The sequence below is a fragment of the Acinetobacter sp. WC-141 genome, from assembly GCF_000313935.1.
Lineage (GTDB): Bacteria > Pseudomonadota > Gammaproteobacteria > Pseudomonadales > Moraxellaceae > Acinetobacter.
This window is the reverse complement of record NZ_AMSS01000089.1, coordinates 57,388-115,058: the sequence shown is the minus strand read 5'-3', so window position 1 is coordinate 115,058 and position 57,671 is coordinate 57,388. Positions and strand designations below refer to the sequence as shown.

The 57,671-nt window shown below is 39.7% G+C and carries 52 protein-coding genes (2 of these 52 only partly in view); 38 read left to right on the top strand and 14 right to left on the bottom strand.

Going from position 1 to position 57,671, the window contains the following annotated elements:
• The 13 genes from nuoC to ACINWC141_RS18865 form a co-directional block, all read left to right on the top strand.
• A protein-coding gene (nuoC, locus tag ACINWC141_RS18925; RefSeq protein WP_009393828.1) for an NADH-quinone oxidoreductase subunit C/D crosses the window boundary here: on the top strand, window positions 1-630 show its 3' end. It extends 1,158 nt beyond the left edge of the window; 630 of the gene's 1,788 nt are visible here — the last part of the coding sequence; its start codon lies beyond the left edge, outside the window; its stop codon occupies window positions 628-630.
• Between the two features lie 13 nt (window positions 631-643).
• A complete protein-coding gene (gene nuoE / locus ACINWC141_RS18920) occupies window positions 644-1,153 on the top strand; it encodes an NADH-quinone oxidoreductase subunit NuoE (RefSeq protein WP_003653477.1) in 510 nt (169 codons plus the stop codon).
• Entirely contained in the window at window positions 1,150-2,481 is a 1,332-nt protein-coding gene (gene nuoF, locus ACINWC141_RS18915) for an NADH-quinone oxidoreductase subunit NuoF (RefSeq protein ID WP_009393863.1), read from the top strand. The genes nuoE and nuoF overlap by 4 nt, the downstream gene beginning before the upstream one ends.
• Before the next feature lie 11 nt (window positions 2,482-2,492).
• A complete protein-coding gene (nuoG, locus tag ACINWC141_RS18910; protein ID WP_009393855.1) occupies window positions 2,493-5,177 on the top strand; it encodes an NADH-quinone oxidoreductase subunit NuoG in 2,685 nt (894 codons plus the stop codon).
• Window positions 5,178-5,180: 3 nt separating this feature from the next.
• Window positions 5,181-6,197 (top strand): NADH-quinone oxidoreductase subunit NuoH, encoded by a 1,017-nt coding sequence (nuoH, locus tag ACINWC141_RS18905; protein ID WP_004703499.1) that lies wholly within the window; start codon window positions 5,181-5,183, stop codon window positions 6,195-6,197.
• Between the two features lie 18 nt (window positions 6,198-6,215).
• The gene (gene nuoI / locus ACINWC141_RS18900; RefSeq protein ID WP_004794319.1) at window positions 6,216-6,758 is read left to right on the top strand and encodes an NADH-quinone oxidoreductase subunit NuoI; all 543 of its coding nucleotides are present in this window, start codon (window positions 6,216-6,218) and stop codon (window positions 6,756-6,758) included.
• On the top strand, window positions 6,758-7,276 hold the full coding sequence (gene nuoJ, locus ACINWC141_RS18895; protein WP_171061991.1) for an NADH-quinone oxidoreductase subunit J: 519 nt from the start codon (window positions 6,758-6,760) through the stop codon (window positions 7,274-7,276). The genes nuoI and nuoJ overlap by 1 nt, the downstream gene beginning before the upstream one ends.
• Entirely contained in the window at window positions 7,276-7,584 is a 309-nt protein-coding gene (gene nuoK, locus ACINWC141_RS18890) for an NADH-quinone oxidoreductase subunit NuoK (protein ID WP_003653467.1), read from the top strand. Before nuoJ ends, nuoK begins: the two co-directional genes overlap by 1 nt.
• Complete coding sequence (nuoL, locus tag ACINWC141_RS18885) at window positions 7,581-9,470, top strand: NADH-quinone oxidoreductase subunit L (protein WP_009393870.1); 1,890 nt, start codon at window positions 7,581-7,583, stop codon at window positions 9,468-9,470. The genes nuoK and nuoL overlap by 4 nt, the downstream gene beginning before the upstream one ends.
• Window position 9,471: 1 nt before the next feature.
• Window positions 9,472-11,070: an NADH-quinone oxidoreductase subunit M gene (gene nuoM, locus ACINWC141_RS18880; protein ID WP_009393954.1), complete on the top strand. Its 1,599-nt coding sequence runs from the start codon at window positions 9,472-9,474 to the stop codon at window positions 11,068-11,070.
• A 2-nt stretch (window positions 11,071-11,072) separates the two neighbouring features.
• Window positions 11,073-12,569, top strand: coding sequence for an NADH-quinone oxidoreductase subunit NuoN (gene nuoN / locus ACINWC141_RS18875; protein ID WP_009393750.1), 1,497 nt, complete (start codon window positions 11,073-11,075; stop codon window positions 12,567-12,569).
• A gap of 100 nt (window positions 12,570-12,669) precedes the next feature.
• Complete coding sequence (gene upp / locus ACINWC141_RS18870) at window positions 12,670-13,305, top strand: uracil phosphoribosyltransferase (protein ID WP_009393950.1); 636 nt, start codon at window positions 12,670-12,672, stop codon at window positions 13,303-13,305.
• Between the two features lie 117 nt (window positions 13,306-13,422).
• Window positions 13,423-13,716 carry a cold shock domain-containing protein gene (locus tag ACINWC141_RS18865; protein ID WP_009393933.1) on the top strand — a complete coding sequence of 98 codons (294 nt, stop codon included), beginning with the start codon at window positions 13,423-13,425 and terminating at the stop codon, window positions 13,714-13,716.
• A 208-nt stretch (window positions 13,717-13,924) separates the two neighbouring features.
• Here the strand turns inward: ACINWC141_RS18865 and gigC are convergent, their stop codons facing one another.
• Window positions 13,925-14,809: a LysR family transcriptional regulator GigC gene (gene gigC / locus ACINWC141_RS18860; protein ID WP_009393857.1), complete on the bottom strand. Its 885-nt coding sequence runs from the start codon at window positions 14,807-14,809 to the stop codon at window positions 13,925-13,927.
• Window positions 14,810-14,895: 86 nt separating this feature from the next.
• Between gigC and ACINWC141_RS18855 the strand changes: the two genes are divergently transcribed.
• The gene (locus ACINWC141_RS18855; protein ID WP_009393896.1) at window positions 14,896-15,657 is read left to right on the top strand and encodes a ferredoxin--NADP reductase; all 762 of its coding nucleotides are present in this window, start codon (window positions 14,896-14,898) and stop codon (window positions 15,655-15,657) included.
• A 48-nt stretch (window positions 15,658-15,705) separates the two neighbouring features.
• Here the strand turns inward: ACINWC141_RS18855 and ACINWC141_RS18850 are convergent, their stop codons facing one another.
• Window positions 15,706-16,125 (bottom strand): hypothetical protein, encoded by a 420-nt coding sequence (locus ACINWC141_RS18850; RefSeq protein WP_009393815.1) that lies wholly within the window; start codon window positions 16,123-16,125, stop codon window positions 15,706-15,708.
• 290 nt (window positions 16,126-16,415) lie between these two features.
• On the opposite strand from ACINWC141_RS18850, the gene ACINWC141_RS18845 reads away from it, so the two are divergent.
• The 3 genes from ACINWC141_RS18845 to ACINWC141_RS19945 all read left to right on the top strand — a co-directional run bounded on the left by ACINWC141_RS18845 (window position 16,416) and on the right by ACINWC141_RS19945 (window position 18,855).
• Window positions 16,416-16,649, top strand: coding sequence for a hypothetical protein (locus tag ACINWC141_RS18845; RefSeq protein ID WP_009393909.1), 234 nt, complete (start codon window positions 16,416-16,418; stop codon window positions 16,647-16,649).
• Between the two features lie 221 nt (window positions 16,650-16,870).
• Entirely contained in the window at window positions 16,871-18,556 is a 1,686-nt protein-coding gene (locus ACINWC141_RS18840) for a mechanosensitive ion channel (RefSeq protein ID WP_009393900.1), read from the top strand.
• 128 nt (window positions 18,557-18,684) lie between these two features.
• Window positions 18,685-18,855 (top strand): hypothetical protein, encoded by a 171-nt coding sequence (locus tag ACINWC141_RS19945; protein ID WP_009393885.1) that lies wholly within the window; start codon window positions 18,685-18,687, stop codon window positions 18,853-18,855.
• A gap of 1 nt (window position 18,856) precedes the next feature.
• Here ACINWC141_RS19945 and ACINWC141_RS18835 read toward each other — a convergent pair whose 3' ends face one another.
• The 5 genes from ACINWC141_RS18835 to ACINWC141_RS18815 all read right to left on the bottom strand — a co-directional run bounded on the left by ACINWC141_RS18835 (window position 18,857) and on the right by ACINWC141_RS18815 (window position 24,488).
• A complete protein-coding gene (locus ACINWC141_RS18835; RefSeq protein ID WP_009393942.1) occupies window positions 18,857-20,056 on the bottom strand; it encodes a BaiN/RdsA family NAD(P)/FAD-dependent oxidoreductase in 1,200 nt (399 codons plus the stop codon).
• Window positions 20,057-20,173: 117 nt separating this feature from the next.
• On the bottom strand, window positions 20,174-21,055 hold the full coding sequence (locus tag ACINWC141_RS18830) for a 1-aminocyclopropane-1-carboxylate deaminase/D-cysteine desulfhydrase (RefSeq protein WP_009393811.1): 882 nt from the start codon (window positions 21,053-21,055) through the stop codon (window positions 20,174-20,176).
• A gap of 64 nt (window positions 21,056-21,119) precedes the next feature.
• Window positions 21,120-22,238, bottom strand: coding sequence for an HlyD family secretion protein (locus ACINWC141_RS18825; protein ID WP_009393746.1), 1,119 nt, complete (start codon window positions 22,236-22,238; stop codon window positions 21,120-21,122).
• 40 nt (window positions 22,239-22,278) lie between these two features.
• Window positions 22,279-23,922 (bottom strand): MFS transporter, encoded by a 1,644-nt coding sequence (locus ACINWC141_RS18820; RefSeq protein ID WP_009393753.1) that lies wholly within the window; start codon window positions 23,920-23,922, stop codon window positions 22,279-22,281.
• Entirely contained in the window at window positions 23,919-24,488 is a 570-nt protein-coding gene (locus ACINWC141_RS18815; RefSeq protein ID WP_009393798.1) for a TetR/AcrR family transcriptional regulator, read from the bottom strand. The genes ACINWC141_RS18820 and ACINWC141_RS18815 overlap by 4 nt, the downstream gene beginning before the upstream one ends.
• 178 nt (window positions 24,489-24,666) lie before the next feature.
• Between ACINWC141_RS18815 and ACINWC141_RS18810 the strand changes: the two genes are divergently transcribed.
• The 3 genes from ACINWC141_RS18810 to ACINWC141_RS18800 all read left to right on the top strand — a co-directional run bounded on the left by ACINWC141_RS18810 (window position 24,667) and on the right by ACINWC141_RS18800 (window position 25,957).
• A complete protein-coding gene (locus ACINWC141_RS18810; protein ID WP_009393869.1) occupies window positions 24,667-25,290 on the top strand; it encodes a LysE family translocator in 624 nt (207 codons plus the stop codon).
• A gap of 162 nt (window positions 25,291-25,452) precedes the next feature.
• Window positions 25,453-25,641: an NF038215 family lipoprotein gene (locus ACINWC141_RS20415; protein WP_034679189.1), complete on the top strand. Its 189-nt coding sequence runs from the start codon at window positions 25,453-25,455 to the stop codon at window positions 25,639-25,641.
• Entirely contained in the window at window positions 25,622-25,957 is a 336-nt protein-coding gene (locus tag ACINWC141_RS18800) for an EF-hand domain-containing protein (protein WP_034679186.1), read from the top strand. Before ACINWC141_RS20415 ends, ACINWC141_RS18800 begins: the two co-directional genes overlap by 20 nt.
• A 107-nt stretch (window positions 25,958-26,064) precedes the next feature.
• On the opposite strand, the gene metG is transcribed toward ACINWC141_RS18800, so the two are convergent.
• Entirely contained in the window at window positions 26,065-28,131 is a 2,067-nt protein-coding gene (metG, locus tag ACINWC141_RS18795) for a methionine--tRNA ligase (RefSeq protein WP_034679201.1), read from the bottom strand.
• Between the two features lie 398 nt (window positions 28,132-28,529).
• On the opposite strand from metG, the gene ACINWC141_RS18790 reads away from it, so the two are divergent.
• The 3 genes from ACINWC141_RS18790 (at window position 28,530) to ACINWC141_RS18780 (ending at window position 31,382) form a co-directional block, all read left to right on the top strand.
• Window positions 28,530-29,030, top strand: a complete 501-nt coding sequence (locus ACINWC141_RS18790; RefSeq protein WP_009393902.1) for a hypothetical protein — start codon at window positions 28,530-28,532, stop codon at window positions 29,028-29,030.
• A gap of 145 nt (window positions 29,031-29,175) precedes the next feature.
• A complete protein-coding gene (gene apbC / locus ACINWC141_RS18785) occupies window positions 29,176-30,366 on the top strand; it encodes an iron-sulfur cluster carrier protein ApbC (protein WP_009393920.1) in 1,191 nt (396 codons plus the stop codon).
• A 143-nt stretch (window positions 30,367-30,509) separates the two neighbouring features.
• Window positions 30,510-31,382, top strand: coding sequence for a 5'-methylthioadenosine/S-adenosylhomocysteine nucleosidase (locus tag ACINWC141_RS18780; RefSeq protein ID WP_009393822.1), 873 nt, complete (start codon window positions 30,510-30,512; stop codon window positions 31,380-31,382).
• Window positions 31,383-31,414: 32 nt separating this feature from the next.
• On the opposite strand, the gene ACINWC141_RS18775 is transcribed toward ACINWC141_RS18780, so the two are convergent.
• Window positions 31,415-31,984, bottom strand: coding sequence for a DUF2062 domain-containing protein (locus tag ACINWC141_RS18775; RefSeq protein ID WP_009393937.1), 570 nt, complete (start codon window positions 31,982-31,984; stop codon window positions 31,415-31,417).
• A 363-nt stretch (window positions 31,985-32,347) separates the two neighbouring features.
• Here ACINWC141_RS18775 and ACINWC141_RS18770 point away from each other — a divergent pair, with 363 nt between their 5' ends.
• The 7 genes from ACINWC141_RS18770 (at window position 32,348) to ACINWC141_RS18740 (ending at window position 41,881) form a co-directional block, all read left to right on the top strand.
• Window positions 32,348-32,941, top strand: coding sequence for a LysE family translocator (locus ACINWC141_RS18770; protein ID WP_009393956.1), 594 nt, complete (start codon window positions 32,348-32,350; stop codon window positions 32,939-32,941).
• Window positions 32,942-33,055: 114 nt separating this feature from the next.
• Complete coding sequence (gene dcd / locus ACINWC141_RS18765; protein WP_003653416.1) at window positions 33,056-33,625, top strand: dCTP deaminase; 570 nt, start codon at window positions 33,056-33,058, stop codon at window positions 33,623-33,625.
• 297 nt (window positions 33,626-33,922) lie between these two features.
• A complete protein-coding gene (locus tag ACINWC141_RS18760) occupies window positions 33,923-35,224 on the top strand; it encodes a hypothetical protein (protein ID WP_009393804.1) in 1,302 nt (433 codons plus the stop codon).
• 225 nt (window positions 35,225-35,449) lie between these two features.
• Window positions 35,450-37,582: a hypothetical protein gene (locus tag ACINWC141_RS18755; RefSeq protein WP_009393925.1), complete on the top strand. Its 2,133-nt coding sequence runs from the start codon at window positions 35,450-35,452 to the stop codon at window positions 37,580-37,582.
• A 15-nt stretch (window positions 37,583-37,597) separates the two neighbouring features.
• Window positions 37,598-38,323, top strand: a complete 726-nt coding sequence (locus ACINWC141_RS18750) for a DUF6160 family protein (protein WP_009393898.1) — start codon at window positions 37,598-37,600, stop codon at window positions 38,321-38,323.
• A gap of 32 nt (window positions 38,324-38,355) precedes the next feature.
• Window positions 38,356-40,767, top strand: a complete 2,412-nt coding sequence (locus ACINWC141_RS18745; RefSeq protein ID WP_009393867.1) for a DUF6160 family protein — start codon at window positions 38,356-38,358, stop codon at window positions 40,765-40,767.
• 160 nt (window positions 40,768-40,927) lie between these two features.
• The gene (locus tag ACINWC141_RS18740) at window positions 40,928-41,881 is read left to right on the top strand and encodes a DUF6160 family protein (protein WP_009393881.1); all 954 of its coding nucleotides are present in this window, start codon (window positions 40,928-40,930) and stop codon (window positions 41,879-41,881) included.
• 79 nt (window positions 41,882-41,960) lie between these two features.
• Here the strand turns inward: ACINWC141_RS18740 and ACINWC141_RS18735 are convergent, their stop codons facing one another.
• Window positions 41,961-42,905: a tRNA dihydrouridine synthase gene (locus ACINWC141_RS18735; protein ID WP_009393924.1), complete on the bottom strand. Its 945-nt coding sequence runs from the start codon at window positions 42,903-42,905 to the stop codon at window positions 41,961-41,963.
• Window positions 42,906-42,989: 84 nt separating this feature from the next.
• A complete protein-coding gene (locus tag ACINWC141_RS18730; protein ID WP_009393861.1) occupies window positions 42,990-43,799 on the bottom strand; it encodes a cytochrome C assembly family protein in 810 nt (269 codons plus the stop codon).
• A gap of 140 nt (window positions 43,800-43,939) precedes the next feature.
• Between ACINWC141_RS18730 and ffh the strand changes: the two genes are divergently transcribed.
• Window positions 43,940-45,355: a signal recognition particle protein gene (gene ffh / locus ACINWC141_RS18725; protein WP_005048705.1), complete on the top strand. Its 1,416-nt coding sequence runs from the start codon at window positions 43,940-43,942 to the stop codon at window positions 45,353-45,355.
• 49 nt (window positions 45,356-45,404) lie between these two features.
• Here ffh and ACINWC141_RS18720 read toward each other — a convergent pair whose 3' ends face one another.
• Together ACINWC141_RS18720 and ACINWC141_RS18715 are read right to left on the bottom strand one after the other, a co-directional pair.
• Window positions 45,405-46,139, bottom strand: coding sequence for a pantothenate kinase (locus ACINWC141_RS18720; protein ID WP_009393946.1), 735 nt, complete (start codon window positions 46,137-46,139; stop codon window positions 45,405-45,407).
• Window positions 46,140-46,153: 14 nt separating this feature from the next.
• Window positions 46,154-46,906, bottom strand: a complete 753-nt coding sequence (locus tag ACINWC141_RS18715) for a biotin--[acetyl-CoA-carboxylase] ligase (protein WP_009393886.1) — start codon at window positions 46,904-46,906, stop codon at window positions 46,154-46,156.
• 30 nt (window positions 46,907-46,936) lie between these two features.
• Between ACINWC141_RS18715 and ACINWC141_RS18710 the strand changes: the two genes are divergently transcribed.
• From ACINWC141_RS18710 to ACINWC141_RS18680, 7 genes are all read left to right on the top strand, one after another.
• The gene (locus tag ACINWC141_RS18710; RefSeq protein ID WP_004794252.1) at window positions 46,937-47,740 is read left to right on the top strand and encodes a sulfite exporter TauE/SafE family protein; all 804 of its coding nucleotides are present in this window, start codon (window positions 46,937-46,939) and stop codon (window positions 47,738-47,740) included.
• A gap of 256 nt (window positions 47,741-47,996) precedes the next feature.
• Window positions 47,997-48,692 (top strand): GntR family transcriptional regulator, encoded by a 696-nt coding sequence (locus ACINWC141_RS18705; protein ID WP_004794249.1) that lies wholly within the window; start codon window positions 47,997-47,999, stop codon window positions 48,690-48,692.
• A gap of 10 nt (window positions 48,693-48,702) precedes the next feature.
• Entirely contained in the window at window positions 48,703-52,152 is a 3,450-nt protein-coding gene (gene smc / locus ACINWC141_RS18700) for a chromosome segregation protein SMC (protein ID WP_009393743.1), read from the top strand.
• A gap of 1 nt (window position 52,153) precedes the next feature.
• Window positions 52,154-53,197 (top strand): cell division protein ZipA C-terminal FtsZ-binding domain-containing protein, encoded by a 1,044-nt coding sequence (locus ACINWC141_RS18695; RefSeq protein WP_009393961.1) that lies wholly within the window; start codon window positions 52,154-52,156, stop codon window positions 53,195-53,197.
• Between the two features lie 94 nt (window positions 53,198-53,291).
• Window positions 53,292-55,331: an NAD-dependent DNA ligase LigA gene (ligA, locus tag ACINWC141_RS18690; protein ID WP_009393927.1), complete on the top strand. Its 2,040-nt coding sequence runs from the start codon at window positions 53,292-53,294 to the stop codon at window positions 55,329-55,331.
• Between the two features lie 251 nt (window positions 55,332-55,582).
• Complete coding sequence (gene ftn, locus ACINWC141_RS18685) at window positions 55,583-56,047, top strand: heteropolymeric bacterioferritin subunit Ftn (protein WP_004794241.1); 465 nt, start codon at window positions 55,583-55,585, stop codon at window positions 56,045-56,047.
• Window positions 56,048-56,337: 290 nt separating this feature from the next.
• Window positions 56,338-57,531, top strand: coding sequence for an MFS transporter (locus tag ACINWC141_RS18680; RefSeq protein WP_009393964.1), 1,194 nt, complete (start codon window positions 56,338-56,340; stop codon window positions 57,529-57,531).
• A gap of 69 nt (window positions 57,532-57,600) precedes the next feature.
• On the opposite strand, the gene ACINWC141_RS18675 is transcribed toward ACINWC141_RS18680, so the two are convergent.
• Window positions 57,601-57,671, bottom strand: the 3' end of a protein-coding gene (locus ACINWC141_RS18675; protein WP_009393862.1) for an alpha,alpha-trehalose-phosphate synthase (UDP-forming). The gene runs 1,363 nt beyond the window's last position; only the last 71 of its 1,434 coding nucleotides appear in the window; its start codon lies beyond the right edge, outside the window — the gene reads right to left on this strand; the stop codon is at window positions 57,601-57,603.

The following is a 57,671-nucleotide window of genomic DNA, read 5'->3' as shown; positions in this document are numbered from 1 at the left end:
TTAAACGAATACTACACAGCAGCATTGAAAAACTCTGTGTTTATTGGTCGTACGCGTAACGTTGCACAATACGATGCCAAGTCTGCACTCGCATGGGGTGTGACAGGTACGGGTTTACGTGCGACAGGTATCGATTTTGACGTTCGTAAATATCGTCCATACAGTGGCTATGAAAACTTCGATTTTGATGTGCCAGTTGAATATGAAGGCGATGCATATGCACGTGTACTCGTTCACTTCCGTGAAATTACTGAGTCGTTAAAAATTATTCAACAGTGTTTGGATAACATGCCTTCTGGTCCATATAAAGCGGATCATCCATTGGCTGTTCCACCACCGAAAGATAAGACATTACAAGATATTGAAACCTTGATTACGCACTTCTTGAGCGTTTCATGGGGTCCTGTCATGCCAGCGGGCGAGTCATCATTTATGACTGAAGTGGTTAAAGGTGCAAGTACGTATTACTTGACTTCAGATAAATCGACGATGAGTTATCGTACTCGTATTCGTACACCGACTTTTACTCACTTGCAGCAAATGCCTTCAGTGATTAACGGAAGTTTGGTATCTGACTTAATCATTTATCTGGCGACCATTGACGTGGTTATGGCTGACGTGGATCGCTAAGAGGTAACACATAATGATGATTTTGACTGATAAAAAGCCACGTGTGAATGTTGAAGGGATTTTGACTGCGGAAGAAATTCACGACATCGAACATCACATTGGTCACTATCCATACCCTCGTGCAGCCTCTTTGGATGCATTGAAGTGTGTACAGCGCCGTAATGGTTGGGTAGATGACGCTCAGATGAATGCCATCGCACAGTTGCTGTCGATGAGTGTTGCTGATTTGGAAGGTGTTGCAACATTTTACAACCGTATCTATCGCCACCCGGTAGGTCGTCACGTGATTTTGCTTTGTGACTCAATTGCTTGCTTCTTAATGGGTGCAGAAACACTTGCTGAAGCATTCCAGCGTGAATTAGGAATTCAGTATGGTCAGACGACACCAGATGGTCGTTTTACACTACTTCCAATTTGCTGCCTCGGCAACTGCGACAAAGGCCCAACTTTAATGATTGATGAAGATACTCACGGTTTAGTCGAAGTGACATCAATTAAACAGTTATTGGAGAAGTATGTATGAATACTGAACCAAAACCAATTTATGGCGACGGTAATCCAGAAACTCATCCGCTCACTTGGCGTTTAAGCAAACAAGAAGCGGTACGTAGTGCTGATGATTACGAAGCACTTGAAGGTTATGCTGGCTTTAAAAAAGCATTAGGCATGAAACCTGCTGAAGTGTTAGACGTCATTAAAGCTGCAACTGTAAAAGGTCGTGGTGGTGCGGGTTTCCCAGCGGGTATTAAATGGTCATTAATGGCACCAAATGATGGTGGTCCTCGTTACTTGATCTGTAATGCCGACGAAATGGAACCGGGTACCTTTAAAGACCGTTTGTTGATGGAAAAACTTCCACATCAATTGATCGAAGGGATGTTAATTGCGGGCTATACCTTAGAGGCAACTCAAGGTTATATCTTTATCCGCGGTGAATACATCGAGGCAGCTCAATATCTAAATGATGCATTAGAACAGATTCGTGCTAAAGGTTATTTAGGCGAAAATATTTTAGATTCTGGCTGGAATTTTGATCTGCATGTACATACGGGTGCAGGGCGTTATATTTGCGGTGAAGAAACTGCATTGATTAACTCGCTTGAAGGCCGTCGTGCTAACCCTCGTACCAAGCCACCATTCCCGCAAGTTGCAGGAGCATGGGGCCGTCCAACAATTGTGAACAACGTTGAAACTTATAACAACTTGCCAGCAATTATGCTTCGTGGTCCAGAGTGGTATATCGGCCTATCAGCAGGTAAATCAAAAGATCCAGGCACTAAAATTTATGGTGCGTCAGGTAAAGTGAAATTCCCTGGTCTTTGGGAATTGCCATTTGGTACAACTGCACGTGAAGTGATTGAAGATCATGCTGGTGGTATGCGCGAAGGCTTAAAGCTCAAAGCATGGTTACCAGGCGGTGCTTCAACTGACTTTTTACCAGCAGATACCATTGATTTACCAATGGATGCAGACACGATTATGAAAGCAGGTTCTCGTTTGGGAACATGTTTATTGATGGTCGTAGATGAAACTCAATGCATGGTATCGCTCACTCGTAACTTAGAAGAATTCTTTGCGCGTGAATCATGTGGTTTCTGTACGCCATGTCGTGATGGTTTGCCATGGGCTGTTAAAGCGCTTAAAGCACTTGAAGCAGGCGAAGGTAAGAAAGAAGATATCGACCATTTACAAGAATTGACTCGTAAATTATGGATCGGTAAAACTTTCTGTGCCCACGCACCAGGTGCGATGGAGCCGCTTATGGGCGCACTCAAACATTTCCGTGGTGAGTTTGAAGCGAAAGTGACGACTCGTCCTGTCGTGCAAACCAGCAACGTAGAACAAGCTTAAGGAATTCGACTATGGCTACAATTCATGTCGATGGAAAATCGTATGAAGTCAACGGCTCGGAAAACTTGCTACAAGCATGTTTGAGTCTGGGCATCGACATCCCATATTTTTGTTGGCATCCATCCTTAGGTTCGGTGGGCTCTTGCCGTCAATGTGCTGTTACGCAATATGCGAATCCAGAAGATACGCGTGGTCGTTTAGTCATGTCATGCATGACACCAGCATCTGACAATACCTATATCTCGATTGAAGACAAAGAAGCAACGGATTTCCGTGCGTCTATTGTTGAATTTTTGATGACGAATCACCCACACGACTGTCCAGTCTGTGAAGAGGGTGGTCACTGTCATTTACAAGATATGACTGTGATGACTGGTCATGATCGTCGTCGTTACCGTTTTACCAAACGTACGCATTACAACCAAGAACTCGGCTCATTCATTGCACATGAAATGAACCGCTGTATTGCTTGTTACCGTTGTGTTCGTTACTACAAAGATTATGCAGGCGGTACAGACTTCGGTGTGTTTGCCAATGCATCTCGTGTGTATTTTGGTCGTCCAGAATCAGGTACTTTAGAGTCTGAATTCTCTGGTAACTTGACTGAAGTATGTCCAACAGGTGTATTCACTGATAAGACTCATTCAGAGCGTTATAACCGTAAATGGGACATGCAGTATGCACCAAGCGTGTGTCAAGGCTGTTCTTCTGGTTGTAACATTTCTCCGGGTGAACGCTATGGTGAAATCCGTCGCGTAGAAAACCGTTTCAATGGTTCGGTTAACCAATACTTCCTTTGTGACAAAGGTCGTTTTGGCACAGGTTATGTAAACCGTGCAGACCGTCCACGTCAGCCGCAGTTCCGTAACGGTGAAACTGTTGCAACTGTTTCTGTCGATCAAGCTTTAGATCAAACGATTGCGAAGCTTCAAGGCAAAAAAGTTTTAGGTATTGGTTCGCCGCGCGCAAGCTTGGAATCAAACTACGCATTACGTGAGCTTGTAGGTCAGGCAAATTATTCAACTGGTGTTGCTCAAAAAGAGCAAAAACTTGTTGAACTTGCTGCGTCTATCATGCAAACCGAGGGTATTTACAATCCGAACATGCGTGAAATTGAAAGCTATGATGCTGTTCTGATTTTAGGTGAAGACCTGACTCAAACTGCTCCACGTATGGCATTGTCTGTTCGTCAAGCTGCGAAAAACAAAGCTCGCGAAATGGCTGCGAAAACACGTACCCCAGACTGGTTGGCTGAACCTGTACAACGTATTGGTCAAGAAGCAAAATCTCCAATCTATATCTTGGCTGCAACTCAAACTCGTCTTGCCGACGTTGCAACTGGTGAAGTGGTTGCTTCTCCAAATGATATTGCACGTTTAGGCTTTGCCGTAGCGGCAGCAGTGAAAGGTGACGTAGTAACTGGTTTAGATGACGATGCAAAAGCATTTGCTCAAACCATTGCTGACACTTTAAAAGCAGCAAACAAACCATTAATCATTGCAGGCACAAGTTTGCAAGATGCTTCTATTATGGAAGCTGCGGCTGAGTTAACTCAGAACTTAGGTGCTAAAGCTGGTTTAAGTCTTGTAGTTCCTGAAGTGAACTCTATGGGCTTGGCATTATTTGGTGGCTTAAGCCTTGAACAAGCATTTGCTCAAGACTACGACACACTTGTTATTGTTGAAAATGACTTGTTCCGTCGTTTACCTGCTGCTCAAGTAAAAGCTGCACTTGATAAAGCAGAAACAGTAATCGTGCTTGATCACAGTGAAACTGAAACTGTGAAACTGGCTGATATCGTTCTTTCAGCAGCAAGCTTTGCAGAGGGTGACGGTACTGTTGTAAGCCAAGAAGGTCGTGCACAGCGTTTCTATCAAGTTTACGATCCAAGTTACTACAAGCCTGAATATGCAATTAAAGAATCATGGCGCTGGTTACATGCCATTGAAACTGGCATTAAAGGTAAGGCTGTAGATTGGACATTGCTTGACGATGTAATTGAAAGCATCGTGAAAAATGTACCAGTACTTGAAGCAATTCAAGATGTGGCACCTGATGCAGGTTACCGTGTACATGGTTTGAAAATTGCGCGTGAACCACGTCGTTATTCAGGTCGTACAGCAATGCGTGCGCCATTATCGGTTCATGAACCGAAACAGCCTACCGATCCAGATTCAGCATTAACATTCTCAATGGAAGGTTATGTTGGTCCGCAAAAAGCATCATCATTAGTACCATTTGCATGGGCTCCGGGCTGGAACTCTCCACAATCTTGGAACAAATACCAAGATGAAGTGGGTGGTCACTTAAAAGGTGGTGATTCAGGTGTTCGTTTATTCGATCGCTTGGCGAAACGCCCTGCACGTAGCTATGTTGCTCCAGTGCCTGTAGTTGCAAATCCTGAAAGCTTCCGCTTAGTACCAATGCATCATATTTTTGGTTCTGGTGAATTCACAATTAAAACACCTGCAATGGAAACTCGTATTCCAGAAGCTATGTTTGCAGTGGGCGAACAAGATGCAACTCGTTTGAACCTTCAAGAAGGTCAACGCATTACAGTAAAAGCAGGCGAAACCAGTGTGAGCTTGCCTGTACAAGTAATTGAATATTTACCTACAGGTTATATTGGTTACCCAGTTGGTTTAGCACCAATGGTGTCACTAGCTGAGCCTGTTTCAGTGGCTTTAGGAGTGTAATTCATGAATCAAGAAATTATACGTCAAACGCCACTTTGGGCTGAGAACTGGCCTATCGCCTACGCTGTAGTTCAAGCAGTTGTGATTTTGCTTGTTGTTGTTTTAGTTGCAGCGTTGATGTCTTTTATTGAACGTCGTTTACTTGCTTGGTGGCAAGACCGTTATGGTCCGAACCGTGTTGGTCCTGGTGGTATGTTCCAGATCGTTGCCGACATGCTTAAGATCATGTTCAAAGAAGACTGGACACCAAAATTTGCTGACAAACTTACATTCCGTTTAGCACCAGCTGTTGCAATGGCAACAGCGGTTCTTTCATTCATGGTCATCCCGGTGAGTCCTTCACTGGGTGTTGCCGACATGAGTATCGGTTTGCTGTTCTTTATGGCAATGGCTGGTATTGCAGTCTATGCAGTATTGTTTGGTGGCTGGGCTTCAAATAACAAATACTCATTGCTTGGTGGTTTACGTTCGGCTGCTCAAACCATTTCTTATGAAGTGTTCTTGGGTATCTCATTGATGGGTGTGGTTGCAATTGCAGGTTCATTTAACCTTCGTGAAATTGTTGAAGCACAACGTGATGTTTGGTTTGTCATTCCGCAATTCTTAGGTTTCTTGATTTTTGTGGTTGCTGGTGTTGCGGTAACTCACCGTCATCCATTTGACCAACCAGAAGCAGAACAAGAATTGGCTGAAGGTTACCATGTTGAATATGGTGGTATGAAATGGGGTATGTTCTTCGTTGCTGAATATGTCAACGTGGTACTTATTTCTGCATTGATCGTAACTCTATTCTTCGGTGGCTGGTTAGCACCATTCAATTTAGAAATTCCATTTGTTCCGCCAGTATTCTGGTTTGTGATTAAAACAGCATTCTTTGTAATGATGTTTGTTTTGGCTCGTGGTTCTTTAATGCGTCCACGTTATGACCAAGTCATGAACTTTGGTTGGAAAATTTGTTTGCCATTGGCGTTGGTCAACTTGTTAGTGACTGGTGCTGTGATTCTGATGAATCAGGCCTAGGACAGCAGGGAGTACAAAATGTATAAATTTCTAGCTGGATTCGGATCGATTGTACGTTCGTTGTTTATGGTATTTAGCCATGTAACGCGTAAGCGTGACACGATTTTATATCCAGAAGTACCAGCTGAACAGATTGTGCCGCCACGCTTTCGTGGTCGTATTGTGTTGACGCGTGACCCAGATGGGGAAGAGCGTTGTGTGGCATGTAACCTATGTGCGGTTGCGTGTCCGGTTGGCTGTATCTCACTACAAAAAGCAGAAACAGAAGATGGACGTTGGTATCCGGAATTTTTCCGTATCAACTTTTCACGTTGTATTTTCTGCGGTATGTGTGAGGAAGCTTGTCCAACAACTGCGATTCAGCTCACACCAGACTTCGAGTTAGGCGAATACGTACGTCAAGACCTTGTTTATGAGAAAGAAAACTTACTCATTTCAGGTCCGGGAAAATACCCAGACTACAACTTCTACCGTGTAACGGGTATGGCAATTAACGGTAAAGAGAAAGGTCAAGCACAAAAAGAAAGTGCACCAATCGATGTACGGAGTCTATTACCATGATGTGGCCGTTTTATTTGATGGCACTCGTGGCCATCGTTTCTACGGTTCGTGTAGTGACTAACACGAACCCTGTACACGCTTTACTTAGTCTAATTGTTTCATTGCTTGCTGTTGCTGGTATTTTCATGATCGTGGGGGCGCCTTTTGCAGGTGCTCTTGAAATCATCGTCTATGCCGGAGCAATTATGGTTCTGTTTGTCTTCGTGGTGATGATGTTGAATTTAGGTCAACACACCGTTGAGCAAGAACGTAAATGGCTTTCTTCAGATGCTTGGGCATATCCAGCACTCATGAGTTTCTTACTCGGCTTGCTTTTGGTTTGGATGCTTGGTGGTGAATACACCACAATTTCAGCACCACTTGGGGCACAAGTGATTGGACCAAAAGCAGTGGGTCAAGCACTCTTTACTCACTATTTACTATTGGTTGAAGTTGCCGCGATGTTATTGCTTGCAGCCCTTGTTGCAGCATACCACTTAGGTAAACGTGAACCAGGTGCAGAAGAGGAAAAAGAATAATGGGCCAGATTCCTTTAGAACATGGTTTGATTGTTGCAACCATCCTTTTTGCACTCGGTTTTTACGGTGTAATGGTGCGACGTAACCTATTATTTATGTTAATGAGCCTTGAGGTCATGATGAATGCTGCTGCATTGGCATTTGTTCTTGCGGGTAGCGTATGGGCACAACCAGATGGACAAGTGATGTTCATTCTGATTTTGACCCTTGCAGCAGCAGAGGCATGTATCGGTCTTGCGATTGTCCTTCAGTTCTATCATCGCTTCCATCATTTGGATGTAGATGCTGCTAGTGAGATGCGCGGATGAGTTATTTATATCTAACAGTATTATTTCCGCTAATCGGTTTTATTTTATTGGCGGCGGGACGAGACAAACTCTCTGAAAATGTTGCAGCAATTATTGGCGTGGGTTCTGTAGGTTTATCTGCATTATTTGCTCTGATTGCTGGCATGGCATTTACCACAAGTGGTCAGCAAGTTTTTGTTCAAAACTTGTGGACGTGGTTCAATGTTGGCGGTTTTGCACCGGGCATTAGCTTACATTTAGATGGCTTATCTTTACTTATGATGGGCATGGTGACGGGTGTTGGTTTCTTAATCCACATCTTTGCATCATGGTACATGCGCGGTGAAGAAGGTTATGCGCGTTTCTTCTCTTATTTCAACCTGTTTGTTGCCAGCATGCTTGTGCTTGTATTAGGCGACAACTTGGCGTTGTTATTCTTAGGTTGGGAAGGCGTAGGTCTTTGCTCTTATTTGCTTATCGGTTTCTATTATGCAAACCCTGCAAATGGTTGGGCTGCGATCAAAGCATTTACAGTGACCCGCGTAGGTGACGTATTCTTACTTATCGCTTTATTCTTGCTTTACCAACAATTTGGTACGCTAAATACTCAGTACATCGTTGAACACGCAGCAGAAGTAATGACGAAGAGTTCGTCACTTACGATCTGGACTGCATTAATGTTGTTCTTGGGTGCTGCAGGTAAATCTGCTCAAATTCCATTGCAAACATGGTTGGCAGATGCAATGGCAGGTCCAACACCTGTTTCTGCATTAATCCACGCTGCAACAATGGTAACAGCTGGTGTGTACTTATGCTGCCGTCTATTTAGCGTATTTGAACTTGCTCCTGAAGTGATGCAATTCATTTCAGTAACTGGCGCGGTGACTTTGTTAGTTGCAGGTTTTGCTGCACTCGTTCAAACAGACATCAAACGTATCTTGGCTTACTCAACAATGAGTCAGTTGGGTTATATGTTTATGGCTGTAGGTGCGGAAGCTTATCAAGCTGGCTTGTTCCACATGTTGGCTCACGCATTCTTTAAGGCATTATTATTCTTGTCTTCTGGTGCGGTGATTTTGGCTTACCACCACGAGCAAAACATCTTCAAAATGGGTGGCTTGTTCAAACGTAACAAATTCCTGTTTGCTTGTTTCGCGATTGGTGGCGGTGCATTAGCAGCGATTCCATTCTTGACCATTGGCTTCTTCTCTAAAGATGCGATTCTTGGTGAAGTTTGGGTACAAGGTCAATCAATTGCTCTATATCACACCTTATATTGGGTGGGTGTAGCAGGTGCATTCCTGACTTCAATCTATACATTCCGTTTAATCTGGGTTGTATTCTTTGGTCAAGAAAACACGCCTTACCATGAAATTAAAGGCGCAACTTACTGGGCTCCATTGGGTATTTTAGCTGTACTATCTACTTTTGTTGGTGCCGTATTAAAAGCACCTGTAGCAGGTATTCTTAATACTGCAAAAATTCCTGAATTCCATGTGGCTGAACAATTTGTAGAAGGCATGCATGGAGCAGAGCATTTAGCAGTAGGAATTGCGCTAGTTGGTCTAGTTGTTGGTATAGCATTATTTACATTTGCTTATGGTGCAGTGAAATCATTTGCTCAAACAAGTTTGGGTGCAGGTCTGGCACATATTTGCCGTACCGCTTTTGGTTTTGATGCATTGTATGACATCGTTTTTGTTAAACCTTATTTATTCTTCGCCAAAATCTTTGGCCGTGATCCGATTGACAGTTTGTGGTTAGTTCTTCCTGCACTTGTGAAAGGCGGAAATAGTTTTACAAGCTCACGTCAAACCGGTTCATTGCGTGAATACGCATCAAGTATGTCACTCGGTGTAGTGGTGTTATTGATGATCTTGATCGTTATTCAGGTAGTGGGGAAATAAAATGGAAAACAATTTAATTTTACCCGCGCTGATTCTTGTTCCATTCATTGCTGGTTTTATTTGTTGGTTAGTCGATAAGCTCGACAAAACTTTGCCACGCTGGATTGCCTTAATCGGTATGCTCATTACTTTGGGCTTAGGTCTTGCACTTTGGCAAAGTGGAACTTATACCTATGAGATGGGTTCAAAAATCCCAACTTGGTCTGCTGAGTTCTATTTACCGTGGATTCAATCACTCGGTATCGGCATTCACTTAGCTGTGGATGGCTTATCTTTACTCATGGTTTTACTAACAGCATTACTTGGTGTACTTGCTGTTGGTTGTTCATGGGGCGAAATTCAAAAGAACGTTGGTTTCTTCCACTTAAACCTCTTATGGAGTTTAGGTGGCGTTATCGGTGTATTCTTAGCGATTGACTTGTTCTTGTTCTTCTTCTTCTGGGAGATGATGCTTGTACCAATCTACTTCCTGATTGCGTTATGGGGTCATAAAGGTTCAAACGGTCGTTCACGTGTTTACGCAGCAACTAAGTTCTTCCTTTACACGCAAATCGCTGGTTTAGTGATGTTAATCGGTATTCTTGGTCTTGTAGTTTATGGCTACATGATGACAGGAATGATTGGTTTCGATTACAACTATTTGTTAGCTGTAGCGAACCACTTACCACCTGGCTTAGCATACGGTTTCATGATCTGTTTCTTCATTGGTTTTGCAGTGAAGTTACCAGTATTCCCATTACACGGTTGGTTACCAGATGCGCATGCTCAAGCACCTACAGCAGGTTCTGTAGACTTGGCGGGTATCTTGATTAAAACAGCTGCGTATGGCTTGCTTCGTTTTGTTATTCCATTCTTCCCGACAGCTTCTGCTCAGTTTGCAGATATTGCGATTATTTTCGGTTTGATTGGTATTTTCTACGGCGCATGGTGTGCTTACCAGCAAACTGACATGAAACGTTTACTTGCGTATACGTCGATTTCACACATGGGCTTTATTTTACTTGCGATCTACGCAGGTAACATTTTGACCTTCCAAGGTCTAATGATCATGATGTTGGCACATGGTTTGTCATCAGCTGCATTGTTCATTATGTCTGGTCAAATCTACGAACGTTTACATACACGTGACTTACGTTTAATGGGTGGTCTTCGTGGCCAGCTTCAGTACTTGCCATTTTTCTTGATGTTCTTCGTGGCTGCTCTTGTTGGTGTACCAGGTTTAGGTAACTTTATTGGTGAATTCCTGATTTTGATGGGTTCATTTAATAAATATCCTGTATTCACGATTCTTGCTTCTATCAGCCTTGTATTTGCAGGTTTATATGGCTTGATCTTGATTCACCGTGCTTTGTTTGGTGAACCAAATCCTGAACAAAAGCAACATTACACTAGTCCACTAAAAGACTTATCTGCTCGTGAAGTTGGTATTTTGATGATTTGTGCGATTGGTCTCGTTTGGCTTGGTATCTACCCACAAACATTCTTGGATGTATCTCATTCAAGCATGCAGTGGTTTGTCAATAGTTATATGCCAGTTCAAGAAGTCGTTGAAACTGTTAAGCAAACAGCTACTCAACTTGACCATGTGGAGATCCAATAATCATGAACTTCACAGTATCACTCTCTACGCTTATGCCTTTAGCTCCGGTGATGATTGTTGCTTTGACAACAATTGTTGTCATGCTGTTAATTTCAATTAAGCGTAATCATAATTTAATCGCAACAGCTTCTGTTGTTGGTTTAAACCTCGCTGCACTTTATATTTTATTTGCAGTATTTGGCGGTAAGTTTGTACCGGCAAATGTGATGGGCATGTTTATGGTTGATCCATTTACCATGTTCTATCAATTTATGATTTTGATTGCGGCATTGGCTTGTTGTACTTTGTCTCACGCTTACATCGAAACCTATAAAGACAACCGCGAAGAACTCTATCTTTTGTTACTTGCTTCAGTAGCAGGTGCAATGTTGATGGTTGCAAGTTCTCATTATGCATCGTTCTTCATTAGCCTTGAGTTAATGTCGATCCCTGTATATGGTTTGCTTGCTTATACTTATCAACGTAGTAGTTCACTTGAAGCTGGTATTAAGTATCTTGTACTTTCAGCGACAGCTTCTGCAATGTTGTTGATGGGTATGGCATACATCTATGCATATACTGGTTCACTTTCATTCTATGATTCTGTACAGGCTTTATTTAGCGCAATCAAACAGCCAATGGTGTTATTAGGTTTAGCACTCATTATCTTTGCTGTTGCATTTAAATTATCGCTTGCGCCGTTCCATAAATGGACACCAGATGTATATGCAGGTGCACCAGCGCCAATGGCAACTTTCTTGGCGACAGCTGCTAAAGTTGCAACAATTGGTTTGTTCGTGCGCTATATGCTTGCTTCAGGCGCAATTATGGTGAACTCGTTAGTAACTATTTTGACAATCATTGCCGTATTGTCGATTTTAGTTGGTAACTTACTCGCTGTTCGTCAAGTTAATTTAAAACGTATTCTTGGTTATTCATCTATTGCTCATTTTGGTTATTTGTTAATTGCTTTAATCAGCATGACTTATGCGAGCTTGGGTAGCGTAACTGTATATGTGGTGTCTTATGTATTAACAACTATCGGTGCTTTTGGTGCGGTAGCGTTAATGTCTAGCCCATATAACAACGTAGATGAAGCACAAAGTCTTGCAGATTACCGTGGTTTGTTCTGGCGTCGTCCAGTACTTACAGCAACTTTAACAGTCATGATGTTATCTTTGGCTGGTATTCCATTAACAGCGGGCTTCATTGGTAAGTTCTTGGTGGTAATGGCTGCTGTAACAACTCAGCACTGGTTCCTAGCTGCAATGATTATTGTGGGTAGTGGTATTGGTTTGTACTACTACTTACGTGTGATGGTTGTCATGTATATGACACCACCTGAAACTCCTCGTATTGATGCTGATGCTCACTGGGGTCAAAAAGTAGGTGGTTTAATGGTATTAGCTGCTGCTGCATTAGTTATTATTTTGGGTGTTTACCCAGATCCAATGATTAATTTGGCATTAAAAGCAGAAATTTTATCTCCATTACATTTCATGCTTTCACAACAACAATAATCCCGATGTACAAAAAAGCCTCCAAAACTGGAGGCTTTTTTTTATTGGGCGTTAAAAAAAGATTATAATAAATACGTTTTTATATTTTTAGGTAACATCTGTGGCCATTCAAGAAATTCGTCACCCACTTATTCGTCATAAATTAGGTTTGTTACGTCGTTCTGACATCAGTACTAAAAATTTCCGTGAGCTAGCTCAGGAAGTGACTATGTTGTTGACTTATGAAGCAACAAAAGATTTACCAGTTGTGGATTGTGAAATTAATGGATGGGCTGGAACTGTTACTACGCAGCGTATTGCTGGTAAAAAAATAACGGTTGTACCGATTTTACGTGCAGGCATTGGTATGTTGGAGGGTGTACTTAATCTAATTCCAAGTGCAAAAGTCAGTGTTCTAGGTCTTGAGCGTAATGAAGAAACCCTAGAAGTTCGTACATATTATAAAAAATTAGTTCCAGATGTCGCTAATCGTCTTGCAATGATTATCGATCCAATGCTGGCAACTGGTAATTCATTAGTTGCGGCCATTGATGTATTAAAGGCAAGTGGCTGTAAAGATATACGTGTTATGGTATTAGTTGCTGCACCAGAAGGCGTTGCTAAAGTTGAAGCAGCTCATCCAGATGTGCAGATTTATACTGCATCTATTGATAATGGCTTAAATGAACAAGGTTATATTGTTCCTGGTTTAGGCGATGCAGGCGATAAAATTTTTGGTAGTGTCCAAAAAGACTAATTTTTGAAATAACAATAAAAAGAGACTTGATCAATCTGTAGACTTTTTGAGGGCGGATTGAAAGTCTCTTTTTAATTTTCTGCTGTAACGACAGTATTGAAAAAGTAGGTAAAGATCATGAAGCAAGAATTTTATACCGGAAAAGTTAAACAATATGATCCTGAAAAAGGATTTGGTTTTATTTCGACCACTGAAGGAGATATTTTCTTTCATATTTCTGATTTCCCTGCATCCGAAGGTGAACCGAAAAGAAATGAAAAAGTGAGATTTCTTGCGGCAGACAATCAGGGGAAATTTAAAGCGATCAAGATTGAACGTGTTGACCCAAATCCTGCGAAAACCAAAAAAAATAAAATCACCGATCATAATAAAGCGATCACGTCAGAGTTGTTATCACATTTTCGACGTTAATAGAGACTCTCAATCTTCAAGGTTAGCTTGTTGTCGAGTTTAGCTGTGACGGACAGAGAAGATTGTTGATAACGTTTCGAACAAGTAAGTAATGCAAAATTAAGGGAGGCGTTAGCTTCCCTTAATTATTCTGAAGTCATAAATAATGAAATGAAAAGAATGCCGAGCCATGTGAGAATGACTCAAGATGGCACTAGACGATCAGGTCTTAAACCTGATCTTCACAGAACTGTAAGAATGCTTTGAGGCCAGGACCTTGGTATTTTTGTCGGTGTACCAGCATGTAAAGCGGGCGGGTCAGTTGCCAGAATGGTGTATCTAAAATAACGAGTTGTCCTTTTTCAATTAAAGGTTCAATAGCGAGTTTAGAGATACAAGACATTCCTAAACCACCAGCAACGATTTTCAAGATTGCTTCATTATGACCTAAGGTTAGGCGGATATTAGCGTCTGGTAAATCTTGCAATATAGCGTTATCAAACACTTCACGCGTTCCTGAACCTTCTTCACGTAAAATCCATTCGACTTGAAGAAAATCATGAGCTGTTAAAGGTCTATTTAAGCGTGCTAATGGATGATTTGGGGAGCAGCATACTGCAAGCTCATCATCACGCCAATGGATACATTGGAGCTGAGGTAAATGACATGATCCTTCAATTAAAGCTAAATCAAGTTGGAATTGATTAACTGCTTCAATCATTTGGCGTGTATTGCCCACCTGTAATTGCAAATGTGCTTTAGGATGATGCTGTAAAAAGTTTGCCATTAAATCTGGCATGAGGTAATCACTAATTGTTAAAGTGGCCCCAATACGTAAATCAATGCTTTGCAATTCACCTTTTGCAGCTTGCTCAAAAGCTTCACAGCGACCTAATATTTCTAATGCTTGAGGCAATAGAAAACGACCTAAATCATTAAGCTGTAATCGTTTACCTAAACGATCAAATAGAGGCGCACCAAGGCCATCCTCTAAATCTGCTAAAGCCATACTTGCTGCACTTTGCGTCAGTCTGACCGCATCACTGGCTTTAGTGACAGTTCCTTCTTGAGCGACTGCTACAAAAACAGCCAACTGGCGTAATGTCATGCGCATGTTTAAAAAGCCTTAACGTTTAAAAGTATTCATTATTTCGGCTGTCATGCTAACATGAGCGCACTATTTCATGCCACGTTGAAATCATGTCAATTGAAAAATTTAGCGTAGAAAAAGTTTTATCTGTACACCGCTGGACCCCAACTCTTTTCAGTTTCACCATGACTCGCCCTGCACATTTTAAATTTACGGCTGGGCAATTTGCACGTATTGGGCTGAAAGTTGGAGAGGAGCTTGTTGTCCGTGCTTATTCGGTTGTCTCTTCACCATTTGATGAAACGCTTGAATTCTTTTCGATTGTAGTGCCAGATGGTGCATTTACTTCAAATCTTCAACATCTAAAAGTAGATGATGAGCTTTACTTAGAAAAAATACCTTATGGCTATTTGACCTTAGCTCGCTATCAACAGCCTTTACCGCATGATTTATGGTTACTGGCAACAGGTACAGGTTTAGCTCCATTTTTATCGATGCTACAAGACTTTGAAACTTGGTCTAATTATCAAAAGATTAATTTGGTCTACAGTGTCCGTACTGCAGCTGAATTGGCTTATGTCGATCGTATTCAAGAGATTGCTGAAACTTTTGGAGAGGGGCACGACGGTTTTAAATTTATTTCAATTATTACCCGTGATCCATCTGCGCCATTACATGATCGTTTGCCGATTCTAATTGAAAATGGTGAACTAGAAAAATCTGCTGGTATAGAACTGAACCCTGCCACAAGCCATGTCATGCTTTGCGGAAATCCGCAAATGGTAGATGACACTAAAGAGGCTTTAAAACGACGTGGTTTGACGATGAATCGTCGAGGTGAGGGAAATATTGCGGTAGAAAATTACTGGTAACAAACGACAATTAAAAGAACTTTAAAATTATTTTTATGGATATGTTTATTAATGGACAAACATATCCATAAATTCACGAATTTCGGCAATTGCACTATCTACATCACTTGAAAGCCAAGTAGGTTCAAAAAGGCCCGCATAATGTTCTAAACGGTCTTGGGGAACAACTAAGCGAACAGGACAGTCTTCTTCAAGTAAACGCCAAGGTAAAATTGGAACTTCATTGTCCAGAAAAATATTGATATTACGAATATCAACAATCATGGCATTAATACAATCGGGAAATGGCATGACTGAAAACTCTTCAGTGCGACGACGAAAATACTCCAGATCACCCCATTTGAGCTCATAACTTGGTTTATTAAATTCAATAATACCAATGAGATGTTCGTCTCTTGTCTGGTGTAGATAACATTGATGTGTGACGTCAGTGTCGAGATCAAGAGTTACGTTTTGCTGACGATACATCATAAAATAGAGTAGCTTTAAAACAAGGGGGCTTATTATAGCCTATTTTCTAAAAAGTAAGCGCTAAAACATATTGTATTACAAATAGGACATAGCCGAAGCTCATAAATAACTAGAAATTATTTTTAATCGTCTAAATTGGTGTGCGCAAATTTTATACTATTTTTGATATTTTAAAAGTAGAGTTTTGCAACCTTAGACACCTTAGCATAATGCTTTTTCACACAATGCAACAAAGCAAATTGCTATCATGAATATAAAGTTAATGATAATAGAAGAGGGGAAAGAAGATGCATGACTTTTCAAAACCACCTCATGTGACGAGTCCTGAAGAAACTGCGAAAAAAAGAAGATTGCCAGTTTACATTTTAATTATTGTTGGGCTTTTTCTTATTGCGCTTATTGTCTATATGGTTGCTGACCACAGCCAGGCTCCAAAAGAAGAAGGCGCTTTTCAATATGAGACCACACCACATGTAATTAAGGGTAGTTCTGATTTGAATTTAAAGTCCTATACGGGGTAATAAACGAATCAGTTTATCTTAATATCAAGCCTTTAGGTGTAAACCTGAAGGCTTTTTTGCAACCTTTTGCATCAATTTGTTGTATTTGTGCAGAAGTGTGTTGATTAGAAAATATTCAAAACATAATGTGAGATAGACCGCATTCATCGTCATTTTTTACAACGAATGGTGTTTCCTAGAGATAACACTGAAAAGAACAGAACAATTGAGGACATAACAATATGAATGAATTTTTTGATGGGCCTCGCGGCGCTCAATTTGATGCAATGTATTACTGGGATCAGTTTCATCCTATTCTGGCTGCAATAGTGATCTTATTAGTAGGTTGGATAATTGCTTTATTGGTAGCGGCAGGTGTGAAAAAGCTACTACAAAAAGTAAATACCAATGCAAAACTATCCTCAGCCACTGGCAGAGCCCCAAATATTGAGGGTCTGATTTCCAAGGTCGTATTCTGGTTTATCTTAATTTTAGCTGTTGTAGCGGCTCTCAATGTGCTCAACATTAGTGGAGTGAGCGGTCCATTCAGTAATATGGTGAATCAGGTACTTGTTTACATTCCAAATATTATTGCTGCTGTCGTGGTGGGTTTTATTGGTTGGATCGTTGCTCGACTGGTGCGGGCAGGGATTACCAATGTTTTATCCCGAACCCAACTCGATGATAAATTAAGTAATGAAGTGGGTGTAGGTGGAATTAGCCAAAATATTGGTGAGATTCTTTACTGGCTTGTATTGTTACTTTTCCTTCCGATTGTTCTTTCAATATTAGGACTTACAGGCTTACTCATTCCAGTTCAGAATATGGTAAATGAAGCAGTCGCTTTCTTACCAAATATCTTTATTGCGGGCGTTATCATTTTTGTTGGTTATATCTTGGCAAAAATTGTACGCGGTATTGTTGAAGGTCTAATTAATAGCTTAGGTGTTCAAGCTCAAGCTGAAAAAATTGGGCTTTTCAAAAGCTCTAATGTAGGCAAATTTTTAGGTTCATTTGTTTTTGCCATCATCATCATTACAACATTGATTGTAGCGTTCGAAGCTTTAGGTATTGAGACAATTTCTCAGCCAGCGACAGCAATGTTGAATGAAATCTTGCAGGCAATTCCAAACATTATTGCAGCTGGTTTAATTTTACTGGTTGCTTATATAGTTTCTCGTTTTGTTGGACGCTTGGTCGCAGAGTTAATTGCTGGGACTGGGGTTGATGAAATTCCTGCTAAATTAGATATACAACGCTTTTTAGGCCAAACTAAAGTTTCTAGCGCTGTCGGCTGCCTAATCGTATTCTTTACCATGCTTTTTGCAGTATCTGAAGCAGCGGATCGTCTTGGTTTCGACCAAATCAGTGGTCTCATTGCAATGTTTATCCATTTCGGTGCAAACATTCTATTAGGCGCTGTAATTTTAGTAATTGGTTTCTGGCTAGCAAATGTTGTGGCGAATGTGGTTCAACGTGGTGAATATAATAGCTCACGTTGGTTAGGCAGTTTAGTTCGTGTCTTAATTATTGGTCTTGTACTTGCGCTTGGTTTAAGAGCGATGGGTATTGCCGATTCAATTGTTAATCTTGCATTTGGTTTGACTCTAGGTGCGGTTGCAGTAGCTTTCGCTCTTGCATTCGGTTTAGGTGGTCGCCAACCAGCAGAACGACTTTTAACTGACTTGCTGGATAAAGCTAAAAAAGAAGCGAATCAACCAAATCCTCTTTATCAACCACCTTCTAGTACGAGTAGTGCGGCTCCGGCTACAACTACATCTACTCCAGCCACAACTACATCTACACCAACGACTCCACCATCAACAGTTTCATCTGATGCAAAACCGGCTGATTCTGCGCAAGTAAATCCAGCACAACCGCCAGTGAATAAACCGTTTGGCTCTACAGGCGAAAATGATGAAATTTAAGGGGGTTAAACTATTTTTCAGATAAACCGTACAAAAAATCTTTGATTTTTGTGATAAGTTCGACCACTCTATATTGAGTGGTCGTTCTTTTTTGACCGTTATAAAAACAAATAAGTGAGGAAAATACGATGAAAAAACCAGGTCGTTTTTTAGCACCAATTGTCATTGCCGGAATTACGGTAGGGTTTTTAGCGAGTGCTTATAAATTTGTATTTAGTAAGTCGGAAAGCTCAAAACAAACTACTTCTCAGCCAAGAGATGCCGAGACCGCTTCAAATAGTTCAAAAAACTCAAATTAGCTTATACATATTGGGCAGCAGCATAGGCAGAAGACCAGGCCCATTGGAAGTTATAACCTCCTAAATGTCCCGTAACATCGAGCACTTCGCCAACAAAAAATAGCCCTTTCTGCTTTTTACTTTCCATGGTTTTGGAAGATACTTCTGTTGTATCTATTCCGCCTAAAGTAACTTCAGCGGTACGATATCCTTCTGTGCCAGAGGGTTTAACTGCAAAGCCATGTAATTGCTCGGCAATATGATCTAGCTGTGCATCACTGATATTACCAATCGCTGTTTCGCTCTGCTCTGGCCATATGAGTTGTTGTAACTCTTGGATAATACTTTTGGCAGTAAACTCATTAAGAAGGGTACGTAATAAAACTTTAGGCTGTGCTTTCTTTTTATCTTTTAAATAGGTTGCTAAATCTTGGCTTGGGAAAAAGTCAATTTTAAAACTTTCTCCTGAATTCCAATAGTTCGAAAGTTGCAAAGAACTTGGTCCACTCAAGCCACGGTGGGTAAATAATAACGCTTCAGTAAAGCTATTTTTTGAGTTGCTTAACGTTACATCGAGGGCATTACCACTTAAGCGTGTGGTGACTTCTTTAATATGATCTGAAAAAGTAAATGGAACTAAACCTGCACGAGTTGGGAAAACCTGATGTCCAAATTTTTGTGCCAGTTCGTAGCCAAAACCAGAACCGCCTAGTGTTGGAATTGATAAGCCCCCAGTGGCAATAACTAAAGAATCACAAGTGTAATGCCCTTGATTGGTGTTTAGTGAAAATCCACCTTTTTCTAAGGGTGTAATTTGACTAACTTCGCAATGGGTTTGCATATCCACATTTTTAGTTTTATTACACTCACTCACAAGCATTTCTAAAATTTCTTTAGCGCCGTTTAGCGTAAATAATTGCCCGTGTTTACGTTCTTCATAAGCAATTTTATAATCGCATACCAAACCGATAAAGTCCCAGTTGCTATAACGCGACAGGGCAGAAATAACAAAGTGCGGATTGTGAGAAATATAGTTTTCAGGTTCAACATACAGGTTGGTAAAATTACACTTACCGCCGCCTGACATTAAAATCTTTTTACCAATTTTATTGGCTTTTTCTAAAATTAGAACCGAGCGCCCGCGTTTAGCAGCATGTGCAGCCAACATGAGTCCAGAAGCACCTGCACCTAAGACAATGACATCGACATGACTGTTAGACATAAGAGATTCTCGATTAATCGTGAAAATTTAAAAGGGGCATATACTATCATGCTGAGCCTTAGTCATGCTAAAGACATTTACCACGATCGTGAACAATCCGTCCTAAAAACTCATAAGTTATTGATGGGATTTATTTCTTATATCTGCCTGTAAACCACCAGAATGAATTGCCAAAATGCGAGTTCCTTCAGGGAAGTAATTAGTTTTCATAAGGTCAAACAGACCGAACATCATTTTCCCCGTATAGACCGGTTCAAGGGGTACAGCGTATTGCTCTTCAAAGTTTTGGATAAATGCCAACAGCTCAAGTGAAGTTTTCGCATACCCCCCGCAGCAGTAGGCATCTGTCAGCGACCAATTTTGCTTTTTGGTCCACTGCCGAATTTCTTGTTGTAAAAAGTCACCTTTTAAAGCCGAAAATCCTAAAACTTTTTGATGAGATGCACTTCGTTCAATGAGCCCCGAAATCGTTCCACCAGTTCCAACTGCACAGCAAATCACATCATAGTTTTGCAAATCGCTTTGACTGAGAATTTCCTGACAACCTTGCACTGCTAGCTCATTAGAACCGCCTTCAGGAATAATGAAAGTTTCAGGAAATTGATTGTTTAATTGTTGAAGATAGTTTGCATCATCTCTTAAACGATATTCAGTGCGCGAGACAAAATGTAAATGCATTCCTAAGCTTTGGGCTTTTGCTAAGGTTGGATTGAGAGGTTTGCTCGCTAATTCTTCACCACGAATAACGCCTACACTTTTTAAGCCAAAAAGATGAGCTGCGTAAGCGGTTGCCGCAATATGATTTGAATAGGCTCCTCCAAAAGTCAAAATACTTGATAAATTTTGCTGTTTTGCTGCAAGTAAATTGTATTTTAATTTGAAAAACTTATTACCCGAGATTTGAGGGTGAATTAGATCTAACCGCTTAATGTCGAGATGCAAGGGATAGGGGAGTTGAATATGTTGATGAAAAACTGATTGAGCAATATGATCAAACATTAGAAATTGAGAAAATAATGATTGATCACATTGTAGCTTTTTAAAGAGAACTTTAAAAAGCTGTTTACGAATTTGTATCGACAGAAGTAACCACTGACATGCCAGGACGTAAATGTTCCATCCCTTCCTGATTTGGATCAATGGTAATACGTACGGCAATTCGTTGAACAACTTTGGTAAAGTTACCTGTTGCATTGTCAGGTTTTAACACACTGAATTCAGAGCCCGCCGCAGGTGAAATCTGCTCAACATGTCCTGTAAATTTTTTATGTTTCATTGCATCGACTGTAAACCACGCCTTTTGACCAATCCGCATATTGGCAATTTGGGTTTCTTTGAAATTGGCAATCACCCAAGTTTGCTGTGGAATGAGGTAGAGTAATTGTGATCCAGCTGCTACATATTGCCCAACACGAGGGTTCACCTCACCAAGTTGGCCGTCCATCGGGGCAACAATGACGCTATAGTCTTTGGTGGTTTGCGCTTGGTCTAATTGAGCCTTAGCACTTGAAACTTGTGCTTCCAAACCTGCTTTTGCAACTTGTGCTGTTTTTAGCGCTTCATTTGCAACTAAAACATTGGCTTCTGCCTGTTTAAGGGCGGCAAGGTTATTTTCCGCATCTGCTGCGGCTTTATCTTGCTCAGATTTAGAAGCCGCGCCACTATTTCCTAACTGTTGATAGCGTCTAAGCTGTGCTAAAGAAAGTTCATATTGAGCTCTTGCTTGATCTACTTTGGCTTGGGCAGCCACAATATCAGCTTGTTTTTGAGCAATAGATTGGGTTTGATTGGCTAAAGTATTTTTAGCTTGTTCAACACCCGATGCCGCTTGTGTTACTTTTTGATCATAAGTGGTGGCATCAATATGCATGAGCACTTGACCCTTTTTAACGTGATCAAAATCCTTAACGACTACATCTTTAACGTAGCCGTTAATTTGTGACGATAAAATTGTTGTTTTCCCTTTGACATAACTGTTGTCAGTTTGCTGAACACTCGTTGCAAAAGGTCCGATTCTCCATGCCCATAAAATCACTAAAATACCAACTATGAGAACAACCAACATCCACAGTAAAGTTGAGCGTTTTGTCGGAATAAGCTTACTTGCAGGTGCTGGTTCGTTAGCCGGAGCAGGAGCTGCTTGAGGTGGAGTTTGTTCCGGTTTGTTTTGATCATCTGACATATATCAATCTCAATTTCTATTTCATCAAATATGAAAGCCGTTAAGGACGGCTAATTCCTTTGCGTTGGAGATATTTGCTACGTGCAATATTAAATCCACCCCATAAAAGCAGTGCGACGGCAAAAATACCATTTAAAGCAATAACATCATTGTAGGCGCGCACTTGAGCTTCACGAGTGACCACTTGATTAAGTGAGCGCATGGATTGAGCTGTTTGTAATGCTGGGTCAGTCGTAGTAATTGATGCACTGCGTTGATAGGTAGAGAGTCTTTGAGCGACAAAAGGGTCTGCTTGTTCTAAATCTTTAATAATCTCGGCTTGATAGTTTTGCGTACGATGTTGTTGATAGGTCGAAAAGAAAGATGACCCGACCAAACCACCGAAAGTCTGGGTAGCAGAGAACAATACGATAAAGGTCACGACGTAAGATGGACCTTTAGCTAAGGTTTGAGCAAAGCCAATAAGAAGTAAGGGTCCAATAAATAAACCGCCAGCAAAACCGACTAAGAACTGACTTGCAAAGAAGTTCACAGGCCGAACATCACTGGTTAAGTGATAATCTAGTCCACATGCAACTAGAATGAGGAACTCTGCAAAAAGTAAGTGGAAGATAATTCGTTCACGTGAAAAAGTAAGTGCACTAAAAAGTGTACCGCTTAAAATTCCTACCAATATGACAACGTAGAGAGGAACAAACTGGTCAGGGCCCATTCCCATTGTTTTTAAGAAGTTAACAGCTGCATAGCTTTGTTCAGACATTAAAAGTCGAATTGCAAAAGCACCAAAGATAAATCTTAATGTAGAAGACGCGCCTAACCAGCGTGTCATAATTAATGGATTAGCACGGTAGTGTTCGTAGAGTAAACCTAGAACAACTAAGCTAAAACCGGCAATTAATACATAAGCAAGCCATTCACTATTAAACCACCATAAAATTGGACCTTGGGTCAACACAATACATAAACATGCGAAACCCGGAGCCAATAAGGCAAATGTAAAGAAATCTTGCTTCTCAAAAACATAAATTCTTAAGCTACGTGGTAATTTCAATGAAACGACCATGGCTAAACAACAAAGTGCTAAACCGAGCTCAAAGGTGTAAAGAACAGACCAACTGTCTGTACTGACAAGAAATGGAGAAATAATCCAAGCTAACGGTACGCCAAGTTGCTGAAAGCCGAATGCGATATATATTCCTTTTGCCATGTCTGCTTTCTTGAAGGCTTGCATGGTGTAATACATACCTAGTGAGCTGAGTGGTGCACCAGCTAAACCTGCCACAATCCGAGCGAATAGTGCCATTTCATAGGTGTGTACAAAAATATGCAACACAAGCACGGCAATAAAAATAACCAGCCCTATTTCTGAAAATACTCTCAGGCCATATTGTTGTCTGGCTTTAAATAAAATCAGGTTTGAACTGACATTTGCCATGACGTATGCTGCAGGCAGCCAAGCAGCTTCAGAAGGGGTTAGTCCATATTCACCTTGAATTAAAGGTAAATTTGCCGTAATAAAACCATTACTTAAGCTTGCTGAAAGCGCCACAAATAAACCAATAAAGAAGTAAATAAACCGCTTAGGTAAAGAGTGTGCAATAGCTGCCGGTGAACCAGGAAGAGTCGGTTGTTCTTCTGGTGTCCAGTCGGGTGGTGTTTCTAAATAACGAGGCGTTTTACTCATTCTATCCCTCGAATTTTTTGTATTTGAATACCATGAAATAGTAATTCAATTGCTCGTTTTGCTAAGCGAGTTTGTTCTTCTGGCTCATGTCCTTGAAATGAAGAACCCAACATTGCGGTGACCATTGCATAGTCATCAGCAGTTAAATCAGCTCGGCACAGTTTTTGTTCTATCGCATTTTCAATCAGTGGGTTAAGTGCATTATTTCGCCGTTCATAAATTTTTAACATAATTGGGTCTTGTCGATCAATGACTCTCCAAAAATCTTGCAAAATTGAGAGTTTAGGAAGTTGCCCAATATGTCCTTCAATTAAACGAAATAAACCGTCCTCGAATTGTTGAAAATGAGCTGCTTTTTGCTCTAACTGTGTAATCGCACGTTCTAAAAGCGCGTTAATTAAAGCTTTACGATCGCTAAAATTACGATAAAACGTTGCTCTTCCTACACCAGCATGGTCAATCACAACTTGTAAGGGCACATTAATGCCATGAATACGGAAACATTCTTCGGCTGCATTGAGTAATTCATCCCGATTATGGGCAGCAATTTTTTGACGTTTACTCATGTCATCAATTGGGGAGTTTTAAAGGCTATATATTTAACGGACATTTTTGTCCGTTGTGAAGACATAAATTGTAAAAACATGAAAATTCAATTTTCATCATTTATATGTTCTGCATTTTTAAATGCTTCATAAAAAGCTGTTAGAATACCGCGCAATTGCATGATGCTAGGTCAATACAATGTTTGAGTCCCTTATTCCTCTTTTTTCAATTGCGATGGCATTGATGCTTGGAGCAATAAGCCCTGGGCCAAGCTTTATTTACGTAGCACAAAATTCAATTTCTAAATCACGTAAACATGGTTTGTTTACAGCGTTAGGAACAGGGACGGGCGCGGCTCTGTTTGGATTTTTAGCTGTTATGGGATTGCAAGCAGTTTTATTGGCCGTACCTTCAGCATATTTAATTTTAAAAATTGGTGGTGGGCTTTATTTGCTTTGGCTTGCTTTTAAAATTATTAAACACGCCAAAGAACCAATTGCCATGGAAAATGATGGCAAATCAAAAATGACCTATAAACAAGCCTATCGATATGGTTTGATTACTCAGTTAAGTAATCCAAAAATTGCAGTTGTGCTAGCGAGTGTATTTACAGCTTTACTGCCGAAAGAAATTCCAAATTATTATTACGTCGCATTACCAATTATTTGTTTCATGATTGATGCGGGTTGGTACTCGTGTGTGGCAATGCTCTTATCTTCAGAGAAGCCTAGAAAAATGTATTTAAAGGCAAAAACTGGTGTCGATCGGGTTGCTGGAAGTATTGTGAGTGTATTAGGCTTAAAGTTAATTTTCTTCAAATGATAAGTCTTTAATTAAAATATCTAAAAAATCCAAAGCCAGCTATTTATAGTCTGGCTTTATTTTTGTGTAAAATATATACAAATTAAAATATCTTTTTTAGTCATTAAACACTTAAAAAGTGGTAACTTAATAAATAAAACAAAAAGAAATGAGGTTCACGTTATGAAAAAACTAATGGTGAGCATTTCTGTAGTTTTTCTCATCTTAACTACAGGATGTGAGATGAGAACGATGAGCAAGCAACCGCCAGCAAATGAGCGGAGCATGAGTATTGTTGGTACTCCTGTTCATGAAAAGGATTACAAAATTTCCGATATACAAGCGAATAATCATGAGCAATTTAACTATTAGGTTACTTGCGGGATGTGTCATTTATTGTATTTTGAATATGGTAAATGCATGTGAACCTGCTTCTTTAGATTGGGAGCTTTTTCAGGAAAAATATGATTTAAATCATGATGGAATGTACAGCCTAAAAGAATTTCAACGTGTTGAAGATTTCTATCCTTATAACTGGCCTGCCGATAAACGTTTTCAAGGTGAAAACAAGCAAACAGAGCTATTTCATTATCTAGATGAAAATAAGAATGGTTATTTAACACAGGAGGAGCTAGGAAACATACATGTTTTATTTAATAACCCTTGTGAAGGGTGGCCGTGGTCATAATTTGAAAGCACTGGCTTGCTAAATTTATTTAATATTTTGGTTCACTCAGTTCTAAATTTCTAAAATAAAAAAGCTTCCCATTTAGGAAGCTTTTTTATTAAGGCAGATTAAGACACTTTATCGCCTGGTTTCGCGCCTGTATCTGGAGAAATAATGAAAATACCTTCACCATTTCCAGCAGCTAGTACCATACCATTTGAAATACCAAAACGCATTTTACGTGGTGCAAGGTTAGCAACCATAACTACTAATTTGCCTTTTAGGTCTTCTGGAGCGTATTGGCTACGAATACCACTAAATACATTGCGTGGTTCAGCTTCACCAACGTCTAGCGTCAGTTGAAGTAACTTATCTGAACCTTCAACAGTACCTGCTTCAACGACCTGAGCAACACGCAAGTCAACTTTTAAGAAGTCTTCGATACCGATAATTTCACCTTCACCCACTGCTGGAGCCGGGGCAGCTTTTTTCTCGGCAGCTTTGTCCTTTTTCGCCGTTGCTTTAGTTGCTTCTGGAGCAGGAGTACCTAAAGACTCTTTAGAAGCATCCACCATTGCTGCAACAGCTTTTGGATCAACACGTTGCATGAGTGGTTGGAACTGCGCAATTTCATGGCTTACAAGAATGTGTTTACGTGATTCGAAATTGAAGCTTTCAAGTTTTAAGAAACTTTGAACTTGCTCAGCCAAAGTTGGAAGAACAGGAGCTAAGTACACAGCTAATTGACGGAACAAATTGATACCAACTGAGCACACATCAAGAACTTGTTGTTCTTGACCTTCTTGCTTAGCAAGAGCCCATGGCTTTTTCTCATCAATATATTGGTTTGCACGGTCAGCAAGCGCCATAATTTCACGAATAGCTATTGAGAATTCACGTGCTTCATATGCGCTAGCGATTGAATCACCTGCATCAATAAAACTTTGTACCAATTCAGGTTCTGCACATTCAGCAGATAAAGTATTGTTAAAGTTACTGTTGATAAATTTAGCGCAACGGCTAGCAATATTAACGACTTTACCGACTAAGTCAGAGTTTACTTTTTGAATAAAATCATCAAGATTTAAATCAGAGTCTTCAACTTTATCTGACAGTTTAGAGGCAAAGTAGTAGCGTAAATATTCTGGGTTTAAATGTTGTAAATAGGTCTCAGCTTTAATAAAAGTACCGCGAGACTTAGACATTTTTTGTCCGTTCACAGTTAAGAAACCATTTACAAAAAGACCAGTTGGAGTGCGATAGTTTGCACCATCTAACATGGCTGGCCAGAACAATGCATGGAAATAAACAATGTCTTTACCAATGAAATGGTAAACATCGTTTTGACTGTCTTTTTTCCAGAAATCATCAAAGTTTAAATCTGGACGTTTAGTTTTGATGTAATTTTCAAAACTAGACATATAACCGATCGGTGCATCTACCCAAACATAGAAGTATTTATTTGGGGCATCTGGAATCTCAAAACCAAAGTATGGGGCGTCACGTGAAATATCCCAATCGGTTAAACCTGCTTCAAACCATTCATCAAGTTTGTTTGCAATTGAAACAGGTAAACGACCTTCATCACGGGTCCATTTCTGTAAATATTCAGCGAAGTTTGGCAATTTAAAGAAATAGTGATCTGAAGATTTTTCAACTGGTGTTGCACCACTTAAAGTTGAACGTGGGTTAAGCAACTCAGTTGCATTATAGGTTGTACCGCAAACTTCACATGAGTCGCCGTATTGATCTTCTGACTTACATTTCGGGCATGTACCTTTAATGAAACGGTCAGACAAGAACATACCTTTTTCTGGGTCAAATAATTGAGTTACAGGGCGAACTGCAATATTTCCAGCTTCACGGTTTTTAATATAGATATCTGTTGAACGTGCTTTATTGGCATCGCTATGAGTTGAATCATAGTGATCGAAATGTACACCGAAGCCATCAAAATCACGGATGTGTTCTTTTTGAACATTCGCAATTTGTTCTTCTGGGCTAATACCGTTTGCCTCAGCACGTAGCATGATGGCAGTACCATGAGCATCATCCGCACATACGTAAGTCACATCATGACCCATTGCCCGCATGGCACGAACCCAGATATCTGCCTGGATGTAACCGAGTAAATGACCCATATGAATTGGACCATTAGCATAAGGGAGGGCATTAGTGACTAAAATTTTACGCACGGATTTCATTCTCTCATTCGTATTTATAAGGTGGAAGATTTTAACTGATGAGCGAGGATAAGCAAAGGTTAATAATCTTTGCCCGAGCACAAGACGAGAGTTACGCTCAATTGGCGGGATAAGCAAACATTAATAAACTTTGTCCGTATAAAAAGCGAGAGCTATGTTTGAATAGCGAGATAATAATCTTTGTGAGGGAACAAGCGGAATTTGTAAAAATCGAATTTTAAAGTGAGAAGCTGTTTCTCTTTAGAACAGATAAACAAATCGAAAAATATTTGAATCTTCCTGTATTGTCTTTGTTTCAAATTGCAGTTACGGTCAGAAAATAAGCCATAACGATGTATAACTAATAACTTATTCAGGTAATTTTTTAATTAACTATGAGGATAACAACGATGACTACTGAAAATAAATTAGATGATTTAAAAGCAAAAGCGGCAGATGCAAAAGTTCAAGGTGAAAAAGCTTTGGATGATTTAAAGGAAAACGTAAAAGCTAAACAAGCTACTGGTAAAGAAGCGGTTGAAAATACAGTTGATGAATTAAAGACAAAAGCGGCAGATGCAAAAGTTCAAGGTGAAAAAGCTTTGGATGATTTAAAGGAAAATGTAAAAGAGAAACAAGCTGCTGGTAAAGAGGCGGTTGAAGATAAAGCACATGATTTGAAAGGCAAACTTGAAGATGCTCAGCACACTCTGCAAGACAAATTCGATCATTTACGCACTGAAGCAAGCCATAAACTTGATGATGCCAAAGCCAAGGCAGCGGAGCTAAAAGATGAGGCTGCAACAAAATTTGATGAGTTAAAAACTCAAGCAACGGCAAAATTTGATGAGTTGAAGAAAACGGCAACCGATAAGTTAAATAAATTGAAAAATCATGATTCTGCTGAATAAGTTGATTTAAGCTAAAATCTGCACTCCTGACCTAAAAGATGAGATTTGAAGTGAGTAATTATTCATCCCAAGGTGAGCGAGTGCGGATCAATACTGTTACACTATCTCCATTAAGCTGTAATGATCTGTTTTTGGAGTAAACAATATGTCTTGGCTTTCTTCACTAAAGTCTGTTTTTTCACCCGCACAAGAAGTGAAAGAAGATGAAATCCAAACCGTACTCCAGAATTATTTATTACCGCACTCAAAAGATGCTTTAAAAGAGCGCATTAGTCAGCTTCAAGTTCAAGGTCGAGTATTACAACTCACTATAAATACATTTCCTGATGAAAAAGAGCATTTGCAGCAAATCCATGATGAGTTAGCTAGTGCATTAGAAAAGTGCGGTATTGAAGAACTTAACTTACACGTAGTTCAACAAAAGCGCCCTACACAAGAAAGTTCAAATTTACCTCCTGTGCTAGATGCTTCACCTAAATCAGAACCAGATCCGAATAATCCTCCTATTCAAAAAGCCGCTCCGCAACAAAGAGATGTGCCGCTTCATCCTCGAATTAAGCATGTTATTTTAGTTTCATCTGGTAAGGGTGGTGTTGGTAAATCGACCACTACGGTCAATTTAGCACTGGCTTTGCAAAAAATGGGACTTAAAGTTGGGGTTTTAGATGCTGATATCTATGGCCCAAGTATTCCGACAATGCTAGGCAATGCTGGTAAAACTCCACTTATTGAAAGTGAGAATTTTGTACCTTTAGATGCCTATGGAATGGCAGTTTTATCGATTGGACATTTAACTGGTGATAACAATACACCTGTCGCGTGGCGTGGACCAAAGGCAACGGGTGCTTTAATGCAACTATTTAATCAAACCCTTTGGCCTGATTTAGATGTACTCATGATTGATATGCCACCAGGTACTGGTGATATTCAACTCACGCTTGCACAGCGTATCCCAGTGACTGGTTCAATCATTGTGACTACACCACAAAATGTTGCCTTACTGGATGCTACAAAAGGGATTGAGTTGTTTAATAAGGTTGGCATCCCTGTATTAGGTGTCGTTGAGAACATGTCGACCCATATTTGTTCGAACTGTGGTCATGAAGAGCAAATTTTTGGTATTGGTGGTGGTGACAAGCTCTCTGAACAGTACCATATTCCATTATTAGGTCGCTTGCCTCTAAATGCGCAGATCCGTGAGCATGCGGATCAGGGTAAACCTAGTGTTGTCGCGATGGATGATGCAGCTGATAGTTATAGTGATATTGCTAAGGCTATGTGGGAGCAGATTGAAAAAATTCCTCAGCGTACACGTGATGACAAACGGATTTTTTAACTTATTAAAGCCCGACTTTAAGTCGGGTTTTTTACTGTCGGGTTAAAATAAAAAATTAAGCTACTGAATCTTAATAACAAAGCTAAACTTGAAATTGGCATATAGATTGCTACTTTACCCTTTTTTAAAAGAAAGGGTAAAAAATGCAATTTAAATATGCTTTTGGCGTAATCAGTTTATGTAGCGCCTTATTTTTAGCGGGTTGTAATGACGACAACTCCTCCGACTCTCAAACACCAACCGTTCAAGAACAAAAACAGAAACTACAGCCGATTATTATTCAGGGTGCTTTGCCCGTAGAGTCAGAAAGAATGGCTTCAAAATTAGAGAATAAGACTGTTGAAGAAATTGGTGGGTGGAAATTCTGGAAGGGTACCTATAATGGTTATCCAATGATTATCTCTAAAACTCGCATGGGTATGAGTAACTCAGCTGCGGCAACTGCTTTAGCTATCGAGCGTTATAAACCGATTGCGATCATTAATCAGGGAACAGCAGGTGGGCACGATCCTGATCTACACGTTTACGATATTGTTTTAGGAAAATATGCGACCAATATTGGTGCGTTTAGAACTCCTAAACAGCCAGTAGGCGCTGGTTCAAACTCACTCACATGGGTTGAAGCTTTTGATGTTTTACCAACAGATGAGTCTAATCCAGAGCCAATTGCAATTCGTAAATTTGAAGGTGATCAAGAGCTATTAATGGCGGCACATAAAGTCCGTTATGACAAAGGTGAGGTGGTTGAGGGAACGATTGGCTCAGCAGATGTCTGGAATAATGAGCTTGATCGTATTCAATTCTTCCATCAACGTTATGGAACTTCTGTTGAAGAAATGGAAGCAGCGTCTGTTGCACAAATTGCAAGTCAGTTGAATGTTCCTTTTCTAGGAATCCGAATCTTATCTAATAATATTACCAATAATGGAGCTTATGACCCAGGTACAGGAGAAGCTTGCCAAGAGTATGTACTTAATGTGGCTGAAGAATATATGAAATCAAAACTACCAAAATGATGATTTAAATCTAAGCAAGAAGAGTGGTATTTTTATAAAATCTCTTCTTCTTGCTTTTTATGGCGATGTCTACTTTTCCAGTTTTTAATGACCATCCAACGCCAGAAAATTTCTGTAGATAGATATAAAATGACAGCAAATACAAAAGCTTCGACAACCAGACCTGTCATTAAAATTTTCGCGAGACTAAAATCAATGTGACCATGTCCGAAATGAGTAATCCAGCGGGAAATTTGGTGCAATACACCTAACAGCATTTCTTTGTTGATCATATGCACATGAAAAATATGGGCACCAAACCAAAAACCAATATATAGAATTGGAACTAAAGTAAGAGGATTGCTTAACCAAGCCAGCATTAAGCTAATTGGTAAATTTACTTCAAATAGTAAGACCGCCATCACAATAAATACGCTGTGGAAAGGAATAGGCAGTAAACCAAAAAAAGTTCCGACAAAAACAGCGCGGGTAATTGATTTTCGATTGACATACCAAAGCACAGGATTAAGGGTCTTTTTACCAAAAATCCTTAGAAATTTCATATTTGAAACTTTCTCGGGTGAGGGAAGCCAAGATTGAAAAAAATGCTTTGCCATAATCATTAAGATAGTAGAGCGCAGTGCTCTATATAAAAGAAATCAGAAACAATATATGAATTGAAACTTATTAAAAGCTTAAAATTTAAACTTACCATTACTATATATTTTTTATTATAATGAATTTTGATGGAAAAATAGACTTAAAATGAAAATACTTATGTTACTAAACTCAGAATCTATTTGAAAAGACTCAGAACTGACCGTAAAGTTTTCTTTACTATTTTTTGTGATAATTAAATAAGCTTATGTTTTTATTATTTTTATTTTAAATTAAAAAACGATTTTAAAAATTTTGTCTTACAATTACCTTTTGCCATATGACAGGATATCTATTAATCTGAGATGACTATATTGTGAGGTCATTCAATGATTTCATGGCTTTTTATTGGCTTAGTAGCCACAATTTTACTTACACCTGGTCCAACTAACACTTTACTTGCTTCGTCAGGCGTACAAGTAGGATTAAGGAAGTCAGTAAAACTTATTCCAGCAGAAGTTTTGGGGTACGTGATCTCTATTTCTGCCTGGGGAATGCTGATTGGGAAAGTGTCAACCACATTGCCCTTGCTACCGCCTATTCTTAAGCTACTGAGTGCTTGCTATATTATTTTCTTAGCCATTAAGTTATGGCATACGGCAAATCAAGAAGTAGAATTCAACCAGCCTACGATTCGTACTCGTGAATTATTTTGCGCAACCTTATTGAACCCAAAAGCTTTGCTCTTTGCTTCAGCAATTTTTCCTGTAGCTGCATGGAGTGATTTTCATATTTATTTGGTTCACATGATGGCTTACTTAGCGCTTATTACACCAATTGCTTTATTTTGGATTTTCTTAGGTTCAGTTTTAGCGTCTAAGAAAGTGGGTTGGTTAAATCAAACTAATTTACAAAAAACTGCTTCACTTGTTTTAGTCAGCTTTTCAATTCCAATTAGTTATTCTGCTTTACTGAACCTTTAAAGGTACCGCTGAGCTATTCTTATTTGTTTGAGTAGCTTTGCGTTGTTTTCATAATTGCTTTTTTAAGTTAAAGTACGTCGAAATCAATGAACTTACCTTTTGGATAGAAAATACATGGCTATTAAGTCTGATCGTTGGATTCGCGAGATGAGCGAAAAACACGGCATGATTGAACCTTATGCAGAGAATCAAGTCCGTTTTGATGAAAATGGTGAAAAGTTGATTTCCTACGGGGTCTCTAGCTATGGTTATGATGTACGCTGTGCCCGTGAATTTAAGGTTTTTACTAACGTACATTCAGCAATTGTCGATCCAAAGAATTTTGATGACAAAAGTTTTATCGATATTGAGTCTGACGTTTGTATTATTCCGCCAAACTCATTTGCTTTAGCGCGTACAATCGAATATTTCCGTATTCCTCGCAATGTGTTGACCGTGTGCTTAGGTAAATCAACCTATGCTCGTTGTGGTATCATTGTGAACGTAACTCCGTTAGAACCTGAATGGGAAGGTCACGTAACCTTAGAATTTTCAAACACCACTAATTTACCTGCCCGTATTTATGCAGGAGAAGGTGTAGCACAGATGTTATTCTTTGAAAGTGATGAAGTATGTGAAACATCTTATAAAGACCGTGGTGGTAAATACCAAGGTCAAACAGGCGTTACACTTCCTAAGACATAATTTTTCTTAGATAAAGAAGAGTTTTAAAATAAGGGGTCGCTTAGGTGGCCCAATTTTATGAATAAAATTTACATGAGGTGCGTTTATCGGAATAGTGATAAATGACAGTTTCCTTTTGTAAAAAATAATATAATATGATCAATAATTGATTTGTTTTTTTGTTCTGCATCACAGAATTTAAAAGCAAATGTATCGGTTGTCTTTTAGTAGTAATTGTTTAGATATCTACTAAATTTAGGCAAACCAAATAAAAAGAAATTAAACAGGATTATGCCCCCACGGATACGGAGGTCGGCCATGCGACAGTTTACGTCTCTTCGAGTAGCACTATTGACACTCGGAAGCTTATGCTTTTCTTCAGCTTATGCTGCTTCTACATTAGTGCCTATGTCAGATGCTGAACTATCCGCAACTCGCGGGCAAGCCTTAATGGGTATGTCTTATATTGCACCTACGGATTCAGCAAGTAACTCAAGTTCAAATGGAAATATGGGGTTTTATCGACTCGCTCTAGATGCTCAATTAGAACTTAATGCCAATATTAGAAGATTACAGTTAGGTTGTGGTGGCGTAAATGGAGCAGGTGCTTGTGACATTGATATCGATTATCTAAGCTTAAGTGGTGGTACTGTAGATAGTACGAGCACTGAACGTGCTTCGTCTTCTGCTGTTATTACCAATCCATTTTTAGAGTTCGCTGTTAAAAATCCAGATTCAGCTTCTACTCGTGAGATTCAAGGTTTCCGATTAAGTGCTAAGTCACTTTCTGGCTTACTTACTTTTGGTTTAGAAAATGGTGATGCTTCCACTGGTATTAATTCATTAAGTGGATATATGGTAACTAAACCAACAGGGGGGACAGTAACTACGAATCCTTACTATGGTATTACCCAAGATGAGACAGGCACACCAATCACTGGGCGAGCGCAAGTTCTAGGTAATGTATATACAGTTCCGTTTACATCGAATTCTTATAATCTAAACTTAGGTGCTGGTACAGGGACATTATCAATGGGGCAGCAGATTATTACGGGTAAGCGTATTAATACGGCTAATTTAAATGCAACTGCAAGGGTCGGAGGAATTTCCGTTACAGGAACTTTAGATGCAACTGCATCAGTACTAGGTCTTCCAGTTGCGATTTCTGGTAATGTAACAGGAACAGTAAATAATTTAGATGTAAATGTAGCAATTAAACAAAGTCTGGGTTATTTCCATGCTGCACAATTAAATGGATCTGCTGGTTACCTATCTGTACAGGGTGTAAATATTTTGTGGCCAGAGGCGGCATCGACTGCTCAAACAGGATGGTGGTTAGAACTTACGAACCCAATTGATATTGGACAAATTACTCCTACAGGGAATGTTGATATTGCTTTAGCTACTATTAATGATGCATTAGGACAAGTCAGCTCATACCTAAATAATAATCCTGTTCCATGCGGAGCACTTGCATATAATTGTTTACTTTTAGGTAATCTTCCAATTGGCACTGTTGATTTAACAGGAAAAACACCAGCTTCAATGGGATTAACCAATGTTGTATTACAAAAACAGAGTTTTTCAGCTAACTGTTATGGTTCTTTAAAATTCTGTTGATTAATTTAAGTACTCGGACCATTTTTCATTCATCGGAAAAATGTATTTTTGTTCATTTAATTTTGCATTTGAATAAATATTCAGCATAATGGAAATGTGGAAAGGTTGGCAATTTTAAATGGTTGCACCTTGCAAGATGAAAAGGAAATGATTCTATCTTGCTTTAAGGACTGTTAAAGAAAAAGAAATATGGTGCACAGCATCGTATAAAACAGGAAGGTCACGATGACTACACTTAATTATACGGTATGTTTTCAAAAAACCGTTTTAGCAAGTTTAATTGGACTTTTTTTAAGTCAGTCTAGCTTTGCTCTTGAAGAACTTTCAGATGCTGGTTTAAGTGAAACTACGGGTGAGGGTATTGCGATATTACCTCAAAATACATTTATGGTGTTTCGTGGTGCTGGCCCAAATGAATCTGTAAATCAAATTATTACTGATCGTAGTAAAGATACTGGTTACATTAACTATGTGCCTGTTGGCCCTTTGAGTGTTGCTGCAGCTGATACGAGTGGTAATGGTAGTGTCGGACCAGAAGATCGTGCAGTAGGTAAAGCTGATATCTTTCTGTATGGCTTAGCATTATCCAAGTCGGATGGTGATGCAAATTCACGTATTGCTAATACCTCAGCCGCAGCAGCGATTTCGAGTTGGGGTACAGGTGCCAATCCATGGATATTCAAAGTAAAAACTGCTACAAATGTTCCTAATTTTAGTACTACCGATAGTTCTCTTTATCCAGTCACGTATTTATCTTTAGAGGCTCCTCTTTATCAGCCAACAATTGATGGTGCAGAGGGAGCCGATGCATATAATTTGAAACTGGGTCTCTGGGCTGATGCCTTTGTACGCAATCCAAATGTTGTCGCTACAACGGATGGCTCTCTAGCTCAATTTCAATATGGCAATAGCAATGGATTAATTGGAACAAGTATTGATACAACTCGTGCTAACCGGTTACGTTTGCAAGGTATTTTAAACGGCTTCAGCCTAAACGGTAGCCAGATTAGCCTGTTTCAGACCTTAGGCGGGGCGACTTCTGCTGGTGGAATGAGTCCTTTTTATAACAATACTTTAGGAATGTCTGGTTTAGTTCGTTTAAATACAGGCGATAGTAAAAACACCAGTATTGTCACTGAAAATGTTACGAGTCAAACACAGACATATGCCTCAAGTAGTAATAACGGATGGCAAACCGTACATGCTGGTGCTAATTCTACTTTAAGCACCAGTAGTACTGGAGATTGTGGTAACAGCGGAACGGGAAGTTTCAGTACGTCTCGTGGCTGCCGTTACTATGTAGAAAATCGAACTCGAACAGATACAAAGACATCGAATAAAACACGAATCGCGTTTAATGATACAAGTAAGGTATTACGTTTTAGTACTCGAGAAACTTCAGATTCTCCGAATGCTTCAAATAATTTATATACACCAGCATTTGACTCTACAGGTGCTGTAGCACCCAAGTTTGCTGATAGTGAAGGGTTATACCTTTATAATCCAAATATTAACTTAGTATTAGGTAATTTATATCAACCATTGGTTTTAGGCTCAGACGGTAAAAACTTTAGTATTGAAATTGCGCGAATTGCGAATAAACCAGAAATATATAAACAGATTTATACAGATTATTCTGGTGCAGATGCGACTTATAAAGGATCTACTTGTAACGTTTATTCTTGTATTAATCCAACGCACAGTAGTATCTCGATCGGCACAGTTTATAGTCCTGATAATGGAAAAACCTTGTTAGCAAATACGGGGGAAGGAGCTATTGGGGTTTCCTTTGGACGCTTAATTTCAACTGGAACACAAGTTTCTGGAACTTCAGCTGGTAGTTTAGTGTCATTAACCAACTCAGTGTCTGGTACTACATCTGCCACCATGACAGAAGTACGTTTTAAACAAAGACAACAGAATACTCAAACATGGAATCAAACCTATAGTTGTGGTTTGTTTAATTCGAACTGTGGTTATAGTACTGTTGGCTACTTATACCAATGGGAGTATAACAAAGGGACTGGTGCATGGGTTATTACCAATCCGACAACAAAACCAGCAGATGCAGCGACTTGTTCTGGTGCATTAGGATGTACAAGTACATCAGGTTCAACACCAATGTACGGAACAACTTCAAATCGTGATTGGAGCAATACTGCTATTCCATGGCTAACATCAAGAAATGCCGTAGTTAATGATCTAATTGGTAGCAGTAATGGCACAACTGGCTATGTGATTCCAACTGCCAATCAAGCTCCAGCTTTGTCTAACATTAGTCCTTTAAATAACTTAGGATCAGCTTCAATTGACGGTGTTTTAATCCAGCACCTTAAACTAACAACTAAAGGCCTATAAGAGGAGGAGAGTGATATGAAAAAAATAAGTACTTTAATCCTCGCTCTTTGTGCAACGGTTACTCATGCGGAATTGCAAACTTTAGACAATGATGCTTTGCAGGCGATTAATGGCCAAGCTGGTGCGGATTTATCTTTAATGCTTAATTTAAACCAGACCAGTAACGGTATATTTGATAATGGTAGTGGTGGTGTGTGTGAGAACGTTGAGTTTTGTCATATAGGTTTAGCGATTAACAAACGTTTTGTACAAGCAGACGCGACGAAACCAAGTGGTTGGGCTGAAAATAGTGATAGCGGTAATAAACTTTGGCTAGTGTTTAAAGGCGTACAAGGAACTTTAAATATTCAAAAAATGGGCTTGGATGGCGCTGATTTAAAGTATTTGGATAAAAACAATACCGAGATAATTAAGCCAGCTATTCAGCTTAGTTTTAGTGCAGCACAGCCAATTTTAATTCGTAACTTTGGTTTTAATGCTTTATCAATTGAGCAAGATAACTTTACCAGCTCAACAACAGCTCAAGGCTCGAGTGCAAATATGTATGATTATGCATATTTCAAAAAACCGACATATGCTGCGACTGCTAATAGTGGGAACCAGCAAGTTGCTACAGCAACTCCATCGGCGTATGACTATGGGCGTGAAACTGGTTTTATGGGCTTGATGATGAACGGAAACTTGGCTATTCAGGGCAAAGTCATGGTCTTTAGCTGTGATGGTAGCCATCCTCGTTGTTAAGGGTTAATGTAGATTTCAAAGGAACTGAAGTGATGAAAAAAAATAAAGAAAATCACAGCTCAAAGTTTATTTTAAATACATTAGCAACCAGCATGTTGTTAGTGAGTGGTCAAATTTATGCTTTAGAAGCTTTAACAGATGCTGATTTGAGTGCCGTCAATGGACAAGATGGGATCTCGATTCAAACTACGTTTAATGAAATTAATATTGATAATGCTTACTGGGATGACCATGCAGGCACACCAATAAGTGCTGATCAGGTTTTAAGAGCTCAAGCAAGTGGTGTAAAAGTCCAAAAAAGTAATGCATCTAGCCAACCTTTAAGCACTAATTACCGTTTAGATGTAGGAAGTAATCCGACTACGGGTAAAACTGGACTCGACTTTTCTATGCAAAGTAGTCCATCACTTATTACCGTAAATAGCGTTAAAGTGTGTAATAGCTCTGCTACATGCTCGCCAACTTTAGGGCAGTTGGCTATTCAAACGACCTCTCCTTTAAATTTGGCACTTACAACTCAAGATGGCTTATTTAATGCAAATAGCCAGTCAAGCATGACACTTGGTATTAATAATGCCAATATTTATCTAGGGCAATTAGATGCTCGCAGCCAGCTTAATCAGTTAATTTTAAGAAATTTTAACTTTAATTTTGTTGGTAAAGGAGCCATGTTGATTGACCCAACTCGTGGCTTAGTTTTACAGACAAATACTGGAACTAATGTTGCTGGTGTAGGGCAAACTCCGAATACTACCTATGGTTATGTTGATTTTAACCGTGTAGCAGATTCAGCTTCTGGTTTAACAGCGGGTACATATGTTGACAGTAGTGGCAAAGTAACCAATTCAGGCCTGAATATTGAGGTAATGCTCAGCTCGAATGTAGATAAAACTAACCCTTATGCTTTAGATGCAACTAATAGCCCACAAAATGCGAAAGGTTTGATTCGTTTAGGTGCTAGCGGACGTATGGTCAACAGTTATTTACAACTTCGTGGGATAGATGGTACGTCAGATTCAACAATATTAGGTACGGCAAATACCGCTGCGGGGACAGGTTCAAGTAATAGTATTTTAGGTAATTCTGGCATCGCCTTTCGTATGAAAGGTGAATTCACTAAAGATAATGATTCAATGCTAGGTGCAGATGGTAAAGCAACCACTTTAGAAATTGGTGGAGCAGGTCTAAATGCTTATGGTTTCGAGTTTGGCAATTTAACCGGTCTTAACTCAGCTACGCGTGGTTATTTCGACAGCGGAAATATTTATTTAAATCTTGCTGATACAAAAACCTTATTAATGCCAAACAACGCAACCTTAAACGGAATCCGTTTAGGTAGTGGCACTTTAACCACAGCTGCTGATTATCAGCATAATATTCATCGTGATACGGTTACTAATCCATTCAGTTTAATTCTTGCAATGCGTGGAGCAGATTTTCAAGCATTTTCAAGACGTGGTCGTTTTACGACAAGTGCGAATGTCGCTCCTGCCAATCAGTTTGCAGATAATGGTGCAAACAACCAGTGGGGCTTAGCACTGCCTTTTTATAATTTAAATGCTAATGCTGCTGTATATGGTTTAGACGCGCCAGCAAATAGCGCTTATTACTATACAAAAGATGCCAATGGTAAACCTGTCCAGAATGTTGTTGCGGCATCTGGAACGACTTCACGTTTGGGTTTTGGTATTGCAGCTGGAACTACTGGACGTGATGCGACTGGAACCAAAACAACCTCTGTATTATTAATCGATGGTTCTCCAAATGCCAATAATGCGGGTAACCCTACTGATTATTATATGGGTTTACGTAACATTGATATGTTCGTCAAAGGCAATGGAAGCATTGGCTTAGAAAATGGCAGTCTTAATATTAGTTTAAAAGAGATGCTACTTGCTTTATCAACTGAGATCGCAGCAGGGTATTTACCTGGGGCAAAATATAAAACTTGTCCAGCTACCGGTTCATGTACCTCACCAATTGATAACTTTGCCAGAAATAATGATGTCTTATTTGGTCTAAAACTGCGTTTAGGCGGAGATCTTAACTTATCGATCGTACCAAACAGTTCAATTGCAGATGGTAGTGCTCTAACTGTACTGGGCGATTTCACGATGCCTGCCACAGCAACTGGAAATACAGTTCAAATTAGTGATCCGATCGATGGTTCTGCAATTGGCTTTGATAATATTACTGGAAAGCTTGCGTTTAATACTGCTTTAGTTGTTGGTAAAGATAGTGCAAGTGGTTTAGGTAAAGTTGGCGTAAATACGGCGGTTTATTTTAATCCAGATAAGAGTATTGACGGCGCATTACGTGTTAAAGATATTAACTTCTATCCGCCATCAACTGGTGCAGGTGCACGTTTAGGTGAGCTTGCAATTACTGGTGGACGTTTAAATAGTAGCTTTAGTATTGTTCCTAGAAATGGTGCTTTTAACTAATAAAGAAAAGTGGCGATATCGCCACTTTTTATAAAAAATTTATTTTGAATGTGATTGGATTTGCATTCGTCGGGTTATAGGGATAATTGCTTTGTACTTGAATATTATTCTGATAGTCTGAACAAATAATAAGCGTTTGTCTCTTAAGGATTAGAGCGACATGAAGAATAAAAATATAGGGTGCTGGTTGCTACTTGCCAGTAGTTCAAGTGTTTTTGCAATGCAGCCTTTAGATGATCAAAGTCTTGCGGCAGCAACGGGCCAAAATGGTTTAACTTTAGGTATTCAGGCTGATAAAGTTAAGTTTAATCAAGTCGCTCTGATTGATACAAACGGTATTGCCTCAACTTCGTATAATAGTAAGGCTGGCTTTGTCATTGCAGGGAATTCTACGAATCCGGTTCCTGGCATAGAGTTTATTAAAGCTGCTGTATCGAGTAATCCTTCTTTTAATATTGCAATGGATGTCGATGCTGGTGGCGGAAATCCTTTTTTAAATTTAGCTGTATCTATGGGGAGTGATGTAAACGGTATTCGACTTTTACCATTTTCAGTCTATATGGCGCCTAGTGCATCTTTATCTAGTCCATCCGATTATGCATTAACAAGTTATGCACCAAAATCAATTTTTAGTTCAGGAACGACAGTAAATACGGGGGTAAAAGAACTGATCCGTTCTACTGGCAATCTAGATATTAACTTTGTACAAACCAATAAACCTCGTTTAAATATTCAGCTTGGCCATGCTGCTCAATCAGTGATGGTTAAATTTGGTGGTGCAATTCAATCCATTTGTTCTGCTGCTGCAGGTTGTCCAATTACTTTAGTGTCTGATAATACGGGTGCTACATTTGGATTTAAATTTGCGGGCACAAATACCGCAACAGGTTTTGTGCTTGATGGTTTTTATGCAGGGGTTGATCCAACTGGATTAACCTTTGGAAATACAGGCGTATCGAGTAAGTTCGATGCTTCACTTAACAATGTCACTTTAGGAAATATGGGAACCCAAAGTACAACGACATTTAATAACTTGCCTAACGGTTCTATGGGGAGTTTTGGTATTACTGGGGCGTCAGTGACTGACTTAAAAATGAAAGTAAGTGGCTTTTAGAAAAAAATAATAACTTAACCTGAAATACGAAAGAGGGCGGTTGTAAAAACAATCGCCCTCTTTTTATAGTTATACTGAATTAAATAACATCTGATCTGGTGTGTTCTAATTGTTGAACAATTTCATCTAAAGCTTTAATACGTTTAACTTGGTCCCATAAGTTTTTAGCTTGTGGATAGGCTTTCGTCATCATCCCTAACCATTGCTTATAACGACCAACCATCCCAATTTCTGTTTTTGCTTGACCGTTTAAAAAGCGAATTTGTAAGTCAACCAGTTGTTCCCAACTGAATAATGCCTCATTCATATTTTCACGAATACATTGGGTTAAATCTGGAGTCGTTACCGCACCACGGCCAATCATTAAGTCTTCACAGCCAGATTGTTGCTGACAAGCTCTAGCATCTGCATTGCTCCAGATTTCACCGTTGGCAATTACATTAATTTTTAAAGCTTCTTTAATGGGCAGAATTTTTTCCCAATAGGCAGGGGGAGTGTAACCATCTGCTTTAGTGCGTGCATGAACCGTTAACCAACTTGCTCCAGCGTCTTCAACAGCATGGGCATTTTCCATGGTGTGATTTTCATCTAGATAACCTAAACGCATTTTTGCTGAAACAGGAATATGCGGAGGTACTGCATCTCTGACTGATTTAATCAGCATATGTACAACATCGGGTTCATCAAGAAGAACAGAGCCGCCTCTGTGTCGGTTTACAGTTTTTGCAGGACAACCAAAATTAAGGTCGATTGCAGGAGCGCCTAGTTCAACCACTTTTGCAGCATTTGCTGCCAGCATATCTGGGTTGTTACCTAAGAACTGGACATGAACAGGTGTACCAGCTGCTGTTTTGCCGTCATTTTTTAATTCTGGACAGAAACTATAGTAAATATGGTCTGGCAAAATGCTGTCTGTAACGCGAATAAACTCGGTCACACACCAGTCGAAATGACCAACAGATGTGAGTGTATCCCGCATGATCGGGTCAGTTAAACCTTCCATTGGAGCGAGTATGAGTTTCACAGTCTGTGTCACCTGAGTAAAAAGAAAACAGCGTTATACGGGATATGTATAACGCTGTCTAGTATCGAAGAAATTTTAATTTACTTAACGGCCCAAGATCATTTCAAGCACAAATTTACTACCAATAAAACCAATCGCCAAAAGCACAAAACCAATTAAGGTAAAACGAATCGCTTTTTGTCCTCTCCATCCGAGTTTGTAATGGCCAATTAAGAGTGAGCCATAAATAATCCATGAAATAATACTAAAGACGGTTTTATGAGCAAGATGCTGTGCAAAGAAGCTATCGACCGTCAAGAAACCAAAAGTGAGAGCAATCGTTAATAAGATGAACCCAGTAATGATGAGATCAAATAATAAAGACTCCATGGCCTGAATTGGCGGGAGTAAATTGACCCAAAAACGTTTTTTTTGTTTCTTTTTGAGTTCACGATTTTGAAACCATAGCAAAATAGCGTGAATGGTTGCCATCAGTAAAACTGCGTAAGCAGATAAAGAAAGAATGATATGAGTATCAAGACCTAGGGAATGTTGCTCAATAAACTGATTTGGTCGGCTAAATGCAAAACCTAAAATAAGGCCAATAGCGGCTACAGGAATGCCTAATAAGTTTAACGGTACAATAGGGCGAAAAATACTAAAAATTAAACTTAACAACAGCATAAGCCACGATGTAAAAGATACTAAATTAAAAACATCGTAGTTAATTCCGGCTGGTGTCAGCATGGCATGACATAAAACTGTGCCGTGCAACAGAAGTGCCAAAGTTGCAATAAAAGCAAATAACCATGGGTTTGGTTCACGTTTTGACATTAAACGAATAAACAAATACCAGAAAGAAGTGGTATATGCGATGAGTGCCAAAATTGTGTAAACCAAGGGGAGGCTAATCATGTCAAACCTTTTTCAGGATTAATTCATCTATATAAGATATAAATTCGCTGCGAACTAAAGTATCCTATAGCATTCTATGCATAAATTTTCTATTTCGAGAAAGATTTTTTTGCAACTAGCCATTTTAAGCGGATTTTGCAATGTTTGATACCTTAACAGAACGACTCACACAGAGTTTAAGAAATGTTACTGGCTCAGGGCAGCTGACCGAAGACAATATTAAAGATACCTTACGTGAAGTACGTATGGCACTTCTTGAAGCCGATGTCGCGTTACCTGTAACTCGTGAATTTATCGCGAAAGTTAAGGAAGAGGCATTGGGCCAAGAAGTGATGACTCAGTTATCACCAGGCCAGGCATTTGTAAAAATTGTCTATGACGAACTTACCAAGATGATGGGTGAGGCGAATGAAACACTTGATTTAAGTGCTAAGCCTCCCGTTGTTGTATTACTTGCTGGTTTACAAGGTGCGGGTAAAACCACAACTGCCGCTAAGTTGGCACGTTTCTTAAAAGAGCGTCAAAAGAAAAAAGTAATGACTGTTTCTGCCGACGTTTACCGTCCAGCAGCAATTAAACAGTTAGAAACTGTTTCAGCAGAAGTTGGTGCAGGTTTTATTCCATCAGATGCTTCTGAAAAGCCAATTGATATCGTTAATCGTGCAATTGAACAGGCAAAAATCCAGTTTGCTGATGTATTGATTGTCGATACCGCAGGTCGTTTGCATGTCGATGAAGACATGATGGACGAAATTAAAGAATTACATGCTGCCGTTAAGCCAACTGAAACCTTGTTTGTGGTTGATGCCATGACAGGTCAGGATGCTGCAAATACAGCTAAAGCGTTTAATGATGCATTAGCACTTACGGGTGTGATTCTTACTAAAACTGATGGTGATGCACGTGGTGGTGCAGCGCTTTCTGTACGTGCAATTACGGGTAAGCCAATCAAGTTCTTAGGTATGGGTGAGAAGCTTGATGCTTTAGAACCATTCCATCCAGATCGTGTTGCTCAACGTATTTTAGGCATGGGTGACGTACTTTCTTTAGTCGAGGAAGTTGAACGTAAAATCGACAAAGAAAAAGCCGAAAAAATGGCTAAAAAATTGCAAAAAGGTGGCAGCTTCAACTTTGAAGATATGCTGATGCAATTTGAGCAAATGAAAAGTATGGGCGGCATGATGGGCTTCTTAGATAAGTTGCCTGGTATGAGCGGTGCAGGAATTCAGCAAGCGATTGAGCAAGCGAACCCTGAAAAACAGGTCAAGAAAATGGAAGCTATTATCCAGTCAATGACCGTTAAAGAACGCCGTAATCCAGACTTGATGAACCCAAGCCGTAAAAAACGTATTGCCGCGGGTTGTGGTATGGATGTTGCTGAAGTGAATAAACTCATTAAGCAACAAGCACAAATGGCTAAAATGATGAAGAAATTTGCGAATCCATCTGGTATGAGCAAAATGATGCGTTCATTAGGCAATATGCAAAAACAATTTGGTGGCGGCGGTGGTGGCGGAATGGGCCCACTGTTTGGCAACAACGACCAAAAGAAATAAACTTATAAAATAAAAGGCGCATATAGCGCCTTTTATTTTGTTCTGTGTTTTAGTCTTTAGGATAATGAGCAATATATTGTTGTAGTCCTTTGAGCAAAAGATCTGTTTCTACGACTGGATCATATTTTTTCAAGAACTTAGCAAAAAGAGGAGCATCTCCACCTGTAAGGAGCAATTTTTTAGGAGATTGCTGCATGATGCTTTCAATTGTACTAATCAGGCCTAACAAAATACCGTGGTGTACTGCATCGACTGTGTTATTGCCTGGATTTAAATTATCAAAAGCTGAGTCTGGAATTTTAATGCCTTTTGTATTTTGAATAAGTGCATCGCGCTGTAAATAAAGATTTGGCAGAATATAACCACCTAAATGTTGTTTACCTTGCGTTAAATCAATCGTAAGCGCTGTTCCACATCCAATAATGCAATAGTTTTCATTAGCCTGAGCTACAGCGAGTACTTGTAGCCAACGGTCAATCCCGAGCTGACTTGGAACTTCATAGCCGCACTTTAACTCAGCATATTCAGCATGTACTTTGGCAAAAACAACAGGAATTTCAAGCCATTTTAAAATCTGCTGAATACGTTGGTTGTTTTCGGTATCAAGAACCGAAGAAATCCCAATGCGATGCAGTCCTTGATGTTTAAGGTGTTGAATTAAACCAAGTAGCAGATCGGCAGGGGACTGTAAATGTAGCTCGGCTGCATGTTCAATAATTTGCTGATTTTCAGTAATCCAATACTTTAAACGGGTGTTCCCGATATCAAGCCATAAACTTTTCATGGAAGAACACCTGTTTATTGATTCACTTGTGGTCTTAAGCGACCTTGATAAAACTGCTGAGGTTCAGGAGTTTCAAGAATTACTGCACCTTCATTGGAAATTCCTACGAAACGACCATGAACCAGTCCCTGACTATGTTCGAACTGCACCAGCTGATTAAGCCATGCAGCATGGTGATTAAAACGTCCAGCCAAGTTGTAGCAACCATGATCAAACCAACGAGCTGCATTTTGAATTGCAACATAAAGCTCTGAAATGAGTTCAAGACGACTCATTTGTTCTAGGCCTAAATCCTCTAGAGAGGTAATCGGTTGGTCACTATCAGTCACTGGCGGTGTTTTTAAATTAATGCCTACGCCCACAATAGCTTGATGCTGGGAAAGCGGTTCGACCAAAATTCCACCCCATTTTCCATGCGTACTATACAAATCATTTGGCCATTTCACTTGCAAATTCAGAGCTTGTAACTGCGGGATTTGCAAAATATTCAGAGCAACTTCAAGTGCTAAGCGACCATCTAAGGGTGTTCGAGTTTGCACCAATGTGCTTAAATAAATGTTTCCTTCAGGTGAAATCCATTGCCGTTGATGTTGACCTCGCCCTTGAGTTTGTTGAGCACTGCAAACCAAGCCCGTTGTAATGCCTTTTTGGGCAATTTCACGAATATCATCATTGGTCGAAGTTGTGGTTGCTTTTAATAAAACCACTTCTGGAAGCTGGTTTTTTGCGCTTAAAAGTTGTTGCAGTTGGCGAGTCTCTAAATCCATGTTGAATATGAGCAGAGTGGTAAAACATTTATGGAGTTAATCATATATTTACTCATTGGCGCAATTGCTGGTTTTACTGCCGGATTGTTTGGGGTAGGCGGTGGACTAATTATTGTACCAATCCTCTATGTCGTTTTTACCCAATTGCACTATGACCCAGCGGTAATCATGCATATTGCAGTTGGAACATCGCTTGCAACCATTATTGTGACGTCTTTTAGTTCTGTTTCGGCTCATCATAAAAAAGGTGCAGTACTTTGGCCTGTTTTTCGTAATTTAGCGCCTGGGTTAGTGATCGGCTCATTTTTAGGGGCAGGCATTGCCGATTTGATGTCTGGTCAGCATTTGCAACTTCTTATCGGCGTTTTTGCAGTTGTGATGGCCTATCGCATGTTTAAAGGGGCAAATGTGGTTGTTGACCCAACACGTCAGCTTCCTTCAACCCCTATGCAATTTATGGCGGGTGGTGGCATTGGTATTGCCTCTGCAATTTTTGGTATTGGAGGCGGTAGCTTAACTGTTCCGTATTTAAACCGTCATGGCGTCGTCATGCAAAAAGCAGTCGCGACTTCTGCTGCTTGTGGTTTACCCATTGCTATTGCGGGTGCAATTGGTTTTATGTGGTTCGGTGCGAAAGAACACATTTCTGTACCTAACACGATTGGTTATGTGCACATCTATGCGTTTATTGGCATTAGTGTCATGAGTTTTGTTACGGCAAAATTTGGAGCAAAAGTTGCCCATGCATTGTCACCGCAAATGTTAAAAAAATGCTTTGCCTGTTTATTAGTCGTGGTGGGGAGTTATTTTATTTATAAAGGGATTATGCACTAGAGACTAAAAATATAATCTTGATAAGACTACAATGTAAAAGCTTGAATTTTTAGAAATTCGAGCTTTTTTTATTAAATAATATAAGAGCATTTGAGAATTTTATTCATCCGATTTTGATGTTGTTTTTAAATGGGTTGGCTTAAAATGCAATAAAATTGTCAGACAATGACATAGTTTTTAATCGGTGTGATCAGTTAAAAACAAGGATGCGAAAGAAAAGCATGGATTAATGCATATAAAAAGTAGCGGGTGATTTATGAATCTCGAAGAGACAGAAAGTCTTTCTGAGCAAATTGTCAAATATATTAGCGAACAGATCATTAGTGGTGAGCTGGTTGAAGGCGAGCGTATTCAAGAATTACGTATTGCCAAAGAGCTTGATGTAAGCCGGGGGTCAGTTCGTGAAGCATTGTTATTATTAGAGCGTACTCATTTAATTGAGATATTTCCACGCCGCGGGGCAATTGTTTCAGAAATGTCTGCACAGCAGGTTAAAGCACTGTTTGACACAAACGTGATGTTATTGGGGCATATCGTTCAACGCATCAGTGAAACATGGCGCGCACATGAAGCAGATCAATTGCAGCTATTGTTGGAACAACTTCTTGAGCATGTAAAAGCAGGAGATATCGAAAAATTTTATGATGGTGTTTTTCAATATCTCGCTGAACAGCAAGATATGGTGGGTAATCCCTACCTAATGAAGTTTTATAAAGAGTTACTACCTTCACTACGTCGCAGTTATTTTTTGACCTTAAATACCTCTAAGCGGGAACTACAAGAAGCATTTGCATTATTTAAACTCGTGACTGATGCAATTTTGATCCGAAAATCACAACAAGCCGCTTTATTTATGGAAGATTTTTGTCGACACTTACGTAACCTTGTGTTGGAATCGCTGACACGAATGAAACAGATTGAATTGGCCTGGGCAAGACGCTCACGCCGCTAGTTAGGGCATTATGCGTTTAAGCAGTTTAAAACTTTCCGGCTTTAAATCTTTTGCAGATAGTACAACTTTAAATTTTAAGGCTAACCGCACAGCAGTGGTTGGTCCAAATGGTTGTGGCAAATCAAATGTAATTGATGCCATTCGTTGGGTGATGGGGGAGTCAAATGCTCGTCAGCTACGTGGTGGTAGCATGCAAGATGTTATTTTCACAGGAACTTCCAAGCGTAAGCCAGTGGGCGTGGCGAGTGTTGAGCTACGTTTTGATAATACCTATGGCAAGTTAGGTGGATCATATAATGCTTATAATGAGTTAGCGGTTCGTCGTCAGGTTACTCGTGAAGGGAAGTCCGAATATTTCTTAAATGGCACACGCTGCCGCCGTCGTGATATCACCGATATTTTCTTGGGAACAGGATTAGGGCCGCGTTCTTATGCAGTGATTGAACAAGGCATGATTAACCGTCTGGTTGATGCCAAGCCTGAAGAAATGCGTATCTTTATTGAAGAGGCCGCAGGTGTTTCTCGCTATCAAGCTCGTCGACGTGAAACTTTGCAACATCTTGAACATACTGAGCAAAATCTTTCACGCTTAGAAGATATTGCCCTCGAGTTAAAATCACAGCTGAAGACGCTTAAACGTCAATCAGAAGCAGCGGTTCAATATAAAACACTGGAAAGCCAGATTCGGACCCTAAAAATTGAAATTTTGTCTTTTCAGGCAGATAAAAGCGTACGCTTACAAGAAGAATATACTGTTCAAATGAATGAACTGGGTGAAACTTTTAAATTGGTTCGCTCAGAGTTAAGTACGATTGAACATGATTTAGAAGCAACCAGTGCTTTATTTCAGCGCCTCATTCAGCAATCTTCACCGTTACAACAAGAATGGCAACAAGCTGAGAAAAAACTATCTGAACTGAAAATGACTCTGGAACAAAAACAGAGTTTATACCAGCAAAATAGTATGACTCTCGTTCAGTTAGAACAGCAAAAATTCCAAACTAAAGAACGTTTACAACTTTCTGAATTGCAACTTGAAACACTCAATAATCAGTTAGATGAACAAACTGAAGCATTAACTGCAATTGAGCATATTGCAACAGAAGCTGAGCAAAACTTTGGTGATTTACAAGCCCAGCAAAAACAAGCACAACAACAGTTTGAACAAGTAAAAGCTCAGGTTGAAAAGCAACAGCAGCAAAAAATGCAGATGTCTGCCCAAATTGAGCAGTTGGGCAAAAATGTTTTAAGAATTGAGCAGCAAAAAGAAACGTTGCAACATCAAGCAAGCCAAATTCAATCGCATGTTCATGAAGATGAGCAGGGTGAGCTTGAACAACTACAGCAGCAGCTTTGTCATGAAATCACGACGTTAGAGGCTGAAATTGAGCAACAATTGCTACGTGTAGAGCAATCTCAACAGCAACATCAGTCAAGTAAAAATCAACAACAAACCCTGAAAACAGAAATACAGGTTTTATTATCAGAGCAGAAAAACTTAAGCCAACTTGTTGCTAAGCAAAGCCCAAAGCAACATCAAGATGCACTACGTTTAATGCAGGCTCTACAGTTAACAGAGCAAGGTAAACCATATGCGCAGATTGTTGAGAAGTTTTTAGCGAAATGGTTACAAGCACATATTCTTGAGACCGAACAAACTTTTCAAGAAGGAGTTGCTCGCCAGCTAAAACCTTCCGGGCAAACAAGTCAAATTAAAGGCAATTTAGCTTGTTTAAATGATTGGATTGCATCGCCACAGCTATCAATCTTTTCGAATGTAGCGATTGCACAAGATTTGACTACTGCTTTAAATGAGCAAAACCAACTGCAACATGGTCAGTCTATTTTGACTTTAGATGGCTATCATGTTGGACAGGATTGGGTCATTGCTCTTATGTATGATGACGAGAGTCAAAGTGCACAAGGTATGCTGAGCCATCGCATTCGTCTAGATGAAATCGAACAAGCTCTTGAAAAGCAGCAACCTGAATTACAAGCATTAGATCAAATTCTAGTTCAGCAAAAAGATGAACTAGGGCAGTTGCAGTCTGATGTGCAACAGAAACAGCAAGTTGTTAAACAAAAACAAAAAGACTTACAACAGCTTGATGTGCAAATTGCTAAACAGCAAACCGCAGCACAAGCATTTTTACTGCAAAAACAGCAATTGAAAGATCAGTTAGCTCAGTTAGACATGCAGCTTGAAGAAGATGCAATGCAAAAAGATGATCTGGAGATTGATTTACATACACTAGCAATCAAGCTTGAAACCATTTTACCTGACTATAAAACTTTGCAATTTCGGGTAGAAGAGTTAACAGAGCAGCTAGAAGAACAGCAACAAGGTTTGCATCAGCAACAACAAGAACGTGAAATTTTACGTCGTAATAGCACGCAAACGACTCAACAAATTGAGTTGCTTGAAAAAGATATTTCATTCTTGCAGAGTCAATATCAGCAAATTAATGCTCAAATGGAACAGGCGAAAAAATTTGTTGATCCTATTCAGTTAGAGTTACCAAATCTTGAGTCGGAATTTCAGCAGCAATTTGCCCAAACTGAAAAGTTGCAAAAGAACTGGAATGAATGGCAGCTCGAATTAAATAGTGTGCAGGAAAAACAACAAACCTTGACTGATCAGCGTCATCAATATCAACAAAAAGATGAGCAACTCAGAGAACAACTTGAAGAAAAACGTTTGGCATGGCAAGCAGCTAAGTCAGACCGTGAACATTACCAAGAACAGCTTAAAGAGCTAAATGCCGAGTTCCAAAAAGGCTTACAAATCGATTTAACCGAGCACCAGCAAAAACTGGAAAAAGTACAGAAACAGTTTGAAAAAATCGGTGCAGTGAACCTTGCGGCTTCACAAGAGTTTGAAGAGGTTTCTCAGCGTTTTGATGAGTTGAGTCACCAGATCCAAGATTTGGAAAATACGGTAACTCAACTAAAAGATGCGATGAAAAGCATTGATCAGGAAACCCGTAAGTTGTTTATGACAACCTTTGATCAGATTAATCAAGAGTTGCAAAATCTGTTTCCAAAGGTCTTTAATGGTGGTGAAGCAAGTTTAAGTCTTGAAGATGACTGGCAATCTGGTGTTAAACTGATGGCAAGACCACCGGGTAAGAAAAATAGTTCTCTAGCATTACTTTCCGGTGGAGAAAAGGCTTTAACAGCGTTAGCATTAGTATTTGCGATTTTTAGATTAAATCCGGCACCGTTTTGTGTATTGGATGAAGTGGACGCACCACTTGATGATGCGAATGTTCAGAGATATTGTAATTTGGTAAAAGAGCTTTCTGAACATGTACAATTCATTTACATTACACATAATAAGCTGGCGATGACCATGGCAACTGATTTGTTGGGTGTGACCATGCCTGAACCGGGTACATCAAAATTAGTCACTGTCGATTTAGAACAGGCAAAAGAATACGGGTTAGTTTCGGAGTCATAGAATGGAAATCAATACGATTATTGGCATCGTTGTCGCCATTATTATTATGCTAATTGGCTTAAAAATGATTTTAAAAAAGTCAAACCATGCCGAACCCTCATTAGACAGTGATTTGCATATTAATCCTGATAGTAATCAACCGGTTATACCTAGGCATGTACGTGATCAGCTTGAACAAGCTGAAGCTGAACGCGCAACGGCAACTAGCGCAGAGCGAGTTGAACCAACTTTAAATGAACCAGCACAGTCACAAGTCAGTGAAACAAAACCAACAGAAACTCTGGCTGTAGAACCTGCTAAAGCAATTCCAGTCGAACCAACACAACCATTTGTTGAAAATTCTTCGGTTGAAATTAAAGCTGAAGAAACTGTAAAAAGCTTTACCATTAATACAGATAGTTCAGTTGAGTTAGCTGATACGGTTTCTATTAAATCAGAAGCTGAAGCTTTATCAGAAGAAAACTTGAAATCTGAAAGTGAAAAAACTGAGCCTGAGTTGAGTTTAAACCCAAATATTGAAACTGCCGAAATTGCTGAATTTGAAGGCGAGAGTAATATTCTGGATGTACATTTACATGAACAGCAACGCTATGATGATGAAAGTGCATTAGCGATGGCTGAACAGATTATTGCGTTAAATGTCTATCCGAACCCGCGTCGTGCATTGTCTGGTGATAAAGCCCTTAAAGTATTGTTAAAATACGGTTTACGTTATGGCGAAATGTCATGTTTCCATCGTTATGAAAATACGGATGAGCCGAGTGTACTGATGTTCTCTGTGTTACGTATGACAGACAATGGACCAGCTGGGTTTGATCTTGAAACTCTATCTACTGAACAAGTTCAAGGGTTGGCATTTTTCCTTGCGCTTCCAAACAGTAAAGCCGTGACTGGTTTTGACATGATGGCGAGTATTGCAGGTTTAATTGCTCGTGAAATCGATGGCAAAGTTTATGATGAGAATAATCTTGAATTTACACCACAGTTAAAAGAGCACTGGCGTCATCATGTGATTGATTATCGTCCGGCACAGGCGACTGCCTAGTTTTAATTTTTTACGTTCGTTGCGATAATTGCAACATATCTAGTCGCAGCTCAGGGTGGAGAAATTTCCACCCTTTTTTATGGTGAATAACATAATGGCAACAACTTCCGTGATCGAACAGATGCGTCAGCTTATTCAACTGATTGCAAAGCATAACCATGCCTACTATGTCATGGATCAGCCGACAATCTCGGACAGTGAATATGATCATTTATTTCACCAGTTAAAAGCTTTAGAAGAGCAATATCCTGAACAGGTTCAATCAGATTCGCCCACTACAAAAGTAGGTGGACAAGCACTCTCTAAATTTCAAAGTGTAACCCATGTGGTTCCTATGCTTTCGTTGGGGAATGTTTTTAATCAGGAAGACTTGTTTGCATTTGCTCGTCGTGTTGAAGAGCGTTTGCCCAATCAAAAAGTACAATATGAAGTAGAACTAAAACTTGATGGTCTTGCGATTTCCCTTTGGTATGAAAACGGTGTGTTAGTACGTGGTATTACACGTGGTGACGGAGAAACCGGAGAAGACATTACCCAAAACGTTAAAACGATTCGCAACTTGCCTAAAGTGTTGCATTCAGATCATTTTGAAATTCCACGTCTGCTTGAAGTACGTGGTGAAGTGCTTATGCCAAAATCTGGCTTTGAGAAACTCAATGCCGATCAGGAAGCAAAAGGGGATAAAACTTTCGCAAACCCTCGTAATGCAGCAGCGGGTAGTTTAAGACAGCTTGATCCGAATATTGCTGCTGGCAGACCTTTAGCTTTTTATGCGTATGGTATCGCTCAATGTGAACCAAATCATGGCCTATCGACGATGCATGATAGCCTACAATGGCTAACCCAACTTGGATTTGAAATTGCTGAACGTCAATATCTATGTAATTCAATTCAAGAAGTACAGCAGCGCTATGAGCAAATTCAAAAAGAGCGTCCCGATTTACAAGTTGAAATTGATGGGATGGTTGTAAAGGTTGATGACTTAAAACAGCAACAGCAACTCGGTTTTTTAAGTCGTGAGCCACGTTGGGCGACTGCCTATAAATTCCCTGCACAAGCGGCATTAACTACGGTTGATCAGATTGATTGGCAGGTGGGGCGTACAGGTACTTTGACTCCTGTAGCGCGTTTAAATCCTGTATTTGTGGGAGGCGTGACGGTTTCTAATGTAACTTTACACAACATTGGTGAAATCCATCGTCTTGATGTACGTGTGGGAGACACTGTTAGTGTGTATCGTACGGGTGATGTTATTCCTAAAGTAGAAAAAGTCTGGCCGGAATTCCGTTCACCTGAGGCTGAAATTGTACATTTACCTGAAAGCTGTCCTGTTTGTGCCTCACCAGTTGTAATGCCTGAAGGAGAAGCTTTAGCGCGTTGTTCTGGTGGTCTTTACTGTGCTGCGCAGCGTATTGAAGCCATTCGTCACTTCGTATCACGTAAAGCTCTCGATATTGAAGGTCTGGGCGACCGCTGGGTAGAGTCCTTATTACACCTCGATTTACTCAAAGATGTTGCCGATATCTATCACTTACATGAGCACCGAGAAACTTTACTTGGCATTGAGAAAATGGGCGAGAAGTCAGTTCAAAATCTGATTGATGCCATCGAAGCGAGTAAAAAGACAACACTTGCACGTTTTATTTATGCTTTAGGAATTCGTGGGGTAGGCGAAACTACTGCCAGAATGTTAGCCAATACTTTCCAAACTTTAGAAGCACTTAAAGCTGCTGATGTTGAGGCTCTAAAGAAAACACCAGATGTAGGCGATATTACCGCAGAATGGATTGCTGACTTTTTCTTAGCGCCACATAACATTGAAGTGCTTGATCGCTTAATTGCAGCAGGCATTCATTGGGATGCACCAACTGCACCAACACGTCAGCCATTAAATGGCGAGAGTTGGGTTTTAACAGGCACATTAGAGCAAATGACCCGTGATCAAGCGACCCAGATGCTACAAGCATTAGGCGCACGTGTCAGTGGTAGTGTATCGAGTAAAACTAAATGTGTTGTTGCAGGTGAAAAGGCTGGTTCGAAATTAGAAAAAGCAGCAAAACTTGGTATTGCAGTGATGAATGAGACTGATTTCTTATCACTTATGGCGAGCTACGGGCAGACTTTAAGCGAATAGGTCCACCGAAATAAGAACCATTGATTTTAGTTACAAAATAATAAATTGATGGTTTGTGTCATATTTTAACGCTTGTCTGAGACTATAAATCGGACAAGCGTTTCTTTTTGCAGGGGAAATTTAATTACTTGAACTGCAAATGCGTATGTTTCTCATTTTAATTTGATAAAAATCATAAACTTAACTATTTTTTACTTTGCAATCATTTTTAAGATTGCCCATAATAGTTCTCATACGATAGGAGATTTATTATGCGTGGCAATCCAGAAGTCATAGACTATTTAAATATGCTCATTGGCGGAGAATTGGCTGCCCGTGATCAATATCTAATCCATTCTCGTATGTATGAAGATTGGGGCTTAAATAAAATTTATGAGCGTATTGATCATGAGATGCAAGAAGAAGCTTCTCATGCTGATGCGATCATTCGCCGTGTATTGTTTTTAGGTGCTAAGCCAAACATGCACCGTGAAGATATCAATGTTGGTACAGACGTTGTAACTTGTTTAAAAGCAGATTTGGCGCTTGAATATCATGTTCGTGAAAAGTTAGCGACAGGTATCAAACTTTGTGAAGAGAAGGGCGATTACATTAGCCGTGATATGTTACGCCAACAATTGTCAGATACTGAAGAAGACCATACATACTGGTTAGAAAAGCAATTACGTTTAATTGAGTTAATTGGCTTGCAAAACTATATTCAATCTCAAATTTAATAAAATGACCCAGCTTAAGCTGGGTTTTTTATGGACTCATTTTAATAAAATCAACTCATCGCTTAAATGTTAATTTTGTCAAATTGAACATATTCAAAGCCTTACTATATAAGGCTTTGGCAGTTACAAAAAAGTCAGAAAAATTGTATCACACCCCCTGTTTTTTTTATGAAATTGGATATAATTTCGCCAACAAAACCCTTGCCTAGAAATTAAATGAGGCAAGGGTTTTTCTATGGAAAATCGGTTGGTATGGATCGCCAATGATTTTATGGTGAGCTCGCGAAAATATGTTATTTACCAAACCTGCTGTTTTAGATACAGCTACTCTCTTAAGCACTCAGCGTCTTGCAACACGCCTCAGCTTTTTTAGCTTGGGCTTTGCTATATCTGCTTGGGCACCACTTATTCCTTATGTACAGCAACGCTTAAACCTCAATCACGCTGATTTTGGTTTGCTTTTGCTTTGTATGGGTATTGGCTCAATGATAGCGATGCCTACGACTGGTGCTTTAGTCAAGCGTTGGGGATGTCGGCCATTAATTGGGGTGGCATTGATGCTGTTAATAGTGTTATTACCTAGCCTCACGATGTGGAGCAGCATTGTAATGATGGCTGTAGCATTATTTGTGTTTGGGTCGGCAGCAGGCTGTCTTGGGGTAGCTATAAATTTACAGGCAGTAGTCGTTGAAAAACATAGCCTGCGAGCTCTCATGTCTAGCTTCCATGGAATGTGTAGTCTTGGTGGCTTAACTGGTGCCATGCTGGTGACTGCATTATTGGCAATTGGACTTTCTCCATTAATGAGTACTTTGTCTGTTGTCATGATTTTGCTTGTGATCGGTGGAATTGCGATTCCTCCTTGTTTAACGTCTTTTGAACAGGATGAAAAACCACATCAAGATACAACTCAAGCACCAAAAAAACTTTATCGACCTAATGGCATTATTCTACTTATTGGCATGATGTGTTTTATTGCCTTTTTATCGGAAGGTGCGGCAATGGATTGGGGTGGTATTTATTTAACAAGTAAGTATCAGCTTAATCCAGCCTTTGCGGGTCTGGCTTATACCTTTTTTGCTTTAAGCATGACGACTGGACGTTTTACCGGTCACCTCTTACTAAAGCAATGGGGTGAAAAAAATGTCGTAACTTATAGTGCGATTGGTGCAGCAATTGGTATGGTTGTTATTGTGACTGCACCCGTATGGGAAGTGGTGGTATTAGGCTATGCACTTTTAGGATTAGGCTGTTCTAATATTGTGCCCGTGATGTTTTCTCGTGTGGGTCGACAAAACGATATGCCTAAAGCAGCAGCACTTTCTTTAGTTTCAACGATTGCCTACACGGGTTCATTAAGCGGGCCAGCTTTAATTGGTTTAATTGGTGAATGGGCTGGTTTAAGTACAGTTTTAACAGGCGTAGCGGTATTACTATTTATTATTGCTTTACTTAATCGTTTTACACTTGGAAAAACGAATTAATTTATTAAGGTTAGAAATAATCTAAAGAGCATCGAGAAGTTTAATTTCTCGATGCTCTTTTTTTTAGATTTATAAAACCTGATAAATAGATTGATAATTATCTTGTAATAAACGCTGAGATTTCATTAGCAAAGTTGGTG

What these genes read in the sequence shown, in the direction of transcription:
- nuoE (WP_003653477.1), top strand. Translation starts at nt 644, where the DNA reads ATGATGATTTTGACTGATAAAAAGCCACGTGTGAATGTTGAAGGGATT.
- nuoF (WP_009393863.1), top strand. Translation starts at nt 1,150, where the DNA reads ATGAATACTGAACCAAAACCAATTTATGGCGACGGTAATCCAGAAACT.
- nuoG (WP_009393855.1), top strand. Translation starts at nt 2,493, where the DNA reads ATGGCTACAATTCATGTCGATGGAAAATCGTATGAAGTCAACGGCTCG.
- nuoH (WP_004703499.1), top strand. Translation starts at nt 5,181, where the DNA reads ATGAATCAAGAAATTATACGTCAAACGCCACTTTGGGCTGAGAACTGG.
- nuoI (WP_004794319.1), top strand. Translation starts at nt 6,216, where the DNA reads ATGTATAAATTTCTAGCTGGATTCGGATCGATTGTACGTTCGTTGTTT.
- nuoJ (WP_171061991.1), top strand. Translation starts at nt 6,758, where the DNA reads ATGTGGCCGTTTTATTTGATGGCACTCGTGGCCATCGTTTCTACGGTT.
- nuoK (WP_003653467.1), top strand. Translation starts at nt 7,276, where the DNA reads ATGGGCCAGATTCCTTTAGAACATGGTTTGATTGTTGCAACCATCCTT.
- nuoL (WP_009393870.1), top strand. Translation starts at nt 7,581, where the DNA reads ATGAGTTATTTATATCTAACAGTATTATTTCCGCTAATCGGTTTTATT.
- nuoM (WP_009393954.1), top strand. Translation starts at nt 9,472, where the DNA reads ATGGAAAACAATTTAATTTTACCCGCGCTGATTCTTGTTCCATTCATT.
- nuoN (WP_009393750.1), top strand. Translation starts at nt 11,073, where the DNA reads ATGAACTTCACAGTATCACTCTCTACGCTTATGCCTTTAGCTCCGGTG.
- ACINWC141_RS18865 (WP_009393933.1), top strand. Translation starts at nt 13,423, where the DNA reads ATGAAGCAAGAATTTTATACCGGAAAAGTTAAACAATATGATCCTGAA.
- gigC (WP_009393857.1), bottom strand. Translation starts at nt 14,809, where the DNA reads ATGCGCATGACATTACGCCAGTTGGCTGTTTTTGTAGCAGTCGCTCAA.
- ACINWC141_RS18855 (WP_009393896.1), top strand. Translation starts at nt 14,896, where the DNA reads ATGTCAATTGAAAAATTTAGCGTAGAAAAAGTTTTATCTGTACACCGC.
- ACINWC141_RS18850 (WP_009393815.1), bottom strand. Translation starts at nt 16,125, where the DNA reads ATGTATCGTCAGCAAAACGTAACTCTTGATCTCGACACTGACGTCACA.
- ACINWC141_RS18845 (WP_009393909.1), top strand. Translation starts at nt 16,416, where the DNA reads ATGCATGACTTTTCAAAACCACCTCATGTGACGAGTCCTGAAGAAACT.
- ACINWC141_RS18840 (WP_009393900.1), top strand. Translation starts at nt 16,871, where the DNA reads ATGAATGAATTTTTTGATGGGCCTCGCGGCGCTCAATTTGATGCAATG.
- ACINWC141_RS19945 (WP_009393885.1), top strand. Translation starts at nt 18,685, where the DNA reads ATGAAAAAACCAGGTCGTTTTTTAGCACCAATTGTCATTGCCGGAATT.
- ACINWC141_RS18835 (WP_009393942.1), bottom strand. Translation starts at nt 20,056, where the DNA reads ATGTCTAACAGTCATGTCGATGTCATTGTCTTAGGTGCAGGTGCTTCT.
- ACINWC141_RS18830 (WP_009393811.1), bottom strand. Translation starts at nt 21,055, where the DNA reads ATGTTTGATCATATTGCTCAATCAGTTTTTCATCAACATATTCAACTC.
- ACINWC141_RS18825 (WP_009393746.1), bottom strand. Translation starts at nt 22,238, where the DNA reads ATGTCAGATGATCAAAACAAACCGGAACAAACTCCACCTCAAGCAGCT.
- ACINWC141_RS18820 (WP_009393753.1), bottom strand. Translation starts at nt 23,922, where the DNA reads ATGAGTAAAACGCCTCGTTATTTAGAAACACCACCCGACTGGACACCA.
- ACINWC141_RS18815 (WP_009393798.1), bottom strand. Translation starts at nt 24,488, where the DNA reads ATGAGTAAACGTCAAAAAATTGCTGCCCATAATCGGGATGAATTACTC.
- ACINWC141_RS18810 (WP_009393869.1), top strand. Translation starts at nt 24,667, where the DNA reads ATGTTTGAGTCCCTTATTCCTCTTTTTTCAATTGCGATGGCATTGATG.
- ACINWC141_RS20415 (WP_034679189.1), top strand. Translation starts at nt 25,453, where the DNA reads ATGAAAAAACTAATGGTGAGCATTTCTGTAGTTTTTCTCATCTTAACT.
- ACINWC141_RS18800 (WP_034679186.1), top strand. Translation starts at nt 25,622, where the DNA reads ATGAGCAATTTAACTATTAGGTTACTTGCGGGATGTGTCATTTATTGT.
- ACINWC141_RS18790 (WP_009393902.1), top strand. Translation starts at nt 28,530, where the DNA reads ATGACTACTGAAAATAAATTAGATGATTTAAAAGCAAAAGCGGCAGAT.
- apbC (WP_009393920.1), top strand. Translation starts at nt 29,176, where the DNA reads ATGTCTTGGCTTTCTTCACTAAAGTCTGTTTTTTCACCCGCACAAGAA.
- ACINWC141_RS18780 (WP_009393822.1), top strand. Translation starts at nt 30,510, where the DNA reads ATGCAATTTAAATATGCTTTTGGCGTAATCAGTTTATGTAGCGCCTTA.
- ACINWC141_RS18775 (WP_009393937.1), bottom strand. Translation starts at nt 31,984, where the DNA reads ATGATTATGGCAAAGCATTTTTTTCAATCTTGGCTTCCCTCACCCGAG.
- ACINWC141_RS18770 (WP_009393956.1), top strand. Translation starts at nt 32,348, where the DNA reads ATGATTTCATGGCTTTTTATTGGCTTAGTAGCCACAATTTTACTTACA.
- dcd (WP_003653416.1), top strand. Translation starts at nt 33,056, where the DNA reads ATGGCTATTAAGTCTGATCGTTGGATTCGCGAGATGAGCGAAAAACAC.
- ACINWC141_RS18760 (WP_009393804.1), top strand. Translation starts at nt 33,923, where the DNA reads ATGCGACAGTTTACGTCTCTTCGAGTAGCACTATTGACACTCGGAAGC.
- ACINWC141_RS18755 (WP_009393925.1), top strand. Translation starts at nt 35,450, where the DNA reads ATGACTACACTTAATTATACGGTATGTTTTCAAAAAACCGTTTTAGCA.
- ACINWC141_RS18750 (WP_009393898.1), top strand. Translation starts at nt 37,598, where the DNA reads ATGAAAAAAATAAGTACTTTAATCCTCGCTCTTTGTGCAACGGTTACT.
- ACINWC141_RS18745 (WP_009393867.1), top strand. Translation starts at nt 38,356, where the DNA reads ATGAAAAAAAATAAAGAAAATCACAGCTCAAAGTTTATTTTAAATACA.
- ACINWC141_RS18740 (WP_009393881.1), top strand. Translation starts at nt 40,928, where the DNA reads ATGAAGAATAAAAATATAGGGTGCTGGTTGCTACTTGCCAGTAGTTCA.
- ACINWC141_RS18730 (WP_009393861.1), bottom strand. Translation starts at nt 43,799, where the DNA reads ATGATTAGCCTCCCCTTGGTTTACACAATTTTGGCACTCATCGCATAT.
- ffh (WP_005048705.1), top strand. Translation starts at nt 43,940, where the DNA reads ATGTTTGATACCTTAACAGAACGACTCACACAGAGTTTAAGAAATGTT.
- ACINWC141_RS18720 (WP_009393946.1), bottom strand. Translation starts at nt 46,139, where the DNA reads ATGAAAAGTTTATGGCTTGATATCGGGAACACCCGTTTAAAGTATTGG.
- ACINWC141_RS18715 (WP_009393886.1), bottom strand. Translation starts at nt 46,906, where the DNA reads ATGGATTTAGAGACTCGCCAACTGCAACAACTTTTAAGCGCAAAAAAC.
- ACINWC141_RS18710 (WP_004794252.1), top strand. Translation starts at nt 46,937, where the DNA reads ATGGAGTTAATCATATATTTACTCATTGGCGCAATTGCTGGTTTTACT.
- ACINWC141_RS18705 (WP_004794249.1), top strand. Translation starts at nt 47,997, where the DNA reads ATGAATCTCGAAGAGACAGAAAGTCTTTCTGAGCAAATTGTCAAATAT.
- smc (WP_009393743.1), top strand. Translation starts at nt 48,703, where the DNA reads ATGCGTTTAAGCAGTTTAAAACTTTCCGGCTTTAAATCTTTTGCAGAT.
- ACINWC141_RS18695 (WP_009393961.1), top strand. Translation starts at nt 52,154, where the DNA reads ATGGAAATCAATACGATTATTGGCATCGTTGTCGCCATTATTATTATG.
- ligA (WP_009393927.1), top strand. Translation starts at nt 53,292, where the DNA reads ATGGCAACAACTTCCGTGATCGAACAGATGCGTCAGCTTATTCAACTG.
- ftn (WP_004794241.1), top strand. Translation starts at nt 55,583, where the DNA reads ATGCGTGGCAATCCAGAAGTCATAGACTATTTAAATATGCTCATTGGC.
- ACINWC141_RS18680 (WP_009393964.1), top strand. Translation starts at nt 56,338, where the DNA reads ATGTTATTTACCAAACCTGCTGTTTTAGATACAGCTACTCTCTTAAGC.